This window comes from Streptomyces thermospinosisporus (assembly GCF_039526425.1).
Taxonomy (GTDB): domain Bacteria; phylum Actinomycetota; class Actinomycetes; order Streptomycetales; family Streptomycetaceae; genus Streptomyces; species Streptomyces thermocarboxydovorans.
The window spans coordinates 135,889-189,202 of record NZ_BAAAIZ010000033.1 but is presented as its reverse complement, the minus strand read 5'-3'; the positions used below and the strand labels follow the sequence as shown (position 1 = coordinate 189,202).

At 72.6% G+C, this 53,314-nt stretch carries 48 protein-coding genes and 3 pseudogenes; 26 read left to right on the top strand and 25 right to left on the bottom strand.

Features of this window, described 5'->3' with window-relative positions; translation table 11 throughout:
- Nucleotides 1–948 (top strand): NsdA family TPR-like regulatory protein (locus ABD207_RS13390; protein WP_344012748.1); only part of this gene is annotated, 948 nt, incomplete at its 5' end.
- Nucleotides 949–1,629: 681 nt separating this feature from the next.
- On the opposite strand, the gene ABD207_RS13385 is transcribed toward ABD207_RS13390, so the two are convergent.
- Entirely contained in the window at nucleotides 1,630–1,917 is a 288-nt protein-coding gene (locus ABD207_RS13385; RefSeq protein WP_344012747.1) for a hypothetical protein, read from the bottom strand.
- Nucleotides 1,918–2,580: 663 nt separating this feature from the next.
- Between ABD207_RS13385 and ABD207_RS13380 the strand changes: the two genes are divergently transcribed.
- The 7 genes and pseudogenes from ABD207_RS13380 to ABD207_RS13350 all read left to right on the top strand — a co-directional run bounded on the left by ABD207_RS13380 (nucleotide 2,581) and on the right by ABD207_RS13350 (nucleotide 11,462).
- A complete protein-coding gene (locus ABD207_RS13380) occupies nucleotides 2,581–3,117 on the top strand; it encodes a hypothetical protein (RefSeq protein WP_344012745.1) in 537 nt (178 codons plus the stop codon).
- 131 nt (nucleotides 3,118–3,248) lie between these two features.
- Nucleotides 3,249–4,646 (top strand): annotated as a pseudogene (locus ABD207_RS13375) (LuxR C-terminal-related transcriptional regulator); the annotation flags it as partial.
- Nucleotides 4,647–4,833: 187 nt separating this feature from the next.
- Entirely contained in the window at nucleotides 4,834–6,135 is a 1,302-nt protein-coding gene (locus tag ABD207_RS13370) for a serine hydrolase domain-containing protein (protein WP_344012742.1), read from the top strand.
- Between the two features lie 216 nt (nucleotides 6,136–6,351).
- Nucleotides 6,352–7,689: a CAP domain-containing protein gene (locus ABD207_RS13365; protein WP_344012740.1), complete on the top strand. Its 1,338-nt coding sequence runs from the start codon at nucleotides 6,352–6,354 to the stop codon at nucleotides 7,687–7,689.
- An 89-nt stretch (nucleotides 7,690–7,778) separates the two neighbouring features.
- The gene (locus tag ABD207_RS13360) at nucleotides 7,779–8,456 is read left to right on the top strand and encodes an AIM24 family protein (RefSeq protein ID WP_344012739.1); all 678 of its coding nucleotides are present in this window, start codon (nucleotides 7,779–7,781) and stop codon (nucleotides 8,454–8,456) included.
- Between the two features lie 92 nt (nucleotides 8,457–8,548).
- The gene (locus tag ABD207_RS13355; protein ID WP_344012737.1) at nucleotides 8,549–9,508 is read left to right on the top strand and encodes a threonine/serine dehydratase family protein; all 960 of its coding nucleotides are present in this window, start codon (nucleotides 8,549–8,551) and stop codon (nucleotides 9,506–9,508) included.
- Nucleotides 9,509–9,863: 355 nt separating this feature from the next.
- The gene (locus tag ABD207_RS13350; protein ID WP_344012736.1) at nucleotides 9,864–11,462 is read left to right on the top strand and encodes a serine/threonine protein kinase; all 1,599 of its coding nucleotides are present in this window, start codon (nucleotides 9,864–9,866) and stop codon (nucleotides 11,460–11,462) included.
- 101 nt (nucleotides 11,463–11,563) lie between these two features.
- On the opposite strand, the gene ABD207_RS13345 is transcribed toward ABD207_RS13350, so the two are convergent.
- Entirely contained in the window at nucleotides 11,564–12,997 is a 1,434-nt protein-coding gene (locus tag ABD207_RS13345) for a serine hydrolase domain-containing protein (RefSeq protein WP_344012735.1), read from the bottom strand.
- 122 nt (nucleotides 12,998–13,119) lie between these two features.
- Between ABD207_RS13345 and ABD207_RS13340 the strand changes: the two genes are divergently transcribed.
- On the top strand, nucleotides 13,120–14,091 hold the full coding sequence (locus ABD207_RS13340; protein ID WP_344012734.1) for an LLM class F420-dependent oxidoreductase: 972 nt from the start codon (nucleotides 13,120–13,122) through the stop codon (nucleotides 14,089–14,091).
- Nucleotides 14,092–14,403: 312 nt separating this feature from the next.
- A complete protein-coding gene (locus tag ABD207_RS13335) occupies nucleotides 14,404–14,829 on the top strand; it encodes an SsgA family sporulation/cell division regulator (protein WP_344012732.1) in 426 nt (141 codons plus the stop codon).
- A 26-nt stretch (nucleotides 14,830–14,855) separates the two neighbouring features.
- Here ABD207_RS13335 and ABD207_RS13330 read toward each other — a convergent pair whose 3' ends face one another.
- Nucleotides 14,856–15,371: a DUF6328 family protein gene (locus ABD207_RS13330; RefSeq protein ID WP_425580709.1), complete on the bottom strand. Its 516-nt coding sequence runs from the start codon at nucleotides 15,369–15,371 to the stop codon at nucleotides 14,856–14,858.
- A 162-nt stretch (nucleotides 15,372–15,533) separates the two neighbouring features.
- Here ABD207_RS13330 and ABD207_RS13325 point away from each other — a divergent pair, with 162 nt between their 5' ends.
- Complete coding sequence (locus tag ABD207_RS13325; protein WP_344012731.1) at nucleotides 15,534–15,872, top strand: hypothetical protein; 339 nt, start codon at nucleotides 15,534–15,536, stop codon at nucleotides 15,870–15,872.
- Nucleotides 15,873–15,897: 25 nt separating this feature from the next.
- Here the strand turns inward: ABD207_RS13325 and ABD207_RS13320 are convergent, their stop codons facing one another.
- Nucleotides 15,898–16,776, bottom strand: a complete 879-nt coding sequence (locus ABD207_RS13320) for a universal stress protein (protein ID WP_344012768.1) — start codon at nucleotides 16,774–16,776, stop codon at nucleotides 15,898–15,900.
- 273 nt (nucleotides 16,777–17,049) lie between these two features.
- On the opposite strand from ABD207_RS13320, the gene ABD207_RS13315 reads away from it, so the two are divergent.
- Nucleotides 17,050–17,763, top strand: a complete 714-nt coding sequence (locus ABD207_RS13315) for a CBS domain-containing protein (RefSeq protein ID WP_344012729.1) — start codon at nucleotides 17,050–17,052, stop codon at nucleotides 17,761–17,763.
- Between the two features lie 39 nt (nucleotides 17,764–17,802).
- On the opposite strand, the gene ABD207_RS13310 is transcribed toward ABD207_RS13315, so the two are convergent.
- The 5 genes from ABD207_RS13310 to ABD207_RS13290 all read right to left on the bottom strand — a co-directional run bounded on the left by ABD207_RS13310 (nucleotide 17,803) and on the right by ABD207_RS13290 (nucleotide 24,610).
- On the bottom strand, nucleotides 17,803–19,143 hold the full coding sequence (locus ABD207_RS13310; RefSeq protein WP_344012727.1) for a nicotinate phosphoribosyltransferase: 1,341 nt from the start codon (nucleotides 19,141–19,143) through the stop codon (nucleotides 17,803–17,805).
- A 733-nt stretch (nucleotides 19,144–19,876) separates the two neighbouring features.
- Nucleotides 19,877–20,536: a potassium channel family protein gene (locus ABD207_RS13305; RefSeq protein ID WP_344012726.1), complete on the bottom strand. Its 660-nt coding sequence runs from the start codon at nucleotides 20,534–20,536 to the stop codon at nucleotides 19,877–19,879.
- Nucleotides 20,533–21,192 carry a potassium channel family protein gene (locus ABD207_RS13300; protein ID WP_344012724.1) on the bottom strand — a complete coding sequence of 220 codons (660 nt, stop codon included), beginning with the start codon at nucleotides 21,190–21,192 and terminating at the stop codon, nucleotides 20,533–20,535. Before ABD207_RS13300 ends, ABD207_RS13305 begins: the two co-directional genes overlap by 4 nt.
- Nucleotides 21,189–23,924: a cation-translocating P-type ATPase gene (locus ABD207_RS13295; protein ID WP_344012722.1), complete on the bottom strand. Its 2,736-nt coding sequence runs from the start codon at nucleotides 23,922–23,924 to the stop codon at nucleotides 21,189–21,191. The genes ABD207_RS13300 and ABD207_RS13295 overlap by 4 nt, the downstream gene beginning before the upstream one ends.
- 26 nt (nucleotides 23,925–23,950) lie before the next feature.
- Complete coding sequence (locus ABD207_RS13290; RefSeq protein ID WP_344012720.1) at nucleotides 23,951–24,610, bottom strand: universal stress protein; 660 nt, start codon at nucleotides 24,608–24,610, stop codon at nucleotides 23,951–23,953.
- Between the two features lie 263 nt (nucleotides 24,611–24,873).
- Here ABD207_RS13290 and ABD207_RS13285 point away from each other — a divergent pair, with 263 nt between their 5' ends.
- From ABD207_RS13285 to ABD207_RS13275, 3 genes are all read left to right on the top strand, one after another.
- Nucleotides 24,874–25,572: a DUF4389 domain-containing protein gene (locus ABD207_RS13285; protein ID WP_344012718.1), complete on the top strand. Its 699-nt coding sequence runs from the start codon at nucleotides 24,874–24,876 to the stop codon at nucleotides 25,570–25,572.
- Between the two features lie 24 nt (nucleotides 25,573–25,596).
- The gene (gene ppdK / locus ABD207_RS13280; protein ID WP_344012716.1) at nucleotides 25,597–28,263 is read left to right on the top strand and encodes a pyruvate, phosphate dikinase; all 2,667 of its coding nucleotides are present in this window, start codon (nucleotides 25,597–25,599) and stop codon (nucleotides 28,261–28,263) included.
- Nucleotides 28,264–28,335: 72 nt separating this feature from the next.
- Nucleotides 28,336–29,703, top strand: a complete 1,368-nt coding sequence (locus tag ABD207_RS13275; RefSeq protein WP_344012713.1) for an MBL fold metallo-hydrolase — start codon at nucleotides 28,336–28,338, stop codon at nucleotides 29,701–29,703.
- Nucleotides 29,704–29,778: 75 nt separating this feature from the next.
- On the opposite strand, the gene ABD207_RS13270 is transcribed toward ABD207_RS13275, so the two are convergent.
- The gene (locus tag ABD207_RS13270; RefSeq protein WP_344012711.1) at nucleotides 29,779–30,060 is read right to left on the bottom strand and encodes a metal-sensitive transcriptional regulator; all 282 of its coding nucleotides are present in this window, start codon (nucleotides 30,058–30,060) and stop codon (nucleotides 29,779–29,781) included.
- A 114-nt stretch (nucleotides 30,061–30,174) separates the two neighbouring features.
- Nucleotides 30,175–30,346 (bottom strand): annotated as a pseudogene (locus ABD207_RS13265) (aldo/keto reductase); the annotation flags it as partial.
- Between ABD207_RS13265 and ABD207_RS13260 the strand changes: the two are divergent.
- Nucleotides 30,335–30,520: pseudogene (locus ABD207_RS13260) on the top strand (tyrosinase family protein); the annotation flags it as partial. The pseudogenes ABD207_RS13265 and ABD207_RS13260 sit on opposite strands and share 12 nt — an antisense overlap.
- Nucleotides 30,521–30,548: 28 nt before the next feature.
- Here the strand turns inward: ABD207_RS13260 and ABD207_RS13255 are convergent.
- Both ABD207_RS13255 and ABD207_RS13250 read right to left on the bottom strand, forming a co-directional pair.
- The gene (locus ABD207_RS13255) at nucleotides 30,549–31,247 is read right to left on the bottom strand and encodes a ribonuclease H family protein (RefSeq protein WP_344012709.1); all 699 of its coding nucleotides are present in this window, start codon (nucleotides 31,245–31,247) and stop codon (nucleotides 30,549–30,551) included.
- Nucleotides 31,248–31,343: 96 nt separating this feature from the next.
- Entirely contained in the window at nucleotides 31,344–32,141 is a 798-nt protein-coding gene (locus ABD207_RS13250) for a VOC family protein (protein ID WP_344012707.1), read from the bottom strand.
- A gap of 251 nt (nucleotides 32,142–32,392) precedes the next feature.
- Here ABD207_RS13250 and ABD207_RS13245 point away from each other — a divergent pair, with 251 nt between their 5' ends.
- A complete protein-coding gene (locus tag ABD207_RS13245) occupies nucleotides 32,393–33,307 on the top strand; it encodes an SGNH/GDSL hydrolase family protein (protein WP_344012705.1) in 915 nt (304 codons plus the stop codon).
- Nucleotides 33,308–33,359: 52 nt separating this feature from the next.
- On the opposite strand, the gene ABD207_RS13240 is transcribed toward ABD207_RS13245, so the two are convergent.
- Nucleotides 33,360–33,842: a VOC family protein gene (locus tag ABD207_RS13240; protein ID WP_344012703.1), complete on the bottom strand. Its 483-nt coding sequence runs from the start codon at nucleotides 33,840–33,842 to the stop codon at nucleotides 33,360–33,362.
- 209 nt (nucleotides 33,843–34,051) lie between these two features.
- Here ABD207_RS13240 and ABD207_RS13235 point away from each other — a divergent pair, with 209 nt between their 5' ends.
- Both ABD207_RS13235 and ABD207_RS13230 read left to right on the top strand, forming a co-directional pair.
- Entirely contained in the window at nucleotides 34,052–34,693 is a 642-nt protein-coding gene (locus ABD207_RS13235) for an ATP-dependent Clp protease proteolytic subunit (protein ID WP_344012702.1), read from the top strand.
- Nucleotides 34,693–35,295 (top strand): ClpP family protease, encoded by a 603-nt coding sequence (locus ABD207_RS13230; protein ID WP_344012700.1) that lies wholly within the window; start codon nucleotides 34,693–34,695, stop codon nucleotides 35,293–35,295. Before ABD207_RS13235 ends, ABD207_RS13230 begins: the two co-directional genes overlap by 1 nt.
- Nucleotides 35,296–35,349: 54 nt before the next feature.
- Here the strand turns inward: ABD207_RS13230 and ABD207_RS13225 are convergent, their stop codons facing one another.
- Nucleotides 35,350–35,829, bottom strand: coding sequence for a helix-turn-helix domain-containing protein (locus ABD207_RS13225; protein WP_344012698.1), 480 nt, complete (start codon nucleotides 35,827–35,829; stop codon nucleotides 35,350–35,352).
- A 232-nt stretch (nucleotides 35,830–36,061) separates the two neighbouring features.
- Here ABD207_RS13225 and ABD207_RS13220 point away from each other — a divergent pair, with 232 nt between their 5' ends.
- Entirely contained in the window at nucleotides 36,062–36,946 is an 885-nt protein-coding gene (locus tag ABD207_RS13220; protein ID WP_344012696.1) for an RNA polymerase sigma factor SigF, read from the top strand.
- A 144-nt stretch (nucleotides 36,947–37,090) separates the two neighbouring features.
- Here ABD207_RS13220 and ABD207_RS13215 read toward each other — a convergent pair whose 3' ends face one another.
- Nucleotides 37,091–37,543 (bottom strand): ATP-binding protein, encoded by a 453-nt coding sequence (locus ABD207_RS13215; protein ID WP_344012695.1) that lies wholly within the window; start codon nucleotides 37,541–37,543, stop codon nucleotides 37,091–37,093.
- A 115-nt stretch (nucleotides 37,544–37,658) separates the two neighbouring features.
- On the opposite strand from ABD207_RS13215, the gene ABD207_RS13210 reads away from it, so the two are divergent.
- Both ABD207_RS13210 and ABD207_RS13205 read left to right on the top strand, forming a co-directional pair.
- Nucleotides 37,659–38,243, top strand: a complete 585-nt coding sequence (locus tag ABD207_RS13210) for a PRC-barrel domain-containing protein (protein WP_344012694.1) — start codon at nucleotides 37,659–37,661, stop codon at nucleotides 38,241–38,243.
- On the top strand, nucleotides 38,240–38,692 hold the full coding sequence (locus tag ABD207_RS13205; protein WP_344012692.1) for a PRC-barrel domain-containing protein: 453 nt from the start codon (nucleotides 38,240–38,242) through the stop codon (nucleotides 38,690–38,692). The genes ABD207_RS13210 and ABD207_RS13205 overlap by 4 nt, the downstream gene beginning before the upstream one ends.
- A gap of 263 nt (nucleotides 38,693–38,955) precedes the next feature.
- Here ABD207_RS13205 and ABD207_RS13200 read toward each other — a convergent pair whose 3' ends face one another.
- Nucleotides 38,956–40,293, bottom strand: coding sequence for a DUF6777 domain-containing protein (locus ABD207_RS13200; RefSeq protein WP_344012690.1), 1,338 nt, complete (start codon nucleotides 40,291–40,293; stop codon nucleotides 38,956–38,958).
- Between the two features lie 214 nt (nucleotides 40,294–40,507).
- Here ABD207_RS13200 and ABD207_RS13195 point away from each other — a divergent pair, with 214 nt between their 5' ends.
- Nucleotides 40,508–41,800 (top strand): streptophobe family protein, encoded by a 1,293-nt coding sequence (locus ABD207_RS13195; protein ID WP_344012688.1) that lies wholly within the window; start codon nucleotides 40,508–40,510, stop codon nucleotides 41,798–41,800.
- A 9-nt stretch (nucleotides 41,801–41,809) separates the two neighbouring features.
- On the opposite strand, the gene ABD207_RS13190 is transcribed toward ABD207_RS13195, so the two are convergent.
- The 5 genes from ABD207_RS13190 to mgrA form a co-directional block, all read right to left on the bottom strand.
- Complete coding sequence (locus tag ABD207_RS13190) at nucleotides 41,810–42,811, bottom strand: serine/threonine-protein kinase (protein WP_344012686.1); 1,002 nt, start codon at nucleotides 42,809–42,811, stop codon at nucleotides 41,810–41,812.
- The gene (locus ABD207_RS13185; protein ID WP_344012685.1) at nucleotides 42,808–43,686 is read right to left on the bottom strand and encodes a hypothetical protein; all 879 of its coding nucleotides are present in this window, start codon (nucleotides 43,684–43,686) and stop codon (nucleotides 42,808–42,810) included. Before ABD207_RS13185 ends, ABD207_RS13190 begins: the two co-directional genes overlap by 4 nt.
- Nucleotides 43,687–43,694: 8 nt before the next feature.
- Entirely contained in the window at nucleotides 43,695–46,025 is a 2,331-nt protein-coding gene (locus tag ABD207_RS13180) for an FHA domain-containing protein (RefSeq protein WP_344012683.1), read from the bottom strand.
- Nucleotides 46,026–46,162: 137 nt separating this feature from the next.
- A complete protein-coding gene (locus ABD207_RS13175) occupies nucleotides 46,163–46,444 on the bottom strand; it encodes a hypothetical protein (RefSeq protein ID WP_344012681.1) in 282 nt (93 codons plus the stop codon).
- 190 nt (nucleotides 46,445–46,634) lie between these two features.
- On the bottom strand, nucleotides 46,635–47,627 hold the full coding sequence (gene mgrA / locus ABD207_RS13170; protein WP_344012679.1) for an L-glyceraldehyde 3-phosphate reductase: 993 nt from the start codon (nucleotides 47,625–47,627) through the stop codon (nucleotides 46,635–46,637).
- A 118-nt stretch (nucleotides 47,628–47,745) separates the two neighbouring features.
- On the opposite strand from mgrA, the gene ABD207_RS13165 reads away from it, so the two are divergent.
- Both ABD207_RS13165 and ABD207_RS13160 read left to right on the top strand, forming a co-directional pair.
- Nucleotides 47,746–48,630 (top strand): LysR family transcriptional regulator, encoded by an 885-nt coding sequence (locus tag ABD207_RS13165; protein WP_344012678.1) that lies wholly within the window; start codon nucleotides 47,746–47,748, stop codon nucleotides 48,628–48,630.
- 27 nt (nucleotides 48,631–48,657) lie between these two features.
- Nucleotides 48,658–49,173, top strand: coding sequence for a mycothiol transferase (locus ABD207_RS13160; protein ID WP_344012677.1), 516 nt, complete (start codon nucleotides 48,658–48,660; stop codon nucleotides 49,171–49,173).
- On the opposite strand, the gene ABD207_RS13155 is transcribed toward ABD207_RS13160, so the two are convergent.
- On the bottom strand, nucleotides 49,155–50,234 hold the full coding sequence (locus ABD207_RS13155) for an adenosine deaminase (RefSeq protein WP_344012675.1): 1,080 nt from the start codon (nucleotides 50,232–50,234) through the stop codon (nucleotides 49,155–49,157). The genes ABD207_RS13160 and ABD207_RS13155 overlap by 19 nt on opposite strands.
- Before the next feature lie 47 nt (nucleotides 50,235–50,281).
- The gene (locus ABD207_RS13150) at nucleotides 50,282–50,674 is read right to left on the bottom strand and encodes a VOC family protein (RefSeq protein ID WP_344012672.1); all 393 of its coding nucleotides are present in this window, start codon (nucleotides 50,672–50,674) and stop codon (nucleotides 50,282–50,284) included.
- 150 nt (nucleotides 50,675–50,824) lie between these two features.
- Between ABD207_RS13150 and ABD207_RS13145 the strand changes: the two genes are divergently transcribed.
- Nucleotides 50,825–51,550, top strand: a complete 726-nt coding sequence (locus tag ABD207_RS13145) for a dienelactone hydrolase family protein (RefSeq protein WP_344012670.1) — start codon at nucleotides 50,825–50,827, stop codon at nucleotides 51,548–51,550.
- A 429-nt stretch (nucleotides 51,551–51,979) separates the two neighbouring features.
- Here the strand turns inward: ABD207_RS13145 and ABD207_RS13140 are convergent.
- Nucleotides 51,980–53,314: phosphoinositide-specific phospholipase C-related protein (locus ABD207_RS13140; protein ID WP_344012668.1), on the bottom strand; the 1,335-nt coding region annotated here is incomplete at its 5' end.

Genomic DNA, 53,314 nt, shown 5'->3' with positions numbered 1-53,314 from the left:
GACCCTCACGAAAGATCGAGGCTAGAAGCCCGTACAGGGCGGCGTATCGGCATGGGACAGGTTGATGACCTACAACAGCGCGTGCATGGGCTCAGGCTGGCTGATGACGTGCTGGCAGGTGGTGACCTAATCCGCCCGGCGCTCAGGGAACTCCGCTCAGCCGTAAAGCTGTACCGGGAAGGCAGCCACACCAGCGAAGTGGGGCGGCAATTGCTGCGCCAGATCGGGGAGTTGGCACAGATTGCCGGATGGATTGCCAGTGATGCCGGACAGCACGAAGAGGCAGAGCGCATCTACCGGCTAGGAATCAGCGCGGCAAGGCAGGCTGAGGACCACACCCTTGCCGGGAACATTGCCGGGTCACTCGCCTACCAGCTCAGCAACACGGGGCGGGAATCCGAAGGGCTCACGCTGGCACAAGCCGCCCTGAATGACGCTGGCAGCGAAGCACCACCGAAAGCCCGCGCGCTGTATCTGGACCGGGTGGCATGGGCTCACACGAAAGCCGGGGGCGTAGCCAACGGGCAGCAAGCCATGCGCGCGCTGGGGGAAGCCGGGCAAGCGCTCAGCGAAGACAGCCCCGGGACGGAATCGCCTGCCTATCTGTACTGGGTGGATGCCGGGGAACTCCGGGTGATGGAATCCCGGGTCTACACAGAGCTTCACCGACCCTTGCGCGCTGTGCCCCTGCTCCGGGAAGTCCTCAGCGGCTATGACGCCACCCACACCCGGGAAATGGCCTTGTACCTGTCTTGGCTTGCCGTGGCGCTGGCCGATGCCAACGAACCAGAAGAGGCGGCAGCCGTAGCCGAGCGGGTCATTTCCCTGGGAGCTGACACGCCGTCAGAAAGAGTGGCCGAACGGGTGCGCGTCATTCTCAGCCGGTTGCAGGAGTACGCAGACGTGCCGGAAGTTTCCGCGCTACTCGCCGAGCACCAGGCAGCCTAGAAACACAGAAAGCCCCGTACCGGCCACCAGTCAGGCAGCGGGTACGGGGCTACGGTCATGCGGTCATTGCCAGGTATCGACGGCCGGTCCGTTCGGACACTCCGAAATGGTCAGCCACCATGCGACCGGTCACAGGGCGGCCATGCCGAGATTCGAGAACGGCCACGGCTGCCCGAATGTCCTCAGCGGAAGGCGGAGTAACCGGGGACGTGTCCGGCGCGCTGTCTTCGAAATCGACCCACAGGTCATCCGGCGGCCAGCTATCCGAAAAGCCCTGTGCGCCGTCCTGAGGGGCCGAAGCCGGCTCGGGGGCGGAATTCCTGCGGAAAGACCCATCAGGCGCTCAGACGGGCGCTCAGCGCTTTCCTCGCGGTGCATTCGCCAGACGGTCAGCGGGAAGACGGCATGCAGTCCGGCGGACACCCAGGTATCAACGGCGGCCAGGGATTCCGTCGTGAGGACACCAGCCACATTCGCGGCCACAGCAACGGCCACGCTCAGGGCAACATCACGGCCGGACCGGACGGCCCAGATCATGAATAGGTCAATGGCCACGGGCACGGCCGGAGCAACGGTCTCGGGCACGCCATGAGACAGCGCTAGGTCACGCTCAACGGCAAAGCTGATGACCATGGCCGCAGCAAGGGCCGCGTACCGGACAAGGTCAGTGAAAGGCAGTCGTCATTCGGTATCAGCCCAATCGGTCACGCGCTGGTGTTCCTCCGGCATCTGGAAATCGTCGTCAGCGGAGCGCCGGGCAAATTGGCGCCGGGTGCGCGCTGCCAGGAAGGCCCGCCGTTCGTTCCAGGGGACTTCCCATAGGGGTCGGCTTAGTTCGTCGTCAGGCAGCCCCAGAAAGGCGGCTAGTTGGGTCTGATAGTCGGGGCTCATGGTCACTCTCAGGGCATAGGAAAGCCCCGGCCAGTGAATGACCAGGGCTGCAAACGCTCCAAGCTGCGGCGCTAGCATTTTGCCTCCCTGCCGGTCAGTCTCTGAGGGGGAAGGGGGTCACCCCCCAGGGGGGAGGGCTCAGCGGAAATCAGAACGGCGGAACGTCATTGGGATTCGGCGGCTGAGGCTTCACCTTCTCGGCTGCCCAACCACCAGGCTGGTTCTTCGCGGTCTCGCTGTCATGGCATGGCTTGCACAGTGGCCGAAGGTGCTTAGGTGCATCAGGGTTCGGCTCATGCCGTGCCTGCAATTGCTTGCGACTCAGCGGCCAATGGTCAGCGATAGTCGCTTGCCGACCGCACAACACACACCATGGATTGGCATACAGGTAAGCCCTGCGCTTGCGCTGCCAGCCAACGTCATAACCACGCTTGCTCGCGCTGCCTCGCTGTTGCTCACGCTGCCTCTTGTGCTCAGGACATGGGCCACCATTCGTTAGCTCACTGCACCCAGGCTGACTGCACGGCGTTCTAGGTTTCCTTGGCATATCTGCACTCCGAGATAAGGGGGGCACCTACGGATATCCGTAGGTGGGGGTTAGCTACAGCACAGGGGGCGGCAACGTCACTGAGCGGGATAAGCCCAGGCCAGAGAATCACTAGATTTCAGCCGGCTGAGGGTGCCCGGTTGCGTCAGCACACGCTCTTGACCCGCTGCGCTGGCTGCCCTGAACATGGCGCCATGGATGCAGGGTTGGCTGCAGTGCTCGGCGCATTGGCAGGGTCCGCTGCAACGATAGGAACTGCGTTTGTTACCAGTAGATCCCAGAGAGAAACGGCCCGGCTCACAGCACGGGCCGAACATCAGCGTCAGCGGAGGGAACCACGCCACGACACGTATAAGGCGTTCATATCCAGCACATCACAGCTGAGAGACCAGCTAGAGAAGTTCGAGAATTTCGACCTGTACCCTGATTCAATTACTGATGCCACTGTGCAGCATTACAACGACACGGCTAATGAGCTGAAATCTCAGTGGGTGGAGGTTGCGTTAGTCGGTCCTGCAAATGTCGGTGCTTCGAGTAAGAAGGTTGAGCAGCTAGCTCACAAGACAGCTCTGCAAGTCAATCGCTTGCAGTGGTTTATTGACCAACGGGACGACCAAAAGAGAGATAGCGAGCGCTCAGCTATAGAGCTAAGCGCCTTTGAACTGGCGCTAGCTCTAGACAACTTCATTACTGTGGCGCAGGCGGCCTTGGACGATGACGGAAGTCTGTGAAGGTTGCCCTGTGCGAGTGGACACAGGGCAACTCGGCTACTTCGTGGGAATGACCGGCGGATTGATCGGGTTGCCGTTGCTGTCTCGGGGAGTCAGGTCAACGATCACGCCCCGCTGCCGGTGGAGCCCGCGCGGCATTCGCGTTCCCTGGTAATCCGCCGGGCAGAGATCAGCCCAGGCAGGCGAACCATCCGGCAGGCGAGGGCGGTGCCGCGCTGGAGGTGGCCCGCCGGGCGCTCGAGGCCGCCGAGCAGCTGGGCATGCCCGACGCGCAGGCCGATCTGCTGATCTCCCTGGCCGGCCTGGACGGGCAGCACCGGCGCTCCTCCGAGGGTCGCGAGCGCCTGACCCGGGCCCGGGAGCTGGCGCGGGATGCGGGACATGCCCCGGTGGAGCTGCGGGCGCTGTTCAACCTCGCCATGGGCTCCTACGAGTCCGGGGAGCTGGACGCCTGTCTGTCCTGGGTGACGGAGGGTCTCGCCCTGGCGCGCCGCGCCGGGTTGCTGTCCTCGCCGTATCCGCTGGAGATGCGGCACCTGCGGCTGACGGTGCTGTATGTGCTGGGCCGCTGGGACGAGTGCGTGCGGGCGGCCGAGGCGGATGCGGAGGCGCTGTCCGCCGCGGGCGGGTACACCATGGCGCCGGCGCTGTACATCGCGCTGGCGCGCGGCGACCTCACGGCGGCCGACCGTGCCCGGCGCCTGCTGGACGGGCCGTTCGACTGGATGGCGACGCTGGTGGCCGGCATCGCCCTGACCGAGGCGGCCGCGCTGCGGGACGATCCGGAGGACGCCGTCCGGTGGATGCGGTCCACCGTGCGGGCGCTGTCGGACAAGGCCGGCACGCCGGATGTGACGGTCCGGCTGGCGGCGCTCGCCCTGGCCCCGGTGGCCGACGCGGCCGCCCGGGCGCGCACGCTGGGTGACGAGGCGGAGCTCGCGCGCTGGACCGGGACGGCGACGCAACTCGTGGAATCGGCGCGGGAGTCGGCCGCGCACAGCCACGACGGCAGCCCGCAGGGCCCGGAGGGGCAGGCGTGGCTGGCGCGTGCGGAGGCGCAGTGGCGGCGGGCCGTGTCGGGTCCGGATGCCGCCGCCTGGGAGCGGGCGGTGGACGCCTTCGCCTACGGGGACGCCTATGAGCGTGCGCGGTGCCGGCTGCGGCACGCCGAGGCGCTGCTGGCCGCCGGAGCGCGCGAGGAGGCGGCACGGGAGGCGGACGCGGTGCGCGAGACCGCCGACCGGCTGGGCGCCACGGTGCTGCGGCAGCGGCTGGACGAGCTGGTGAGCCGTGGCCGCCTGGCGCGGACGCCCCGCACAGGAGAACGCCCGTCGCTGCTCACCGCGCGCGAGCGCGAGGTGCTGCGGCTGCTGGCGAAGGGACGCAGCAACCGGCAGATCGGCGAGGAGCTGTTCATCACCGGCAAGACGGCGAGCGTCCATGTGTCCAACATCCTCGCCAAACTGGGCGCCTCCAGCCGCACCGAGGCGGTGGCCATCGCGCACCGCAAGGGCCTGCTCGACGCGTAGGGGCTGCCTTTCCAAAACCTGGGCGTTCGGCCTTTCCGGGGGCACACGCGCCCGGCAGTCGGTTTGAACGCCTATCGCAGTAGTACCGTGACCTCGCCCGGCAACGCTCCGTGACCGTGTGGTCACTGCTGTGCGCTGCCGTGGTGTCAGGTGACGGGTCGTCGGGCGAGGCGGGAGTTCAGCGGACATGGTGTCAGCGGCGGTGCTGCGCAAGGGAGCAGCGGCAGCGGTGGTCAGTCTCTGCCTTCTGGCGGTTCCGGCGCACGCGGCCGCCGCGCCGGGCCAGGAGACCCCCTCGCCGGACCGGGAGGCCACCGCCCCGGACCGAGGGACCACGGCCACGGACCGAGGGGCCACAGCCACGGACCGGGAGGCCGCCGCGCTTCCCGCGCCGGACACCAGCGGCCTGCTGCGCCTGCTGAGCACGGCACGCTCGCAGGGCGCCCCCGGTGCGATGGCGCGGATCGACGACGACGGCTCGCTGTACCGCGCCACCGTGGGCATGGCCGACCGCTCGACCGGCCGGGTCCTGAGCACAGCCGACCGCTTCCGCATCGGCAGCGTCACCAAGGTCATGTCGGCGACGGTCCTGCTGCAGCTGGCCGACGAGGGCAGGCTGAAGCTGGACGCCCCGGTCGTGGAGTATCTCCCCGGGCTGCTGCCGGACCAGCGCATCACGGTGCGTCATGTGCTCAGCCACCGCAGCGGTCTGTACGACTACACCAACGACATGTTCGCCCGCACGGTGGACGGCTTCGAGGCGGTACGGACGAAGACCTTCACCCTGCGCCGGCTGGTCGGGCTGTCGCTGAAGCACCCGCGCACGACCGAGCCGGGCGGCGCCTACCGCTACTCCAACACCAACTTCGTCGTCGCGGGCATGCTCATCCGCAAACTGACGGGCCGTTCCCTGGCCACCGAGTACCGGGAGCGGATCATCGAGCCGCTGGGGCTGCGCGACACCTTCTACGTGCATCCGGGCACCACCATCCCCGGCCGCCACACGCGCGGCTATCTCACCCCGGACGAGGCGGGCGCGCCGCCCGTGGACGCCACCGAGCAGACGGTGTCCTGGGCGCAGAGCGCGGGCGCCGTCATCTCCAGCACCCGTGACCTCAACACCTTCCTCACGGCACTGCTCTCGGGGCGGCTGACCTCCGCCGGGAGCCTGGCCGAGATGCGGCGCTGGGTTCCGGCCGGCACCGGGCAGGCCTACGGGCTCGGACTGCGGCGCCGCGACCTGTCCTGCGGCGTGTCGGTGTACGGGCACACAGGTGCCGTCCAGGGCTACTACACCTACGCGTTCGCCTCCTCGGACGGCCGGCGCAGCCTCACCGCGCTCGCCAACACCTCGAACAACGCCGAGGTGATGAACACGATGCTGCGCACCCTGGACGCCGCGTTCTGCGGCAAGCGGGCGGCGCAGCGGAGGGCCGCCGCACCGGCCGTGCGGTACGAGGACGTGGCTCCGGCGATCGCCCGCGACTGATCCGGCACGTGACGGCGCACGGCCCGCAGGCCGCACCCGGCAGCTCCTCGAGCCCTGACGACTCCTGACCGACTCCCGACGACTCCCGACGACTTCTGAGTCGCACTTCGCACGACCCGCCGGCCGCGAACCGGAGCCGGGAACCACGGTCCCGGTTCGAGGCGTTGTTCCGGACACATCCCCACAGGTCCGGAACGACGACAGCAGGGCGGCGTGATGAGCGAGTTGGTCCCCGGCGGCAATCGCGCGCTGCCGGACGGTGCGGTGAGGGTCCGGGTCACCGGCCCCTTCGACGTGTCCGCGCTGATCACGGACGACGGTCTGAAGGTGCGGGACGACGCGGACTTCGTCTTCTACAACCAGCCGTCGGCGCCGGGGGCGCGCCTGGAGGAGGGCGGGCTGGTCGTCGACCCGGGTGCGCTGCGCCCCGGCGCGACCAGGGTCACGGTGGCCGTCAGCCCCGCGGACCCCGGCACGGCGCTGAGCGAGCTGCCCTCCCCCACCCTCCGGGTCACCGACTCCGGCGGCCGCCGGCTCGCCCGCTTCACCCCGCTGCGCCCGCGCCAGGAGTCGGTGCTGCTGCTCGCGGAGATCTACCGGCGCGGAGGGACCTGGAAGCTGCGGGCCCTGGGCCAGGGGTACGCGGACGGACTGGCCGGCCTGGCCCGGGACTTCGGCGTGGAGGTGACGGACGAGGAGCCGGCGCCCGCCCTCGCGTCACCGGCCGGGGGCACGGCACCGGCGGCGGGCACCCGGCACCGCATGTCCGAGGGGGCCGGGAATGCGCCCGCGGGCTTCCTGGAAGCGGTCAACTCCGCCCGCGCGCAGGCCGGTTCACCGCCCGTGTCGGTCGACGCCCGGCTGGCGGAGGCCGCACGGGCGCACGCCGGGGCGATGGCGGCCGACGGGCGGCTCGGTGTGGAGAGCCGGGACGGGATATCCGTCTACCGGCGCATCGTCGGCGCCGGATACGCGTATCTGACGCTGGGCGAGCATCTGGTGTCCGGCCCGCGCACGGCCGGCGAGTTCGTGGCCTACTGCCTGGAGGGCCGGCCGTCCCGGCGCACCCTGTGCGACCCGGCGTACGTCCATCTGGGGGTGGCGCACGCCGACGGCCGGGGCGACGTCTACTGGACGGCGGTGTGGGCCAGTCCGCTCACCCCGGAGGGCCTGAACGGCACACTGGCCGAGGTCCTGGACCTCACCAACCGGGAGCGGGTGCGGGCGGGGCTGCCGCCGCTGGCCGCCGACGCACGGCTCGCCGCCGCCGCGCAGGCGCACAGCGCCGACATGGTGGCCCGTGACTTCTACTCCCACACCGCGCCCGACGGCAGCCGGCCCTGGGACCGGGCCGCCGCCGCGGGCTTCACCGGACGCACGGTGGGCGAGAACATCGCCTGCGGCCAGCGCTCGGCCGCCGAGGTCGTCCAGGGGTGGATGAACAGCCCCGGGCACCGCGCCAACATCCTCAAGCCCGCCTTCGACCGCCTCGGGGTGGGCCTCGCGGGCGGTGGAAGGGCGGGCCTGTACTGGACCCAGCTGTTCGGTGGCTGACGGGCGTCACCATGGCAACTGACGGGGCGTCATCAGGTCTTGCGCCCCCGGCCTTGGCCCGGTGCGGCCCGCCGGGTGAGGATGCCGGTATGAAGGGTGACCTGTTTTCCAGCCGGCACATGGTGCAGCCGACCACCGCGCCGGGCATGACGGTCGAGAACGCCAAGTGCATCCGCAATGCGGTGAACGGCGAGATGCTCGCCCGGCAGGGCGCGATGGTCGCCTACCGCGGCAACCTCGCCTTCGAGCGCAAGAGCCAGGGTGTGGGCGGCATGCTCAAACGCGCGGTGACCGGTGAGGGGCTGCCGCTGATGACGGTGCGCGGCCAGGGCGAGGCCTGGTTCGCGCTCGAGGCGCAGAGCTGCTTCATCGTGGAGGTCGCCCCCGGCGAGGAGTTCACCGTCAACGGCCGCAATGTGCTGTGCTTCGACGCCACGCTGTCGTACCGCATCGCGACCGTGAAGGGCGCCGGCATCACCGGCGGCGGCCTGTTCAACAGTGTCTTCACCGGGCACGGCAAGCTCGGTCTGGTGTGCGAGGGCGACCCGCTGGTGATCCCGGTCTCGCCGCAGTACCCGGTGTACGTGGACACCGACGCCGTGGTCGGCTGGACGGCCGGGCTGGCCACCTCGCTGCACCGCTCGCAGTCGCTGGGGTCGATGCTGCGCGGCGGCTCGGGCGAGGCCGTGCAGCTGATGCTGCAGGGCGAGGGGCATGTCGTGGTGCGGCCCAGCGAGGCGCCCCCGCACCGGCCCCAGCAGCACTGAACCCGGTTGACCGGGGGCGTCGCCCCGGGTGAGGGTCGAGGTGGCGCGGCCCCCCTGCCGACGACCTGCCGCGCCGGGGAGGAACAGGACACGTGATCGGGATCCAGGAGATCGAGGACGCCGCCGGGCGGATCGCGGAGCATGTGGTGCGCACCCCCACGGTGCCGAGCCCGGGGCTGTCGGCACTGCTCGGTGTCCCGGTCACGGCGAAGCTGGAGCTGCTGCAGCGCACCGGCTCGTTCAAGGCGCGCGGCGCCGCGGCGAAGCTGCTGTCGCTGACCGAGGCGGAGCGGGCCGCGGGTGTGGTGGCGGTGAGCGGCGGCAACCACGGCATCGCGCTGGCCGTCATGGCCTCGGCGCTGCAGGTGAAGGCGACGGTGGTGATGCCGCGTTCTGCCCCCGCGCGGGCCGTGGAGATCGCGGAGTCGGCCGGTGCGCTGGTACGGCTGACGGACGACATGGCCGGGGCGTTCGCGCTGACCGAACGGCTCCAGCAGGAGGGGCTGACCCTGGTCCACCCCTTCGACGACCCGGTGGTGATCGCCGGTCAGGGCACGGTGGGGCTGGAGTTCGCCGAGGACGCCGGTGAGCTGACGGACGTGCTGGTGAGCATCGGGGGCGGCGGGCTGATCGCCGGGGTCGCGGCGGCGCTGCGGGCCTGGCGGCCCGGGGTGCGGATCTGGGGCGTGGAGACCGAGGGCGCCGAGGCGATGTCCCGGGCGCTGGCGGCGGGCGGGCCGGTGCCGGTCACGCTGTCGTCGATCGTGTCCACGCTCAGCGCCCCGTCCGTGTCGCAGCTGACGTACGAGCATGTCGCGGAGCTGGTCACCGAGGTGCTGGTGGTGCCGGACCGGGAGGCGGTGGCGGGCTCGCTGGAACTCGCCGAGCACGCCAAGGTGTGGACGGAGCCGGCCGCCGGCTGTCTGCTGCCGGCCGCGCGGCGGGTGCTGGAGCGGGTGGGCGACGGGGCCCGGCTGGGGCTGGTGGTCTGCGGGGGCAACGCGACCACCGGCGACATGATCGGCTGGGCGTCCCGCTTCGGTCTGCGCTGAGCGCCGCGCGCGGCGCGGAAAGCCACCCGCCGAATTCCGGCCGGGACGGCGCCCGGGCCGCCGCTCGGCCCGCCGCCGCATTTACCGCGGGTTACTACCAGGTGGGGCCGGAATTCGGTTCCGCGCGGGCCGGAAAACGCCATTGGCTCACCGGCCTGACGGTGGCACCTGCCGCAGGTGAAGGGCGAACCGCCCCTCCTGGCTGTTTTCCCTCGCACACGCGCTCGCCCCTTTTGAAGCGGAGCCCGGAATCCCGGAAAACCCCGGGATTTCTCGCCGCGCATTGAACGGACCCGGTCCGGTCCCTCGTATCTCTGGCAGACGCGGGACACAGTGGTTCGACGAGGGATGGGTGATGGGCAGGGCGCGCGCCTCCACGAACGAGTCGGTCGCCGGACGCTACCGGCTGGTCGAGGTCCTCCATCGTGAGACCAATCTCCGTTGCTGGTACGCCGACGACACCCGGACCGGCCGGCCCTGCCTGGTCATGGAGAGCCGGCTGCCCGAGGATCCGGCCGGCGAGCTCCTGCCCCATGTCCCCGACCGGGTGCTGCGCACCACCGAGGACGTGACCCGGCTGTGCCCGGGGCAGATGGCCACCGTCATCGAGGCCGTCACCGAGGCCGGCTGCCTGTGGACCGCCGCCACCTGGATCGACGGCTCGTCGCTCGGTGCCCTCCTCGCCGAGCAGGGCACCTTCAACTACGTGCGGGCCGCCCGTATCGGCCTGGAGCTGCTGGACGTGCTGGACGCCGCGCACACCGTGGGCATCACGCACGGCGAGCTCGGCCCCGGCCATGTGTTCGTGCGCGACACCGGACCGGTGGTCGTCACCGGCTGGGGCCTGGCCGGCGCGACCGACGCCCCCCGGCTGACGGCACCGTCGTACGCCTCGCCGGAGCAGGCGCGCGGCGAACGCATCGGCCCGCCCACCGACCTGTGGGCGCTCGGCGCGCTGCTGTACACGATGCTCGAGGGACGGCCCCCGTTCCGTGACCGGGGACGGCCCGAGGCCACGCTGAAGGGGGTGGACCGGCTGCCGCTGCGCACCCCGCTGCGGGCCGGACCGCTCACCCAGCTGGTGCAGGGCCTGCTGCGCAAGGACCCCCGCGAACGGCTCAACCACGAGGTGGCCCGGGAGGTCCTCACCCGGGTGGTCAGCGAGGATTCCGCCGCGGTGTCGGCCGCCGCGATGCCCGGCCCCCGGCTGCGCGACGCCGCCGCGGCGCTGCGCGGCATGGGCCGGGAGTGGAGCCGCAGAACGATGGTCGTCGGCACCACGCTCGCCGTGATGACCCTGGCGGTCGCGGTGCTGGCGGCGACGCAGGGCCTGCCGGGCGGCGACTCCGAGCCCGAGGCGGCGGACACCCCGCCGCCCTCGGCCTCGTCGCCGGACGCGCCCGGCGGTCCCGGTGCACCCGGTGACGACCCGTCGGCCCCGCCGTCCTCCGCTGCCCCGAGCCCCTCTCCCTCGGACACGGACAAGCTGCCGCCGGGCTTCGAGCTGTACCGGGCGCCCGAGGGTTTCTCGGTTGCGCTCCCCGAGGGCTGGACACGGCTGGACACCTCACGCGCGGGCGACGTGGCGTACCGGGTCACCTTCGGTGCCGAGGAGGACCCGCGCAGCCTCGCCGTCACCTACAGCGAGCGCGTCGGCCCCGACCCGGTGGCCGTGTGGCGGGAGGACGTGGAGCCGAATCTGAAGCGCGACGACGACTACGACCGGATCGGCGAGATCCGCGCGACGACGTACCAGGGCCGCCAGGCGGCCGACATGGAGTGGACCGAGGAGAAGAACGACACCAAGGTGCGCACCTTCGGGCGCGGCGTCCTCCTCGGTGGCGGCCGGGGCTTCTCGCTGCGCTGGACCACCCCGGCCGACGACTGGGACGACGCGGAGAGCAGAGAGGCGCTGAAGACGTTCCTGCGCACTTTCCGCCCGGCCGCGGCCTGAGCACGGGGGTCCGGGTCCACGCTCAGCAAACCGCACGACGGCCCGCAGGCGCGTACGGACAGGTGTGACGGCTCTCGCGTTACGGGACCCGTTACGTGACCTCAGTCCGTGCCGCGCGGCGCGCCCAGCGCGCGCAGGGGCGGTGTGTGCAGCGGCTGGGTGTGCCAGCGGGCGGTGAAGGTCCGGTCGGCGCGGGAGCAGGTCAGGGTCAGCCGGTGCGGTGTCTCGAGGAACTGCACGTCCAGCACGAGCGTGCCGTCGTCGGTCCAGCCGCCGCTCACCGCCGTCGGGAGGGGGTGCTCGGCCACGGTCCAGCCCTTGCCGCGCAGGCGCAGGCCGAGCCGGTGCCCGTCCTCGGTGAGGTTCACCGCGAGCTCGCCGCCGGGCCGCGCCTCGACGTCCACGGCGGTCAGGCCCGGCTGGTCCGCGCAGACGCCGCCGGCGGGCGTGAAGGTGACGGGAGCCGTGTCCGGGCGCGGGGGTGCCGGGGTGCCCGTGGCCGGGGGCAGGGCGAGCCGGGCGAGGCGCTCGCGCAGGGCCGCGTCCTGGGCGTCCCGGCCGGTGAGCGGTCCGGGACGGAAGGCGGGCAGCAGATGCCGCCACACCAGGTCCAGGTAGTCCTGCATCCCGCTCGCCGAGGTCGCGGCGATCACCACGTCCTGCTCGGGCAGCACCAGGCAGAACTGGCCGTGGGCGCCGTCGCCCCGGTATCCGTGCCGGGCCATCCAGAAGTGCAGGCCGTAGCCCCGCCCCCAGTCCGGCCGGTCCCCCTCCGGGTCGGCCGTCGTGATGTGGCGCCGGGAGGCGCGGGCGACCCAGCCCTCGGGCAGCAGCCGCCTGCCCTGCCACCTGCCGTCGGCGAGATACAGCTGACCCAGCCGGGCCACGGCGTCGGTGGTGGCGTGCAGTCCGCTGAAGCCGATCTCCCGGCCGGTGCGGTCCCGCAGCCAGTGCACCTCGCCGATGCCGAGCGGGTCCAGCAGCCGGGGGCGCAGATAGCCGCTGAGCGACTGTCCCGTGACGCGCTGCACGATGGCGCCGAGGGTGTAGGTGTTGGGCTGGTTGTACGCGAAGACGGTGCCGGGCTCGCTCTCCGGGGGCTGCAGCAGGAAGCCGCGCACCGGCTCGTCGGGGTCCGCCGCCCAGGCCCGCTCCAGCATCTCCTGGTGGTGGCCGCTGGCCATCGAGGCCAGGTGCCGTACCCGGATGGCCCGGCTGCGCGGGTCGGTGATGTCCGCCTGGAACTCGGGGAAGTACGAGACGGCCGGCGCGTCGAAGTCGATCAGGCCCTCGGCCTCGGCGAGGGCGGCGGCGGTGACGGTGAAGTTCTTGCTGAGCGAGTACAGCAGGTGGGGCCGGTCGGGGGCGTAGGGCGCCCACCAGCCGGAGGCGACCAGCCGTCCGTGGCGCAGGATCATCAGGCTGTGCGGCTCGATCTCCGGGGAGGCTTCGAGGGCGTCGAGGAAGTCCTGCACACCCGGGGCGTCGACGCCCATGGCGGCCGGGGTTGCGGAGGGCAGCGGCTGGCGTGTCATGCGGGGATCCTCCCCCGCAACCCGTTGTATGGTCCACCGTTTTCCGGCCCCGCTGTCCATCGCCGCCGGTCGCACGCTCCGCCGTTTTCCGGGCGCCCGTCGGGGGGGGGGACCCGGGCGCCATGGTGCGAATCGGGTACACGATGATGACCGAGCAGGCCGGGCCCCGTGAGCTGGTGGAGCATGTGGTGCGGGCCGAGGAGGCGGGTTTTGACTTCTCGGTGACCTCGGACCACTACTTCCCCTGGCTGAGGTCGCAGGGGCACTCGCCCTACGCGTGGAGCGTGCTGGGCGCCGCCGCCCAGGCCACCTCCCGCATCCCGCTGATGAGCTACGTGACCTGCCCGGCCTTCCGCTACCACCCGGCGGTGGTGGCGCAGAAGGCGGCGACCACGCAGCTGCTGTCCGGGGGCCGGTTCCGGCTGGGGCTGGGCTCCGGGGAGAACCTCAACGAGCATGTGGTGGGCGGCGGCTGGCCCTCGGTCGACGTGCGGCACGAGATGCTCGAGGAGGCGGTGGAGATCATCCGTGCGCTCTTCAAGGGGCGCCATGTGAACCACCGGGGCGCCCACTTCGACGTGGAGTCGGCCCGCCTGTGGGACCTGCCGGAGGAGCCGCCGCCGATCGGTGTCGCCGTCTCCGGTGAGCGCTCCTGCGCCCTGGCCGGGCGGCTGGCCGACCTGGTGATCGCCACCGAGCCGGAGGCGGGACTGCTGGACGCCTTCGACCGGCACGGCGGTGCGGGCAAGCCGAGGGTGGGGCAGCTGCCGGTGTGCTACGACCCGGACCGGGACGCCGCCGTCGCGCGCGCCCATGGGCAGTTCCGCTGGTTCGGCAGCGGCTGGAAGGTGAACTCGGAGCTGCCGCACCCGGACTCCTTCGCGTCGGCGACCCAGTTCGTGCGCCCCGCGGACGTGGCGGAGTCGATCCCGTGCGGCGACGATCCGGAGGCGTTCGTGGAAGCGGTGCGCCGGTATGCGGAGGCCGGTTTCACGGAGATCGCGCTGGTGCAGATCGGCGGCGAGTCGCAGCCGGAGTACCTGGACTGGTCGGAGAAGACCCTGCTCCCGGTGTTGCGCGGCGCCCTCGGCTGAGAGCCCGCAGGCGAGCACTGCGATCCGGCGGACGGTGCCCGTGCGATTCGGCGGACCTGGCCCGTGCGATCCGGGGGATCCGGCCCGTGCGACTCGGCGGACCTGGCCCGTGCGACTCGGCGGACCTGGCCCGTGCGACTCGGCGGACCTGGCCCGTGCGACTCGGCGGACCTGGCCCGTGCGACTCGGCGGACCTGGCCCGTGCGATCCGGGGGATCCGGCCCGTGCGATTCGGCGGCCGCGGCTGAGCATTTCGCGCGGATGCGGGGTACTAGAGGGCCCTGCACCTGATTCTGGCGAAAGGCTGTGGTCGTGAGCTCGTACCTGCACAAGACCCTGGTGGTGGAGGTCCGGGCGGGCGTCACGGACCGCTTTCCCGTGCTCGCCCATCTGAGCTACACCCCCGACGACCCGTTCGCCGTCACCGCCGTCTTCAGCCATGACGGCCGGGTCCTGGCCCGGTGGCGGCTCGACCGCGAGATGCTGCTGGAGGGGCTGAGGCGCCCGGTCGGCTGCGGTGACGTGCGGCTGCGGCCCGAGGAGCGGGGCGTGGCACGGGAGCTGCGGATGGAGTTCTTCGGCGAGGCGCACGCCGACGGGAGCCGGCACCACGCGGTGGTGTTCGTATGGGCCGAGGCCGTCGGGGAGTTCCTCACCGAGACCCACCGGATGGTCGCGCCGGGGTCCGAGAAGGTCCGGGTGGACGACTTCCTCGCCGACATCCTGGCCGGCAGCTGACGACCGGTTCGGACGGTCGCTGGGTCTCAGCGGGTGGTGTAGCGGTACCGGACCCACATGGGCAGCCCGAACCACCACAGCAGGTACCAGAAGACCACCCCGGCGACCAGGTAGGGCACGTAGCCGTCGCCGGTCGCCACCCGCAGGATCAGCAGCAGCGAGGCGCAGGTCGTGGCCAGCAGCAGCACCAGCCCGAGCAGCGTCATCCGGGCCGCCCACGTCACCGCCTGCGGTTTGATCTGCCGTCCGGAGACCAGCCGGTGCAGGGAGACGGGGCCGATGAGCACACCGGTGGCGCAGGCGCCCAGCACGACCGTGACGAGGTAGATGGTCTGGTCGGTGCCGGACAGGTCGTCGTACTTCGAGGTGAAGACGACCGTCAGCAGGAAGCCGAACAGGATCTGCACACCCATCTGGGCGACGCGGACCTCCTGGATCAGCTCGACCCACATCCGGTCCGCCCGCTCCTCCTCGGTCTCGTTACGCCCTCGGCGCCTGACCCGGCCGTCCTCTGCGGCCGATGTGTCCGATGCATCCGACACGGTGCCTCCCGGTGTGCGCCCAGTGTGCCTCTTCCTTCCCGCTCCTGCCCCGTCCGCAGCGGTCCTCCCGGGCGAGGCCCGGGTACCCGGAACGGTTTGCCGGGGCCCGGTCCGGTTACACGGCCTGCGCGACGACACCGACTTTCTAAGGGCATGGAGTTCATGACCGGCACCCAGCTCACCGTGACGATCGACGGCGGCGGGACGGACGACGCCCGCGCGGTCGTCCGGGCCCTCCAGGGCGCCTTCGGGGCGCCGGACGCCCTGCCCTCCGACGACCGGGCGACGGTCCACATGGCGACGTTCACCTCGGAGGGCGACGCCGGGGGCGGGCCCGGCGAGGCCGGCGGGCTGTCGGGCCCGGTGAGCGTCACGGTGCAGGGCACCCCGCTCGCGGTGCGCCGGGCCCGTGACACCCTGGCCGGCGCGTTCACCACGCGTGACGCGGGCGCGGCCTCCGGGGACCAGGAACGCGAGTGGCAGCTGCGGCTCGAGCCCTGAGAGCCGCCGGCGGTTCTCCGCCGGGTCACACCTGTTCGGGGACGACGGCGACCGGGCACGCGGCGTGATGCAGCAGGGCGTGCGCCACCCGCCCGAACTGCAGGCCGCCGACCGGGCCGTGCCTCCGCCGCGCGCCCACGACCAGCAGGTCGGCCTCCGCGGAGGCGTCCTGCAGGACCTCGTGGGCCACCCCTTCGACCGCGCGGGGGCGGACGTCCGCCTTCGGGTGGTCGCGGCCGGGGTCGTGCAGCGCGTCGGCCAGCAACGCCAAGGCGCGTTCCTCGTTCACGTCCGCGGCGTCGGCCGCGGTCAGCAGGTGGTCGAAGTGCTCGTGGGCGGGGCGGCGCCAGACCCGTACGGCGTGCAGGACGCAGTCGCGCGCCTCCGCCTCGCGGAAGGCGAACCGCACGGCGGCCGAGCTCTGCCCGGGGTCGCCGACACCGACCACGACCCCGCCGGACACGCCCTTCCGGTTCCGCTCCCCGTCGCGCACCACGATCACCGGGCACACGGCGCGGGCGGCCACGGTGAGGCTCACCGAGCCCAGCAGCATCCCCGCGATGCCACCGCGTCCGCGTGAGCCCGTGACCACGGCGAAGGCGTCCTGCGCCGCGCGCAGCAGCGCGGACACCGCGTCCTCCGGCACGACCTCGGTGGACACCTCCAGCTCCGGGTTGCGCGAGCGGGCGCGCTCGGCGCCGGACGCCACGATGTGCTCGCCCGTGACCTCCTCGGCGGGGCGGTCGGTGCCGACGGACGGAGTCCGCCCCTCGTAGCGCTCCCACAAGGAGGCGTGTACGAGCCGCAGGGGCAGCCCGAGGCGTGTGGCCTCGTGCGCAGCCCAGTCCACGGCCTCCAGGCTGGAGTCCGATCCGTCGACGCCCACGACCAGCGGGAGCAACACGGTCACCACCGCCTTCCCGCACCGGCGGCCGCCCTTCCGGCCCCGGCGAACACCGCGTTGTGGCCCCTCTCAACACCGTCGCACCGCACGGGTCGGGTCGCGACACCAGGACGGGCTCGCGGACGAGGGCGGGGCCCGGGTTGCACCGCGCCGGTTCGGGGCGATCGTGGAGGTGTACGGCCGAGGACCGCCGGCGGGCTCCGCGCAGCCCCTGCCGCCACGGCCGGACACGCGGCACGAACCCGCCCCCGGCGAGGCCCGAGGAGGACCGCGGTGCCTGGTACCCCGCACACCGTCAGCGATGTGATGACCCGGACGGTCGTGGCCGTCGGACGCGACGCTCCGTTCAAGGAGATCGTGCAGACCATGCAGCAGTGGAAGGTCAGCGCGATCCCCGTCCTGGAGGGCGAGGGCCGTGTCGTCGGCGTGGTCTCCGAGGCCGACCTGCTGCCGAAGGAGGAGTTCCGCGACGACGAGCCGAGCCTGGTCCAGCAGCGCGGCCGCCTGGCCGACGTCGCCAAGGCCGGGGCGGTGACGGCGCAGGAGCTCATGAGCACACCGGCGATCACCGTCCACCCCGACGCCACGCTGTCCCAGGCGGCCAGGATCATGGCCGTACGGCACGTCAAGCGGCTGCCCGTGGTCGACGACCTCGGCATGCTCCAGGGCATCGTCAGCCGCGCCGACCTGCTGAAGGTGTTCCTGCGGCCGGACGAGGAGATCGAGGACGAGGTCCGCCGCACGGTGGTGTCCTACCTCTCACCGGCCCTGAGCCACGGCATCCAGGTGAGCGTCGACGAGGGAGTCGTCACCCTCGAGGGCCATGTCCGCGACACCTCGCTCATCCCGCTCGCCGTACGGCTGGTGCGGGGCGTGGAGGGCGTTGTGGACGTCGAAGCCCGGCTCACCGGCGAAGGGGCGCGCGGGGAGGGACAGGCGCGCGGGGAGGGACAGGCGCGCGGGGAGGGACAGGGGACGTCCCGCTGAGCCTGTCCGTGCCGTGTGCGGTCCGCACTCCTGCGGCGATCAGGCCGCCGCCGTCTGCTCCTCGATGTGGTGCCGGACGCGGGCGGTGAGGGTGCTCAGCGGCCCGGAGGCCGTCGCGCGCGGTGCGACGGGCTCCCGGATCCGGCGGGCCTCCGGCGGCAGCGCGCTCAGGTCCCCGGTGAACCGCTCCCGGCACTCGTCGAGCGTGGCACGCCGGCCGGTGCGCCGCCCGCTCCGCATCACCGTCTCCAGCAACGGCGTTGCCCCGTCGGGCGGCTGCTCGTCGGCCAGGCCGATCACGTCGGAGCATGCGGGCCCGCGGAACACCTGCTTGCGGCCGGGCGCCGTGACCTTCGCCGACGACAGCTTCATCACCGGCCGGCCGTCGTACTCCACCAGCTTGTACGCCGTGTCCAGGTACGGTGCGTCGGCCGACACTCCGACGCGGGTGCCGACGGCATAGGTGTCGATCGGGGCGCCCGAGCTCACCAGGTCCTCGATCGCGTACTCGTCCAGGCCACCGCTCGCGATGATCCGCACGCCGGGCAGGCCCGCGTCGTCGAGGAGGGACCGGGCCCGTACCGCCAGGGCCGCGAGGTCGCCGCTGTCCAGCCGTATCCCGGAGCCGGCCTCGCTGATCCCGGGGCCGAGGTCCTTCAGGACGCGGGCCGCGGTCCGTACGCCCTCCTCGGTGTCGTAGGTGTCCACCAGGAAGGTCACCGGCCCGGGATGGGCCCGTGCGAAGGCCCGGAAGGCCTCCTCCTCGTCGGCGAACGCCTCGATGTAGGAGTGGGCCATGGTGCCGACGGCGGGGATGCCCAGATCGGTGGCGGCGGCCACGTTGCTGGTCCCGGCGAAGCCCACCATCGCGCCCGCGCGCGCCGCGGTGAACCCGGCCTGCGTCCCGTGGGTGCGGCGCAGCGAGAAGTCGACCACCGGATGCCCCGCCGCGGCGAGGACGCACCGCGCGGCCTTGGAGGCGGCAGCGGTCTGGTGGTTCAGCTGATTGAGCACATACGTCTCGACGAGCTGCGCCTCCGGCAGCGGCGCGGTCACCTCCAGCAGAGGCTCCCCCGCCAGCACGATCCGGCCCTCCGGAACCGCCCGCACGTCCCCGGTGAACCGCAGGCCGAGCAGGGGCCGCAGGGCCTCCGGCGAGCGGTGCAGCGCGGACGCGAAGGCCTCGACGTCCTCGGGGCCGATGTGCAGGCCGGACAGGTAGTCCAGGGCCGGTTCCAGTCCCGCCGCGACCAGGAAGCCCCGTTCGGCCGGCAGATCGCGGGCGAAGAGGCTGAACGTCGCGGGGGCGGTCATGCCCTCCTGTAGGTAGGACATGGCCATCGTCACCTCGTACAGGTCGGTGGTCGTCGCGTCGGACATCTGCGTCGCCTCCTCCGCCGTGTCCGGCCGTCCCCACGTCACCGGCGGTGGACGGCCGGCCCGCGGCCCGTCCATCCCTCGCTCCCCTTCCCCTCCACCCTCCAACGAGATGGAGGGCACCGCCATCGGCAGCGGGCCGTGCGTCAGGTTTCGAGGGGCGCGGCGCGTGGCCGCATGGTGGGTGCAGGAAGCGGCCGTGGTGCGGCTGCCCGGACGCGCGGCTTCGGCAGGCCCGGCAGCTCCTGCGAGGAGGACCCATGGGCGCACGGAAGCCGCTTCCTCCCGCGGCGGCAGGCGGGCCGCGGCCGCGTGCTTCGTCACCACGTTCGCGTTGCTCCCGCGGCACCGGGTCCGGCTGCCGAAGGAGAGCAGGGCCTGCGCCTGGACCGCTCCATGCCGTCCCACCGTCGGACACGCCGACCGGTCCGGGGGCTGACCGTGCGTGCTGCGCCTTCCAACAGTTCGGGTCGTGGTCTGATGACCGTCCGCCCGGACGGGCGCGTCGGCTTCTCCTGCGGGGCCTCGGACCCTACCGGGCCGGCAGGCCGGCTCGCCCTGATCGGAGCCGCGGCGCGCCCGTCTCCCGAGGAGTGAACACCCGGTGGCAGCCCGGCTGCACAACGCCGCAGAGGCTTCTGCAGGTGCCGGGAACTGCTGCGGCTCGGGCACCTGCGCGTCTCACCGCCGGCCACCCACGCCCCGGGCCGGACGGAAGGACTCCGCCGCCCTGCTGCTACTGGAACGCCGCACGGATATCCCGTTCCGTGGCGGAATGCGCCACGAGCAGGATCTCGTCCCCCGCCCTCAGGCGGACGGCCGGATCCGGCACGGTGGGCCGGCCGTCACGGACGATCGTCGCGACGACCGTCCCCTCGGGCAGGACGACCTCGCCCAGGGCCCGGCCCGCCGCCTTGGACCGCGGTGTGATGGTCGTTTCGATGACGTCGACGCCGGCCCTGCTCAGCCGCAGCAACGCGACCGTGTCGGTGGTGGCGGTGGCCTCCTCGATCAGCGAGATCAGCGGAACGGCGGCCGGCACGGCGACGTCGACTCCCCAGCGGGCGTCGAACAGCCAGGCATTCTCGGCGTCGTTGACCCGGGCCGCCACGCGGGGCACCGAGAACCGCCGGGCGGCGAGCAGGCTGATGACGAGGTTGTCGGCGTCGTCGCCGGTGACCGCGACGACGAGCTCGGCGGCGCGGGCACCGGCGTGCTCCAGCACCGCCGGGTCGCACGCGTCGCCGCTGAGCAGCCGCACGCCCGGGAGGCGGCCTGCCAGCTCGGCCACGCGGTCGTCGTCGCTCTCGATCAGCACGACCTTGTTGCGGAGCTGCGCGAACACCTGGGCGGTCTGCGCGCCGAGGCGTCCTGCACCGGCGATGAGCACGTTCACGTCCCCAGCTCCTTGTCCAGGAAGGCGCGCAGCCTGCCGAGCCCGGCGGCAGTCACCGCGAAGGTGACCAGGTCGCCGGCGCGTGCGGGTGTGCTGTGCGCGGGGATGAAGGAGCGGCCCTCCCGGGTGACCTCGACGACGCGGATCTCACCGTCCACGTCGAACGCGGAGAGCCGTCGGCCGGCCAGGTAGCCGGGCAGGTCCGACCGCACCAGCAGTGTCTCCCCGTTGCCGAAGCTGAGTTCCGGGCTGAGATGACGGTGCAGCAGCATGCGGTGGATCTGGTGCACGGTCCAGCGGACGTCGGCGACGGTGGGGATACCTACGTCACCGTAGATCGCGGAGCGCCGGGGATCGCAGACGCGGGCCAGGACGATGGGCACCCGATAGGTCTCCCTGGCGACGCGCGCGCTGACGACGTTGCTGTTGTCGCTCGAGGTGACGGCGACGAAGGCGTCGGCGTGTTCGATCGTGGCGCTCCGGAGCACCGCACGGCTGTAGGCGTTGCCCTGGTGGAAGCGGATGCGGGGGCTGTCGGGCAGGTTCCGGGCCGCCCGTGCCAGCCGGTCGACGATCTCCACGTCGTGCCCTTCGCCGGCGAGCAGGCCGGCGAGGGCGGACCCGACCCGTCCGCATCCGGCGACGACTATGTTCATCCCGGTCCTCCTTCCGGCCCACGGGAGCGATGGCGCAGCCACGCCTTGCGGGCTTCGTCGGCGAGCAGTGGCACGGTGCCGAGGGCGGCGAGGACGGCCCAGTCGGCAGCGTCGAGCGGAGCCGTGTTGAAGACGGCCTGCAGGGGCGGGGCATAGCTGATCGCGGCCATGAGGGCGATGCCGAACCCGCCCGCCGCGAGCAGTGCGGGGTTGGTCGCGAGGCCCACGGTCCGGATGCTCAAGTGGTCGCTGCGCACGGTGAGCGCGTTGAAGAACTGGCTCAGCACGATGCCGGCCTGGACCATGGTGATCGCCTCCTGATAGACGCGGGTGTGCCGGGTGAAGTCGTCGAACGGGATGCCGGAGGAACCGATGTGCCAGAAGAACAGGGCGCTCACGCAGATCGCCTGAATGCCGCCGAGGAACAGGATCCGTCCCACCAGGCCGGCCGAGAACAGCCTCTCCCCCCGGGGGCGCGGCGGACGGTCCATGACATCGGATTCAGGTGGTTCCGCTCCCAGGGCGAGGGCGGGCAGCACGTCCGATCCCAGGTCGATCGCCAGGATCTGCACCGCGTTGATGGGCACCAGCGGGAAGCCGGCGAAGGTCGCGGCCAGGACCGGCACGAGTTCCCCGACGTTGTGGCTGAAGAGGTAGACGAGAAACTTGCGGATGTTCTGATAGACAGCCCGTCCGAGCCGCACCGCGGCGGCGATGGAGGCGAACGAGTCGTCCAGCAGCACCACCGCGGCGGCCTCCCGGGCGACGTCGGTGCCCGACGCGCCCATCGCCACGCCGATGTCGGCGTGCTTGAGCGCCGGGGCGTCGTTCGCTCCGTCCCCGGTGACCGCCACCACCTCACCGCGCCGCTGGAATGCGGTGACCACGCGCATCTTGTGCTCCGGGCTGACCCGGCACAGCAGCAGCTCGGACGGCTCGGTGAGCAGCTCACCGAGCGCCTCGTCGTCCATCGCGTCGAGCTTCTCCCCCGTCACCACGACCGGATCCGGCCCTCGTACCACCCCCACCCGGCGGGCGACGGCCTCCGCCGTCAGCGGGTGGTCGCCGGTGACCATGACGACCCGGATGCCGGCCCGTCGGCAGGCGGCGACGGCGTCGGTGACCTCGGGACGCGGCGGGTCGTGCATACCGATCAGTCCGAGGAGCGTCAGTGCCGATTCGGCCTCCTCCTGCGCCGGGCGGGGGCCGTTCAGCTCCCGCCGCGCGACGGCCAGCACCCGCAGCCCCCGGGACGCCATCTCGTCACTCGCCGCGACGACCGCTGCGCGCTGCGTCCTCGTCAGCGGCTCACGGCGCCCGTCGAGTGCGACGTCGGTGCATCGCTCCAGCACTGCTCCGGGCGCTCCCTTGACACACGCCTGGAGGCCCGCTCCCGTGCGGTGCACGGTGGTCATGAGCTTGCGGTCCGAGTCGAAGGGGAACTCCGTCACGCGCGGTGCGGCAGCCTCCTCCGCCTCCCTGTCCAGACCCGCCTTGGCCGCGACGACGAGCAGAGCCCCCTCGGTGGTGTCACCGAGCACCCGCCAGCGTTCCCGGGGGTTCGTGGGCGGAAGCAGCCGGGCGTTGCAGCACAGGCACGCCACCCGCAGCAGCTCGCGCACCTCGGCGGCATCGGCGACCTCGCCGCTCGGGTCGTACCCCACTCCGGTCACGCGGTGCGACCGGTCCGCCGCCCACACCTCGGTGACGGTCATCTCCGCCTGGGTGAGCGTTCCGGTCTTGTCCGTGCACACCACCGTGACCGACCCGAGGGCCTCCACCGCCAGCAGCTGTTTGATCAGGGCGTGGCGGCGTGCCATCCGCCGTACCCCGATCGACAGGGACACCGAGAGGGTGGCGGGCAGACCTTCCGGTACCAGTGCCACCATCACCCCGAGCGCGAACACGAACAGATCCACCACGGGCTCTCCGGTGGGCAGCCGCACGGCGAACAGCAGGGCGCCGATCGCCAGGGCGGCCCCCGCCACCCGACGGGCCATGGAGGCGACCTGGAGCTGCAGCGGGGTCTTCTGCGGCGGGGCGGCTGCCGTCAGCCGGTAGAGCCGCCCGAACTCGGTCGCCGCGCCGGTGGCAAAGACCACGGCCTGCCCGGATCCCGCGACGACGTCGGTGCCCATGAAGACACAGTTGCGGGCCTGCAGCAGCGGGCCCGCCGCCACCGGATCGGCGGTGCGGCCCACGGGGTCGCTCTCCCCGGTCAACGGCGCGTTGTTCACGGCCAGCTCGTGCGCTTCAACCACCCGGCAGTCGGCCGGCACCGCGTCGCCGGCCTCCAGCACCACCACGTCACCCGGCACGACGTCCCGGGCCGGCAGCTCCAGGAGCTCACCGTCGCGCAGCACCCGGCAGGCGCGGGGCACCATCGCCTCCAGCGCCTGTGCCGTCCGCTCCGCCGAGTACTCCTGGGCGAACCCGATGGCGGCGTTCAGCACCACCACCCCCAGGATCGCCACCGCGAGCGTCAAGGTGCCCGTGTCCCGCGGCTCCTCCAGGGCGTACGCGAGGAAGGTGATGCCCGAGGCGACGATCAGCATCACCGCGAAGAGGTCGGTGAACTGCGCCCGCAACGGCTGCCACACGTTCCGGCGTCCCGTGCGGGGCAGTTCATTGGGCCCGTACGCTGTCAGGCGGTCCCGGGCCTGTGCCTTCGACAGACCGCGCCATGACGTCCCCAGGGCGGAGCACACCGCATCGGCGGGGAGTTCCGCCACGGGCGGATGCGGGCCGGGCCTCCCGGTCACAGAACCGGGTCCCTCCATCGCCTCACTTCGGGACCGTGACGACCGCGCAGCGGGCGTGGCGCCGTCTCCGCCAGGACGCGGCGGCACTCCTCCAGCGCCGCGCGCTCCTGAAGGACACCGAGCAGCGGCGGATGCCACACGTACAGCGCCCGCACGCGCGCTCCGCGCAGGGCCGCCTCCTCGGCGGCCAGGTCCACCGCCGCCGAGTGCGCGCTGCCGTCGACCCCGGTCACGAAGTACCCGGGCTGCTCGGCGATGTGCTCCGCCTCCGGTACGACCACGACCGGGCAGGCGGCGTGCGCCGCGAGCGGCAGCGCCACGGAGGCGGCCGAGAACAGTCCGCGCAGCCTGCTCAGGTGCCAGGAGCCGACCACCACCAGGGAGGCGTTCCGGGACTCCTCGCGCAGGACCCAGGCCGGCTCCCCCTCCGCCAGCAGGATCGACACCTCCAGCGCCGGCTGCCGGTTCCACTCCGCCCAGGACGGCCGTACCTGCCCCGACCGGTATCCGCCGGTCGGAGTTCCCTGGGCGTGCACGAGCCGCAGTGGCAGTCCGCTCCGCTCCGTCTCGTCGGCGGCCCAGGACAGTGCCATGCGCTGCTCCCGGTCGGGGTCGGTACCCACCACGACCGGCCGGCGTCCGTCCGCACCAGTCATGGCGCCTCCAGCCGCTGCTCGCACCGTTCGTCCACTTCCAGCCTGGCCTCCGCAGCCGGGTGCCGCCACGCCACGGCGATGAGAACGCAGGGACCGACCGGACCCCGCGCGCCCGCCTTCTCCCCCGGCGGGCCACAGGACTCTGGCCGTGCCCCGCCCGGCCCCTGCGTTCTCCGGCCGTTTCACGGATGCTGGAACAAGGAGTACGACGACCACGCACCACGGCTCGTGATCGTCACCGGCTTCCGAAAGGACCGGTTGCCATGAGCACACACGTCACCTCCCCGCCGGGCGGTCCGGCGAGCCCGAAGGTGTATCCGGCCCGGCTGACCGCCCGGCTCGACGAGCCGCTGTCGCGCTGGCTGTGGCTGGTCAAATGGCTGCTCGCCCTCCCCCACCACATCGTGCTGCTGTTCCTGTGGGTGGCGGTCGTGGTGGTGAGCGTGGTGGCCTTCTTCGCGATCCTGTTCACCGGCCGCTACCCGCGGCCCCTCTTCGGCTTCACCACCGGTGTACTGCGCTGGAACTGGCGTGTGGCGTACTACGCCTACGGCACGCTGGGCACCGACCGCTACCCGCCGTTCACCCTCGCCGACGTCCCCGACTACCCGGCCCACTGGGACCTGGAGTATCCCGGGCACCTCTCGCGCGGCCTCGTGCTGGTGAAGTGGTGGCTGCTGGTCCTGCCGCACTACCTGGTCCTGGGCTTCTTCCTGGGCGGGGCCCGCATGGCCTGGTTCAACGGCGGCCTCATCGGGCTGCTCACCCTGTTCGCCGGTATCGCCCTGGCCTTCACCGGGCTCTACCCGCGCGGTCTGTTCGACCTGCTGCTCGGCCTGAACCGCTGGGTGCTGCGGGTGGCCGCCTACGCGGCGCTGCTCACCGACGAGTACCCGCCCTTCCGCCTCGACCAGGGCGGCGAGGAACCGCGGACCGGGACGGAACCGCGAGGGACGTCATGACCGGTCGTGAGAAGGAGGACCGCCATGGTCCGCTATGTGTACGCGTTCAGTGAGGGCAGCCGGGACCAGGCCGACCTGCTGGGCGGCAAGGGCGCCAATCTGTGCGAGATGGCCCGGCTGGGGCTGCCCGTGCCGCCCGGTTTCATCGTCAGCACCGAGGCCTGCCGCGCCTACCTCGCCACCGGCAGCGAGCCGGACGGTCTGGCGGGCGAGATCCAGGAGCATCTGACGGCGCTGGAGCGGGCCGCGGGGCGGAGGCTGGGGCAGCCCGACGATCCGCTGCTGGTGTCGGTGCGCTCGGGTGCGCGGTATTCCATGCCCGGGATGATGGAGACGATCCTCGACATCGGTCTCAACGACGACTCGGTGCCGGGTCTGGCGAAGTCCGCCGGTGACGAGCGGTTCGCCTGGGACTCCTACCGCCGGCTGGTCCAGATGTTCGGCTCCACGGTGATGGGGGTCGACGGTGCCCTGTTCGACAAGGCCATGGAGGGCCTCAAGCAGGACGTGGGTGCCAAGGACGACCTGGGGCTGGGCGCGGTCGATCTGGCCGGCCTGGTGGAGACGTACAAGGAGCTGATCCTCCGGGAGACCGGCGAGGCCTTCCCGCAGTCCCCGGCCGAGCAGCTGCACCGGGCGGTGCTCGCCGTCTTCGAGTCGTGGAACGGCGAACGGGCGCGGCTGTACCGCAAGCGCGAGCACATCCCGGACGACCTCGGCACGGCCGTCACCGTGCAGACCATGGTCTTCGGAAACCTGGGCCCCGACTCCGGCAGCGGCGTCGCCTTCACCCGTGACCCGGCCACCGGCCGGCCCGGCGTGTACGGCGACTACCTGGCCAACGCGCAGGGCGAGGACGTCGTCGCGGGCATCCGCAACACCGTGCCGCTGGACGAGCTCGCCCGGATCGCCCCCGAGGCGTACGAGCAACTGCGCGGCCACATGGCGGCGTTGGAGGCGCACTACTGCGACCTGTGCGACATCGAATTCACCATCGAGCGCGGCCGGCTGTGGATGCTGCAGACGCGGGTGGGCAAGCGCACCGCCGAGGCCGCCTTCACCATCGCCGCCGCGGTGGCCGACGAGGGGCTCGTCACCGCCGACGAGGCGCTGACCCGGGTCCGCGGCGACCAGCTGGCCCGGCTGATGTTCCCCCGCTTCGACGCCTCCTCCGCCGGTGACCCGCTGGCGCACGGCATTCCGGCCTCCCCCGGGGCCGCCGTCGGCGCGGCGGTGTTCGACTCCGCCGAGGCGGTCCGGCGGGCCGCCGCCGGGGAGAAGGTCGTCCTGGTGCGGGAGGAGACCACCCCGGACGACCTGCCGGGCATGGTCGCGGCCCGGGCGGTGCTGACCAGCCGCGGCGGCAAGACCTCTCACGCGGCCGTGGTCGCCCGCGGCATGGGCACGGTGTGCGTGTGCGGCGCCGAGGAGATCACCGTCGATCCGAAGGGCCGGTGCTTCACCGCCGGCGGTACCACCGTGGAGGAGGGCACGGTGATCTCCGTGGACGGCTCCGCGGGCGCCGTGTACCTGGGCGAGGTGCCGCTGGTCGACTCGGCCGTGGCGCGGTACTTCGAGACCGGGGAGCGCGCGGACGCGCTGGTCGACGCCGTGGCACGGGCCATGGAGCACGCCGACGAGGTGCGCCGGCTGGGGGTCAGGGCGAACGCCGACACCCCGGAGGACGCGGCCCGCGCCCGCCGCTACGGGGCGGAGGGCATCGGTCTGTGCCGTACCGAGCACATGTTCCTCGGCGAGCGGAGGCGGCTGGTGGAGGCGATGATCCTGGCCCGCACCGACGAGGAACGGGACCGTGCGCTCGGGGCGCTGCTGCCGCTGCAGCGGCAGGACTTCACCGGGATCCTGGGGGCGATGGACGGCCTGCCCGTCACCATCCGGCTGCTGGACCCGCCGCTGCACGAGTTCCTTCCCGACCGCACCGAACTCGCCGTGCGCCTCGCCGCCGACGAGGCACGCGGCATCCCGCCCAGCGAGCACGACGCGCAGCTGCTCGAGGCCGTCAACCGGATGCACGAGGAGAACCCGATGCTGGGCCTGCGCGGGGTGCGTCTCGGGCTGGTGGCCCCGGGACTGGTCGGCATGCAGGTACGGGCGGTCGCCGAGGCGGTGGTGGAGCGCAGGCGCGCGGGCGGGGACCCGCGGGCCGAGATCATGGTGCCGCTGGTCGACACCGTCGAGGAGCTGCGCCTGGTGCGCGAGGAGGTCGACCGGGTGCTGGCCGGCGTCTCCGCGGAGTCCGGGATGCCGCTCGACTGTCCGGTCGGCACGATGATCGAGCTGCCGAGGGCCGCGCTCACCGCCGGACTCATCGCCGAGGAGGCCGAGTTCTTCTCCTTCGGCACCAACGACCTGACCCAGACCACGTGGGGTTTCTCCCGCGACGACGTCGAGGCGGCCTTCTTCTCCGCCTACCTCGACAAGGGCGTCTTCTCGGTGTCCCCGTTCGAGACGATCGACCGTCAGGGCGTGGGTCGCCTGGTGCGGATCGCGGCCGCCGAGGGCCGCGCCGCCCGGCCCGGTCTGCAGCTCGGGGTGTGCGGCGAGCACGGCGGGGACCCGGAGTCGGTGCACTTCTTCCACGCCGCCGGCCTCGACTACGTCTCCTGCTCCCCGTTCCGCGTCCCGGTCGCCCGCCTGGAGGCGGGACGTGCCGCACTGACCGCCGAGTGATCCCCCCTGGGCATGGCCTGCCAGGGTGGAGCCATATACCCCCCGGGGATACATCGAGAGGAGTCGGGAGCCGTGTTCTTCGTCGGCACCCTGGAGTTCGAGGGGCTGGGCAACCGCAGCTACCTGGCCGGCGGCCCCGGTGCCGCGGCGGTGATCGACCCGCCGCGGGACATCGACCGGGTCATCGGCGCGGCGGCCCGCCGCAAGGTGCGCATCGCCTTCGTGGCCGAGACCCATGTGCACAACGACTACGTCAGCGGCGGCCTGGAGCTGGCCCGCGTCACCGGCGCCCGCTACCTCGTGCCGGCCGGGGCGCAGGTGTCGTTCGACCGCACCCCCGTCGCCGACGGCGACACCGTGACGGTCGACGAGGGCCTTCGGCTGCGCGCGATCGCCACCCCCGGGCACACCCCGCACCACACCTCCTACGCCCTCGTCGAGGACGGGCGCGACGTGGCGGCGTTCACCGGCGGCTCCCTGCTCGTCGGTGCCGTGGGCCGCCCCGATCTGGTCGAGCCCCGGCTGACGGAGCGGCTGGCCCGCGCCCAGCACGCCTCCGCCCACCGGCTGGCCGACGAGCTGGACGACGAGGTGCAGGTGCTGCCCACCCACGGGTTCGGCAGTTTCTGCTCCTCCAGCCAGGCCGAGGGGGACGCGACGACGATCGGCAAGGAGCGCGAGACCAACGACGCGCTGACCCTGGACGTCGACACCTTCGTCGCCCGGATGCTCGCCGGGCTGGACGACGTGCCCGCCTACTACGCGCACATGGGTCCGGTCAACGCCGAGGGCCCGGGGCCGGTCGACCTCACCCCGCCCAGGCGGGCGGACGCCGCGGAGATCGCCGCCCGGCTGGCCGCGGGCGAGTGGGTGGTGGACCTGCGCAGCCGCACCGCCTTCGCCGAGGGGCATGTGGCCGGGTCGTTCAACTTCGAGGGCGACGGCAGGCTCGCCACCTACCTGGCCTGGCTGATCCCCTGGGGCAAGCCCGTCTCCCTCCTCGGGGAGACTCCGGAGCAGATCGGCGCCGCGCAGCGGGAGCTGGCGCGGGTGGGCATCGACCGCCCGGCGGCCGCCGCGGCCGGCGATCCGGCCGGCTGGATCCGGGACGGCGAACGGCTCGCCTCCTTCCGCCGCGCCCGCTTCGCCGACCTCGCCGCCGCCCGCCGGCGCGGCGACGACCTCGTCGTGCTGGACGTGCGCCGGCGCTCGGAGCGCCGGGACGGCGGCATCGACGGTTCCGTCCACATCCCCGTCCACGAGCTGCACGGACGCCTCGGCGATGTGCCGGACGGGACGGTGTGGGTGCACTGCGCTACCGGGATGCGCGCGGCGATCGCCGCCTCCTTGCTGGACGCCGCCGGCCGTGACGTGGTCGCCGTCGACGACCGCTTCGACGCCGCCACCGAGGCAGGGCTCGCCCTCAGCCGCCCCGGCTGACGAGCCCAGCGGCTCGAACTCGGCCTTCATGCCGGCCGACGCCCTCGTCTGGAGGTTCGGGGACGGCGCCGCGGCTCAGGCCAGGGAGAGGAAGAGCTTCTCCAGCCGGGTACGCATCTGCTCCCGGTCGCCGGAGGCTGCCAGGTCCGCGTCGGTCAGGCAGTGCTGCAGGCCGGTGGCGACGATCGCGAATCCGGCCTTGTCCAGGGCCCGGGACGCGGCGGCGAGCTGGGTGACCACGTCCTCGCAGTCCCGGCCCTCCTCGATCATCTTGATCACGCCGGCGATCTGGCCCTGCGCCCGGCGCAGCCGGTTGACCACCGTCTTCAGTTCCTCGGCCGCCATCGCCAGTTCCACAAGCCACACTCCTTCGCGATACCCCCGCGGGTATCCTACCGAAGCAGTGACGCGGCCGGCCGGAGGAGTCTCCCCGGCGGCCCCGGCCACCGCTCCCGACGGGACCCTGCCCCGCTACCAGCGGTGCTCCACCTGGTCCTTGATCCGCCGCTCGTACAGGTCGCGGATCGCCTCCATGGTGGCGGCGGGCAGCTCGGGCAGGCGGGCGGCGGCCGCGTTGGCGCGGGCCTGCTCGGGCGAGCGGGCGCCCGGGGATGACGGTGGTGACGCCGGGCTGCTGCACCACGCCTACATCGACAAGCTGTGGACCGAGTGGCAGCGCCGCCACCCCCGCTCCGGCTATCTGCCGACGGGCGGCACGCCCGACGTGGTGGACCTGAACGAGACGCTGCGGCCGTGGCACGACATGACCCCGGCGGACCTGCTGGACCACACGCCGCACTACACCTACGACGCCTGAACGCTCGGCGCCCGCCGCGGTCTTGGTGTCAGGCGCTCTCGGCGGTCCGGCACTCCGGGTGGCCCCAGCCGCGGTCGTTCCTGGCGATCGGCTCCCCGGCGGCGTAGGAGCGGCCGCACAGGCAGCGGCCGGGGAACTTCGCCTTGATGGTGCGTGAGGAGGATCCGGAGCGGGACCGGGATGTCCGGGCGGCGGTGCCGTTCTTGCCCCTGCCGCCGCGGCCGGGCGGGGTGGCGGGGGCGGGCGGGGGCTCGGGCGAGCCCAGCTCGCTCCCGGCGTCGCGCTGCTCGCTCGCGGCCTGGCTGGCGGCGCGGTCGGCGAAGTCGTTGAGCCGGTCGCCGTCGACCTGGTGGGCGGGCACGTAGCGGAACTCGACGGCACGGTCCTGCAGCAGCTCGTCGATGCGGACCACCAGCTCCTGGTTGGCGACCGGCTTGCCCGCCGCCGTCCTCCAGCCGTTGCGCTTCCAGCCGGGCAGCCAGGTGGTGACGGCCTTCATGGCGTACTGCGAGTCCATGCGGACCTCGAGCGGCACGTCCGGATCGGTCGCCGCGAGCAGCCGCTCGAGAGCGGTGAGCTCGGCGACGTTGTTGGTGGCCTTCCCCAGCGCCCCCGCCTGCCAGCGGACCGGGGTCTCGGAGGAGTCGGCGATCACCCACGCCCAGCCGGCGGGTCCGGGATTTCCCTTCGAGGCTCCGTCGCAGGCGGCCACAACACGTTCACGCATCCCCCGATCATGCCATGCCCCGGGGAAGGCTCCCGGCGGAGCCCATGAGCCCGCCCCGGCCCCGGCGAACCGGTGACCGGGCCCCCTCCGCGCCGCTCACACCTCGGTCATCGGGGGCATCTCGCCCTCGGTCTTCGTGGTGTCGATGACCGAGAAGGCGGCGCCCTGCGGGTCGGTCAGCGCGGCGAAGCGGCCGAACGGGGTGTCCATCGGGCCGAACTGCAGCACGCCGCCGAGCCCGGTGGCCTTCGACACGGCCTCGTCGCAGTCGGGGACGCCGTAGTAGACGTTGATGTAGGGCGGCACCTCGGGCGGGAAGTCGTCCCCCATCTCCATCCGGCCCAGCGCGGGCCGCTCACCGAGGTAGTACACCCGGAAGTCCCTCGACTCGTCCTGCATCTGGCGGCTGGTGTATCCGAAGACGGCCGGGAAGAACGCGTCGGACTTGGCGGGCTCGCGGGTGAAGACCTCCGCCCAGGCGAACGCGCCCGGCTTCCCCATCTCCGTCTCGAAGCCCTCGTGGCTGCCGGCCTGCCAGACGCCGAACAACGAACCGCCCGGGTCGCGTGCCAGGCACATCCAGCCGAAGTCGGCGACCTGCATCGGCTCCATCAGGATCTCGCCGCCGTTGTCGCGGATCTTCTGCGCGGTGCCTGCCGCGTCCGGCGAGGCAAGGTACAGGCACCACTGCGACTTGCCCGCCTGCCCCGGCATGGGCGGGACCACCGCGGCGGCCGCCTTGCCGTTCGCGTAGGCCAGGGTGTAGTTGCCGTACTCCGACGACGACTCGCCGAAGGTCCAGCCGAGGACGTCGCCGTAGAACCTCTTGGCTCCCTCGACGTCGGTGAACATCGCGTCGGCCCAGCAAGGGGCACCCTCAGGTGACTCGGCCATGGTCCCGACCTTCCCTGTGGGGGATGTCAATGGGGATGTCAAGGGGATGTCTGTGGATGGTGTCCGTGGGGGATGTCTGTGGGGGTCTCTCCGTTTCTCACGCTAGTCACCCGCGGGGCGCCCCGCGCGCCGAGCCGCCGGTGACCGCGGGGCGCTTGTGAAATTGCCGTTCTGAACGCGGTCTACCGCCCCGGAGGCGGCTGTGCTTGCCTGGGGAGCCGTCGTGACCGGCCGGGGGCGGGGGTCTCTGTATGCGCAGGGTGTGGGTCGTGTTCGTGCTGCTGGCCGCCGCGCTGCTCGCCGGGTGCACCGACCCGTCGTCCGGCCCCGGGGCCGCGCCGCCCTCCGCGGAACCGCGGGCACCCTCTGCCACCACGCACCGGCGCCCCGCCGCGACGCCCGGCACGGCACCGCCGGCGAGCCGGCCGCCCGCGGTGCTGTACCTGGGGGACTCACTGGCGATGGAGAGCCGGCAGGCGCTGGGCGCCGAGCTGCGGCGGGAGCTGCGCGCCGGGTACACCAGCGCCCCGTACTCGGGCACCACGCTGTGCGACTACCTGGAGGGAACCGGCAAGCGGTCGCTGGTCCCCGCCCGGGACAAGGCCGCCGCCCTGGTGCGCCGGCTGCGGCCGGACTATGTGGTCCTGCAGTTCTGGGGCAACGCCTGGGGCTACACCTGGTGCATGGACGGCATCACCCACGCCGCCGAACCGGAGCGGTACTTCGCGCGGTACGCGGCGGACGCGCGCCGGCTCACCGAGCAGATCCGCGCGGCGGGAGGGGCACAGAGCCCCCGGATCGTGTGGGTGCTGCAGGGCCCCGACCCGATGACACCGGACCGGGTGCGCCGGGTGAACGCCCTGTACGAGCAGCGTGCGGCGGCCTCGGGCGACCTGGTGGCGGACGCGGGCCGCACGGTGAGCGCGCCGGGTGCCCGCCACTCCTGGACGCGGTACCTGCCGTGCACGGCCGCGGAACGCTCCCGTGCGGGCGACTGCACCCAGCCCGGCCGCGGCCGCACGGCCCTGCACCGCGCCGACGACTACCTCCACTTCTGTCTGGCCCCCACCACGTCGGCCCCCAGGCCGTGCCCGGTCCGCTCCCCCGGCATCGTGCGCATCACCGGGGAGATCACCCGGGTGATCGGGGAGGACAGCCGGGGCTGACGGGCGTGACGGACGTGACCGGCCGGCCCTCCTCGCCCGCGCCGCGTGGCGGTCACTCGCCGGCGTACGCCTTCTCCAGCTCGGCGATGTCCAGCTTGTGCATCTGCAGCATGGCCTTCATCGCGCGGTCGGCCTTGGACTGGTCGGGGTCCTTGAGCATCTCGGTCAGCCGGACCGGGTTGACCTGCCAGGAGACTCCGTAGCGGTCCTTGAGCCATCCGCACGGCCCGTGCTCGCCGCCGCCCTCGACGAGCTTGTCCCAGTAGTAGTCGACCTCGGCCTGGTTCTCGCAGTCGATCTGGAAGGAGATCGCCTCGCTGAACTTGAACTCGGGCCCGCCGTTCAGGGCGATGAACTTCTGCCCGTTGAGCACGAACTCCACGGTCAGGACGCTGCCCGCGGGGCCGGGGCCCGCCTCGGTGTAGCGCAAGGTGTCGCCGAGGCTGGAGTCCTTGAAGACGGAGACATAGAAGTTCGCGGCCTCCTCGGCCTGGCCGTCGAACCAGAGACAGGTGGTGAAGCCCTTGGTGGTCATGGTTCCTCCTGGGGTGCGGCGCCGGTCGGCGCGGTTCACCTGTACCGACCGCCCGGCGGCCCGGAACTCATCGGCCACCGGCGGTTGTCGTCCAAACCCGGTGACGCTCTGCCCGTGGCGAATCTGCCGGGGGCAGAGAAACGGCCGGTGGGCGCCGTCCGCGGCCGACAGTGGAGCCGACCGTATCCGCGTCACGACGAGGAGTTCCGATGGCACCACCGACCATGCTGCAACCGCGGGCGGAAGAGGGCGACACGCCCCTGACCCGCTTCGACGACCAGCTGGCCTCCCAACTGCTCGCTCAGCGCATCGTGCTGCTCGGCACCCAGGTCGACGAGGTCTCGGCCAACCGGGTCTGCGCCCAGCTGCTGATCCTGTCCGCGGAGGACCCGCGCACCGACATCAGCCTGTGCATCAACAGCCCCGGCGGGTCCGTGCACGCGGGCCTGGCGATCTACGACACGATGCGGCTGATCCCCAACGACGTGTCCACCGTCGCCATGGGGTTCGCCGCGAGCATGGGGCAGTTCCTGCTGAGCGTGGGCACCGCGGGCAAGCGCTACGCCCTGCCGCACGCGCGCATCATGATGCACCAGCCCTCGGGCGGCATCGGCGGCACCACCGCCGACATCGAGATCCAGGCGGAGAACCTGGAGTTCACCAAGCGGACCATCGAGGAGATCACCGCCGAGCACACCGGGCAGACCCCGGAGACCATCTCCCGGGACGGCGACCGGGACCGCTGGTTCACCGCGGAGCAGGCGCGCGAGTACGGCATGATCGACCGGGTCGTGGAGTCGCTGAGCGACATCCTCCCCGGCGCGAACCGGCGGCGGATGGGACTGCAGTGATGGGGACCTACACGATTCCGAACGTCGTCGAGCGCACCCCGCAGGGCGAGCGGTCCTACGACGTGTTCAGCCGGCTGCTGTCCGAGCGGATCATCTTCCTGGGCACCGAGATCGACGACGGCGTGGCCCATGTCGTCATCGCGCAGCTTCTGCATCTGGAGTCCGCGTCACCGGAGAGCGAGATCTCGATCTACATCAACTCCCCCGGTGGCTCGTACACCTCGCTGATGGCGATCTACGACACCATGACGTTCGTGCAGGCGCCGGTCTCCACGTTCTGCGTCGGGCAGGCGGCGTCCACGGCGGCGGTGCTGCTGGCCGGCGGCGATCCGGGCCGGAGGTTCGTGCTGGAGCACGCCCGGGTGCTGCTCGGGCAGCCCGTCTCCAGCGGGGCGCGCGGCACCGCCTCGGACCTGTCGCTGCAGGCCAAGGAGATGGTCCGGATCCGCTCGCAGGTGGAGGAGGTGCTGTCCCGGCACACCCGCCACGACGTGGAGACGCTGCGGGCGGACATGGACCGCGACAAGGTGTTCACGGCGCAGGAGGCCGTGTCCTACGGCCTGGCCGACGAGGTGCTGAGCCGCCGCCTCGTCATGGTGTGAGACGCCGGGCGGAGCCATGTTGTGCGGGCCGCCCGGCGGCCCGCACCCGTCTTCTCAGGCGGCCAGGCACAGCCCGTCGTGCGGGGACCGCGGCACCGCACGGTCGCGGGCCGTCCGGCGGGAGGTGATGCGGACCAGTTCGCCCTGGGCCCGCGCCAGCAGGTCGCCCAGGCTCAGCCCGAGGGCCTGGGCGGCAGCCGCGAGGACCTCCGAGGAGGCCTCCTTACGGCCCCGCTCCACCTCCGACAGGTACGGCAGGGAGATCCGGGCGGCGTCGGCGACGTCCTTCAGCGTCCGCTCCTGCTCCTGCCGCTCCCGGCGCAGCACCTCACCCACCAGGTCCCGCCACAGCGGCTCCTTGGGAGCGGGGGCGGGGGCAGGGGCGGGCGGTGTGGCAGCAGGGGCGGAGAAAGGGCGTGGGGGCGCGGTCGCGGTGCGGGGCGACCCGGGCTGCTCGCGGGGCGGGCGGTCCCGGCGCGTGGTCCGGGGGCGCAACGGGATGACGTGGTCGTGGTCGGGCGCTCGATCGGTCACCCTCTGAGCGTAGGAATCCCGGCCGCCGACGGGAGGGAGAGGCATTCCGCCCTGAGTGAAGCGCCGGTCTCCGGGCGGCCACCACCCGCGGCCTCGCCCGAGATGCCGGGTCGCCCGAACGGCCCTACGCTGTGCCCTGCCAAACGGACGGCATGCATCGGCAGGCCGGGGGTACCCGGGCTCCCGCAGGCCCAGGCACACATGTCCGCCGTGACGTTCGTGGGGAGAGGAAATGGAGACCGCCGTGATCCGGGCGCAGGCGCAGGTCGATCAGAGCACCGAGGCCGCTACGGGTGACGGAGGTCTTCCCGGGGTCGCGGACCCGCGCAGCGTCGCTCCGCGCGACGCCAGGGAGCTGTCCCGCCAGTTCTTCCGTCGTCTGACGGAGCTGGAGGAGGGCACGCACGAGTACCAGTACGCGCGGAACACGCTGATCGAGATGAACATGTCGCTGGTGCGGTTCGCGGCCGGACGGTTCCGCGGCCGCGGCGACGACATGGAGGACATCGTCCAGACCGGCATGATCGGCCTGATCAAGGCCATCGACCGGTTCGAGCTGTCGCGCGAGGTCGAGTTCACCTCCTTCGCGCTGCCCTACATCGTGGGCGAGATCAAGCGCTTCTTCCGTGACACCACCTGGGCCGTGCATGTGCCGCGGCGGCTGCAGGAGCTGCGGGTGGAGCTGGCCAAGGCCCGCGAGGAGCTGGCCAGCCGGCTGGACCGCGAGCCGACGGTCGCCGAGCTCGCCACGCTGATGAACATCACCGAGCAGCGGGTCGTCGAGGGCCAGATCGCGGCGAACGGCTACAACTCCTCCTCCCTGGACGCCGCCCTCACCGGTGACGGTCCGGAGAACGGTGAGGCGGTCCTCGCCGACTTCATCGGCGTGGAGGAAGAGGGGCTGCGGCTCGTCGAGGACTTCCACGCGCTGGCGCCGCTGATGGCGGAACTCAGCGAACGCGACCGGCAGATCATCCACATGCGCTTCGTGGAGGAGGCCACCCAGGCGGAGATCGGCGAGCGCCTCGGCTGCTCCCAGATGCATGTGTCCCGCCTGATCAAGCGGATCATCACGCGGCTGCGCCAGGGGATGCTGGGCGAGCTGGGCTGCGCCTGAGCGACGGAGCGACGCGGAGCCGCACGGCCGTCCGGGTGCCCTCACCGCGCGGGGAGGGCACCCGGCGCTCACCCGCCCCGGCCGGGAAGCCGCCCGAGCCGAGGTCAGGCGTGTCAGGTGTGTCAGGAGTCGAAGCCGGGTCGGTCACGCGTCGAAGTCGAGAACCGCGCGCACGCACTTGCCGACGGGCACCAGCTCCACACGGACGTTGCGGGCCAGCGCCTGCACGATCTCCAGCCCGTGCCGGCCGATGCGCTCGGGGTCGCGCGGGAAGACTCTGGGCGGGGTGGCGCAGCTGTCGTAGACGGACACCGTGAGCGAGGCGTCGGTGCCCTCCAGCTCGAGAATGTACGGGCCCCCGCTGTGCCGGTCGGCGTTGGTGACGAGCTCGCTCACCACGAGCAGTACGGCGCCGGTGACCCGCTCGTCGACGGTGGCGCACCACTCGTTCCTGAGCTGATCGAGGAACTGCGCGGCGAGCTCCCGCGCCTGGGGGATGCAGCCCGGCTCGCCGGTGAAGTGTGCCGCCCGCCGAAGCGGTTCCACGGGCACGTCGAAACCAGTCGGAATCACTGCACCGTCCAGGTGGTAGGTCATGCGTTTCTCTCTGGGAGCTGGCCGGACGCTCTGCACCTGTGCTCGTACCCCGACTCGTCCAAGGCAGTCCCCCCGGTCTGTGTTGGCCACAGCACAGCAGGGAACCCGGACAATCGTGGACGAACTGATGTCGGTGCGGTGTCTTGCGACCCTGCCCGTGGTGACGCTGGGCGGTGATGCCGTCGCTCACGTCAAGGACGCCGTCTTCGACCCGGCGGCCGAGCGGATCGCCAGCTTCACGCTCACCGGCCGGGCCCTCTGGTGGGGCCAGCTGCCCCAGGACCTGCCCTGGCCGGCGGTGTACTGCCTGGGCCGCGACGCGGTGATGGTGCGCGACCGTGACGCGCTGTTCGACCTGCCGCTGTCGGTGGCCCGCCGGGACGCACTGCGCGGGCGGCTGCTGGGGGCGCAGGTGGTGACGGATGCGGGCGAACCGGTGGGCACGGTGCTGGACGTTCTGGTCCGCGGCGGCACCAGCGGCCGTGTCGTGGCCTTCCGCCTCGCCGCCCACCGAGGTCTGACACCGGGTTCGCGTCATCACCGGCACCGCGTGTACGTGCCGCGCGGCGAGACCCGCTCCGCAGACGGCCGGACCCTGATCATCCCCGAGCACGCCACCACCTACGTGACCGACGACCTGCCGGACTTCGTCACCCGGGTCGGCGCGTTCCACCAGCGGCGAAGGAGCGCCCTGCCGTGATCCTCTTCTCCCGCGTGCGCGGCCTGCCCGTGCTGACGGACGGGGACGCCCGCCGGCTCGGTGCGGTGCGCGCGCTGGCCGTCGACGCCGGGGCCGGGACGGTCACCCAAGTGCGGATCCGGCGGGGTCTGCTGCGCAGGGAGACGGTGACGCCCTGGCGCGACGTGATCGCCGTGACGGAGGACCGGGTGGTGGTCCGCACGGACACGGGCGAGGAGGCGGGCACCGGCGGGACGGAACGAGGGACACGGCAACGCGATCTGCTCGGCTGCCGGGTGCTCACCGAGACCGGCGAGGAACGCGGCACCGTGCTGGACGCGGCCCTCGACCCGGTCACCGGCCGCATCGAGACGATCCGCACCTCCCTGGCCGAACTGCGCGCCGACCGGATGCTGGGCCTCGGCGACCACGCCCTGGTGGTCCGCGCCGCCCGCGCCGACCGGATCTGAGCAGCGCCGGCGTCTTCGAGCGGACGTCCGCTGAATTCCTCTGCCGCGAGCGCTGGCCAACAGGTCGCGGAACCGGCGGACCTGGCGAAGAGCTGCGCCCGACGACCGGGCCAGGACCTCGCGGAGGCGGCGGTCGGCGGGGCGAGCGACTCCTGGTCTCCGTCGCCGGGGAGTGGGCCGCGCGGTCGCCGCTCCGGGACCGGCGTCACGGTACGCACCGGCGCCGCCGCCTGGGACGGCTTCGGACGGTACGGCCCGGGACGTCAGGACGACGCCGGCGGGGCCTCGTCGGTGCCGGGCTCGGGCGCGGTGCCGGACCCCTGCGGGGGCGGTTGCGAGGAGCCGGGGGCGGACGAGTCGCCGTCCTCGCCCCCTTCTTCGGTCGGCACCTCCTCGGACGGCGCCTCGTCGGTCGGGGATTCGTCGGCCGGGGACTCATCGGTGCCGGGCTCGGAGTCCGGGGCGGACGGCGAGGGTGAGCCGGACGGGCACTGCTCACCGGGCGGGCATCCGGACTCCTCGCCGGTGCCCTCGGTGGAGGGTGTGCCGGTGCCGTCCGAGGGGCTCGGCTCGCCCGGCGGACGGGTCGGCTTGTCCGCCTGGCCCTTGTCACCGCGCTCCCGCTCGAACCAGCTGTCCTTCTCCGGGTCGTAGACGACGAACTTCTCGACCGGTTCGGGCGCCGGTTCGACCACGACGACCTTCGCCGGGTCGTAGCCGGGCCAGCGGTCGCCGGTGTAGCGGGGGTCGGACTGCTCGACGGGTTCGGTGAGCGGGTTGCCGCAGGCGCAGCGGACCCGCGGCACCCCGCGGTCGTCGACCAGCACGGCCGTGCCCGCCTGGAGAACGGCCTGGTAGGGGATGGCGGCGCCGTCGCGGTAGCCGTGGTTGGTGACGCGGGTGTCCATGCGCAGCTGCAGCGGGGTCAGCGAGCGCAGATAGCCGGGGACGCGGGAGGGCTCGAGGTCGAGCACGGAGGCGAAGGCCTCGTTCTTGGCCGGGACGTCCTGGAGGTACTTGATCTGCTGTTCGACGTCGCAGGCGGCATTGTTGCGGGTGCCGCCGTACAGGCCGGGCCGTCCGCCCTCCACGACGCGCACCCCGCCGGGTGTGGCCGAGGCGGTGGGTGCGGACGGGGTGGCGGTCGGGGTGGCGCTGTCCTCGGCCGTCGACTCGGTGAACGGATCACGGCCCGGTGAATCGGCGGCCTGCAGGAAGACCTCGCCGCCGCCTCCGCCGCCGGCCTCCGTGCCGCCGTCGGAGCGGCCGAGCACCACGGCGAGGATCACGGCCGCCACCACGGCCACGGCGACCACCGAGATCCCGGCCACCGACTTCCACCACGGGCGGCGGCCCGGCTCCCGCGGCCTCTCGCCGCCCCCGCCGGCAGCGCTCCCGTCGCCACCGCCCGCGCCGGGCGGCTGGGAGGGCGGTCCGGACGAAGGCGGCTCGGAGGGCGGTCCGGACGAAGGCTGCTGGGACGAGGGGCCGGACGGTGGCGGCTGGGAGGGAGGTTCGGACGACGGTGGTTCGGAGCGGCCCGACAGGGGTCCGGAGGGGGGTCCGGTGGGCCGGCCGGAGTCCGGCGGTTCGACACTCACGAGCCCTTCTTCCCGCACGGGTCATCCCCGGGCAGTCACGCAGGGACGGTTGCGGTCAGATTCGCCTGATTCATCCCTTTTATTCCCTTTATTCCGTTACGCGTTCATTGTGTGTGCGTGGGGTGCGCCGCCCGCAAGCCGACGCGGACCCCCTGCCCGACGCGGACGGACCTCCCGGCAGGCGCCGTGCGCGGGCCCTGCTTAGCGTGACAGCGTGACTGCACGCACCACCCTCCCCGCCCGGGCGGTCGCCCGCCACGGCTGGCTCCAGGCCCTGGCCACGGTGCTCGGCGGGCTGATCGCCATGGTCGTGGTGGCAACGCTGGGCCTGTGGGCGGCCGGGGCCACGGATCTCCCGGAGGGGTCGTTCCCCAAGGTGGTCGCGGCGACCGTGGTCACCGCGGTCGGCGGCACGGTGGAACTGTCGGGAGATGCGGGCTCGCTGGCCGGTACCGAGGGCGGCCTGACGGTCATGCCGCTGTCCGTGACCCTCACCGGCGCGCTGGTGATCGGCTGGGGGTTCCTGCGGCCGCTGCGGCACCGTGCGGTGACGGGCGCCCCCGAGCTGGCGGGCTGGACGGCACGGTTCCTGGCGCTGTGGCTGATCGCCCTGCTCGCACTGGCCTACACCGCCCGCCACACCTTCGAGATCTCCCTCGGCGAGGGAGCACTGAGCGACCTCGGGGACCTGCTGGGGATCCACCCGGAGATCGGCTTCGCCGCGAACGTGCCGCTGACCGTGCTGGTGGGCCTGGTCTGGCTGGCGGGCGTACTGCTGCTGGCCCTGATGGTGGCGCGCGGCGCCCCGCTGCCGGGCCGGCTGCTGCGCTTCCACACGACGGTGCGTCCCGCCGCGCACGCGATGGTGCAGCTGCTGCTCGCCTTCGTGGTCATCGGCCTGGTGATCGCCCTGGTCGTGGCCGCCACCCGGGATTATCCGTCCGAGACCTTCGCGGTGATCCTGCTCGGCCTGCCCAATGTCGTCTGGCTCGCCCTGACGATCGGGCTCGGCGCCACCTGGAACGGCAGGGTGGAGGGGCCCTTCGGGCTGCCCATGCCGAAGCTGCTCGACGAGGTGCTGCGCACCCCCGACATCTCCACTCTCAACCTGGGCACGCTCGCCGAGCACGACGGCCGGGTGTGGTGGCTTCCGGTCGTCACGGGCGTGCTGCTGCTGACCGTGGCGTTCGTGATGGCCGCCGTGGCGCCACCGCGGATCCGGGTCTGGCAGCACGCCGTGCACCTGGCGGTGGCGCTGGCGCTGACGGTGCTGATGATCTGCCTGGTGGGCCGCGTCTCCGCCCGGCTCGGCCTGTCCGTGCTCGGCATCGGTGATCTGGGCGAGGGACTGGCTGGTCAGGTGCTGCTCGATCCGCAGGTGTGGGGTGCGCTGGGGCTCGCGCTGCTGTGGGGGCTGGTCACCGGATTCCTGGGCGCGCTCCTGGCGCTCCTGCTGCAACGGCGGCGCGAGAAGCAGCACGTGGCCGCGTCCGCCGGCGCCGGGTGACCGTCCGGACTACCGGGCCTGCGGCCCGAAGGCCGGGCGCGCCCAGTCCGGGGGCGGCTTCGGCAGGCGGCCGCCCGCCGGTGCGGCCGGGCCCCCGGCGGACTGCGGGACGGCACCGCCCGGGCCGCCTGCGCCCTCCGCGGCGGCATCGCGCAGCGCGACCACAAAGTCCCGGCAGGAGGCGTAACGGTCCCCGGGGCTCTTGGCCAGCGCCTTGGCGAACACCTCGTCGGCCTCGGGCGGCAGGTCGGGGCGGGCCTCGGTCACCGGCGGCGGGGGATCGTACTGGTGGGCCCACAGCAGGGCCATGTCGTCCTCACGGAGGAACGGCGGGTGCCCGGTGAGGGTCTCGTACACGACGCAGGCGAGGCCGTAGACGTCGCAGCGCGCGTCGACCGGGCGGCCGGAGATCTGCTCGGGGGCGACGTAGTCCAGGGTGCCGACGAACTGGCCCACCGTGGTGAACCCGGTCAGGGACAGTGACTTCTTGGTCAGCCCGAAGTCGGTGAGATACACGTGCTCGGGGTGGTCGGTGTCGGTGCCGTGGGCGACCAGGATGTTGCCCGGTTTCACGTCCCGGTGCACCAGGGCGTGCTCATGGGCGGCGTCGAGCGCGGAGGCCACCTGGGCGGCGATGCGCACCGCGGTGGCGACCGGCAGCGGTCCCTCGCGGTCCAGCAGGCGGCGCAGGTCGCTGCCGTCGACGTAGCGCATGGCGATGTAGAGGACGCCCTCGGTCTCACCGGCCTCGAAGACGGGCACGATGTGCGGGTGGTCGATGGCCGCCGCGGTACGGGACTCATGGGTGAAGCGGCGGCGGAAGGTGTCGTTGCGGGCCAGGTCCGGGGCGAGCAGCTTCAGCGCGACGGTGCGGTCCAGGCGCAGGTCGTGGGCGCGGTAGACGACGGCCATGCCGCCGCGGCCGATCTCGCGTTCGATGCGGTATCCGGCGATACGGCGCCCCGTCAGATCGGTCGGCCGCCCCGCGAACAGGCTGGTGTCCCCGGTCATGTCCCGTCACCCTGCGGCCCGCCACCCCGGGTGCCCGGGGGCACCACCCGGGTGGGCTCATCGGGCGCAGCCCGTTCCGGCTCCTCCGCCACCGGCCGACCGGGCTCCCCGCCCGCCACCTCGGTCCGCTCCTCCCCCACCGCCTGAGCGGACCCCTCGCCTACACGCTGGCCCGGCTCCTCGCCCACACGCTGCGCCGGCTCCTGCGGCACCACCTCGGTCGGCTCCGCCGCCACCGGCCGACCGGGCTCCTCCCCCACCGCCTGAGCGGGCTCCTCCTCCGCACCCTTCGCCGGCTCCTGCGGCACCACCCGCTTCGGCGGCTCCGCAGGCACCTGCTCGTCCGAGACCACCTGAGTCGGCGGATGTGCGGGCGAGGGGGTCCCGGTGCCCGGCGCCGTGTCGACCGCGTGGGTGTGGAGGGCGGTGCCGTCCGTGTAGACCCAGCGCCCGTGGTCGGGGTCGTAGAGCCACAGGGAGTCGCCGTCGACGACGAGGCCGATGCGCAGCCCGCGGGTGCGGGCGCCGAAGGTCTCGCCGTCGAGGGTGCCGTCGGCCAGGTCGGTGACGGCGGCCCGGTAGCGGGTCAGGGTCTCCTCGGCGCGCAGCAGCAGCGGCCGGGGGTCGGCGGTGCGGGCCATGGGCGTGCCGGCGGCGGGCGGGTCCTGGGGCACGGCGAGCAGGCGGCGGGCGTCGACCCAGGCGGACCAGCCGTTGGAGCACAGCACATGGCCCCAGTCGCCCTGCCGCTGCAGCAGCTGCACCGGCAGCAGCGGGTCGAGCGGCACGCTGGGGCGGCCCGGGTCGGGGCTCTCCCAGGTGGGGAGTCCGCCGGTGGGGACGACGTGCGTGGGGCGGAAGCCGGGGCCGGTCATCGCGGGCGCTACTTCCGCATCACCACGGGCTCCTGGCGCCGCAGCAGCCGGGAGACCAGGAGTCCGAAGACCAGCGACAGGACGAGCAGCATGCCGATGGAGCGCAGCCATGCGCCCGCCTCGTGGGAGAAGAGCGGATCGCTGCTGAGCTCGCCCGGTGAGAGCGCGGACAGATCGATGGTGCCGGCCATCGCGGCGAAGCCCCAGCGGGCGGGCACCAGCCAGGCGGCCTGCTCCAGGACCAGCACGTCGGCGAGCGACAGCAGGGCGCCGCAGAAGACGACCTGGACGATGGCGAGCAGCACCAGCAGCGGCATCGTCACCTCCTCCTTGGGCACCGCGGCGGAGACCAGCAGCCCGAGCATCATCGCGGCGAAGGCGAGCAGCGCCACCGCGACGGTGATCTCCACAAGGGGCGGCATCACCACGCCGTCGCCGCGCGGTGCGTGCAGGTCGACGCCGAACAGCGCGACCAGGGTGAGCACGACCGCCTGGAGCGCGGTGACCGTGCCGAGCACGACCACCTTGGACATCAGATACGCCGATCTGGACAGCCCCACGGCCCGCTCGCGCTGGTAGATCACCCGTTCCTTGACCAGTTCGCGCACCGCGTTGGCGGAACCGGTGAGGACCGCGCCGACGCACAGGATCAGCAGGGCGTTCATGGCGGACCTGCGGGTCAGCTCCGAGCCGGCGAGCGCCCGTGCCATGGCGCCCATCACGAACGGCAGCGCGATCATGATGACGAGGAAGGTGCGGTCCGCGGCGAGGGCCGCGGTGTAGCGGCGGACCAGTGTGCTCAGCTGGGCGCCCCAGCGGCGCGGCTTGGGCGGCGGCACGGGCGGCACGACGGGAACCGGTTCCTCGCGGGGGCGCTGCGGCTGCGCGGGTCCCTGGACGACGTAGCGCCGGTAGTAGGGCGACTGCCGGTACTCGCCCGCCCAGTCGCGGTCCTGGTCGTGCTCGAACGCGTCGAAGGCGGCCGGCCAGTGGTCGAAGCCGAAGAAGGGCAGGGCCTCCTCGGGCGGGCCGTAGTAGGCGACCTTGCCGCCGGGGGCGAGGACGAGGAGCCGGTCGCAGACGTCCAGGCTGAGCACGCTGTGGGTGACGACGATGACGGTCCGGCCGTCGTCGGCGAGGCCGCGCAGCATCTGCATCACCGAGCGGTCCATGCCGGGGTCGAGGCCGGAGGTCGGCTCGTCGAGGAAGAGCAGGGACGGTTTGGTCAGCAGCTCCAGCGCCACGCTGACCCGTTTGCGCTGGCCGCCGGAGAGGCTGTGGACGTGCTGGCGGGTGCGTTCCTCGAGTCCGAGTTCGCGGATCACCTCGTCCACCCGGGCGCGGCGTTCGGCCCGGGCGGTGTCCTGCGGGAAGCGCAGTTCGGCGGCGTAGGACAGGGCGGCGTGCACGCGCAGCTGGGTGTGCAGGATGTCGTCCTGCGGGACAAGCCCGATGCGCTGCCGCAGCTCGGCGTAGTCGTGGTAGAGGTCGCGGCCGTCGTAGAGGACGGTGCCCTCGTCGGCGGGGCGCTGTCCGGTGAGCGCGTTCATCAGGGTGGACTTGCCGGCGCCGCTCGGGCCGACGACGGCCAGCAGGCATTTCTCACCGACCGGGAAGGAGACGTGGTCGAGCAGGGTCTTGCGGCCCCGGTCGACGGTGACGGTGAGGTCCTGGACGTCGAGGGAGACCTCGCCGGTGTCGACGTACTGCTGGAGTTCGTCGCCGATCAGGCAGAAGTCGGAGTGGCCGACGCCCACGATGTCGCCCTGGGCGACCTCGGCGCGCTGAACGGGCACGCCGTTGAGGTAGGTGCCGTTGTGGCTGCCGAGGTCGACGATCTCGTAGCCGCCGTCGGCGTGGACGTGCAGCTCGGCGTGGTACCGGGAGACCATCAGGTCGTCGACGACGAGGTCGTTGTCGGGGGCACGGCCGATGCGGACGGTGCGAGTGGGCAGCGGGCGTACGGAGGTCGGCTGCCGGAAGGTGTGGGTGAGGGCGGGGTGGGCAACCGCCGAGGGCCGGTTGCGTGCGGGGGCGGTGAGCAGGACGCGGGGTCCTTCGGTGGCGTGGCCGAAGCGGATGACGGTGCCGGGGCCGACGTTGCGGATGTGGACCCGACTGCCGTCGGCGTAGGTGCCGTTGGTGCTGTGGGTGTCCTCCAGGGTCCAGTGGCTGTCGGTGGCGCGCAGCACGGCATGGTGCCAGGACACCCGGGCGTCGTCGATGACGATGTCGCTCAACGGGTCACGTCCGACGTGGTATTCACGGACCGGGCTGATCAGGGTGGAGCCCGACTCGGTCTCCAGGACGAGCTCCGGCGCGCTGGGCCGCTCCGCCATGTCCTGAATTCTACCGATTGGTCCGTGCAGGTGCCTGGCGCGGTGGGCCCGGTGCGGGGGCGCTCGGGCGACGGGGACGCCCGGGGACGGGGGCGGCGGGCTCAGGCGACGGGGACGCCCGGAACGGGGCGACGGGCTCAAGCGACGGGGACGCCCAGCACAGGGGCTGCGCGCTGCATGCGCAGGGCGTCCACGGACTCGGCGAGCAGTTCGTACTCGGTGGTGTCGTCGCCGGTGGCGATGCGCACCAGCCGTCCGGCGGCCAGCGCCTCGGCGACCTCTTCCTGCCGGGCCGGGCCCCGCAGCCACCACAGGGCCAGCGCGAGGGTGGGCGCACGGTAGGTGCCGAGCGGTACTCCGATGCGCCGGCCGTCGCAGACGCCGTACGCCGTGACATGGCACAGGAACTCGTCGTGCACGTGGCCTCCCCCGCAGAAACGGTCCCGCACCCCGAGTATGTTCACGGCTGAAGCACTGTCACCACGCGTTTCCGGCCAGTCTCCCTGGCATATGCACGACGCTCGTCGGCCGGTTTTCCCCGCCCCCGCTCCGGGCGCCAGGAGACCTCCGGCGTCCGGAGCGAGCGGGTGCGCCGCTACTGCTTGACGGCTACTGCTTGACGGCGGCGTCGATGCGGGCCAGCTCCTCCGCGTCGAAGTCGAGGCGGCGGACGGCGGCGACGCTGTCCTCCAGCTGCCGCGGGCTGCTCGCGCCGACCAGGGCGGAGGTGACGCGGCCGCCGCGCAGCACCCAGGCCAGCGCCATCTGCGCGAGGCTCTGGCCGCGGGATGCGGCGATCTCGTTCAGGGTGCGCAGCCGGGCGACCAGGTCCTCGGTGAGGGCGTCGGTGTTCAGGAAGGGGCTGTCGCTCGCCGCGCGGGAGTCCTCGGGGATCCCGTCGAGGTAGCGGGCGGTGAGCAGGCCCTGCTCCAGCGGGGAGTAGGCGATGGAGCCGACCTGGAGCTCGTCGAGGGCGTCGAGCAGGCCCTCGTCCTCGGGGCGGCGGTCGAGCATCGAGTAGCGCGGCTGGTGGATCAGCAGCGGGGTGCCCAGGTCGGCCAGGATGCGGGCCGCCTCCCGGGTCTGCCCGGCCGAGTAGTTGGAGACGCCGACGTAGAGGGCCTTGCCCTGCTGGACCGCCGAGTGCAGCGCGCCCATGGTCTCCTCGAGGGGCGTGCCGGGGTCGAAGCGGTGCGAGTAGAAGATGTCGACGTAGTCCAGGCCCATCCGCTTCAGGCTCTGGTCCAGCGAGGAGAGCAGGTACTTGCGCGAGCCCCACTCGCCGTAGGGCCCCGGCCACATCAGATAGCCGGCCTTGGTGGAGATGACCAGCTCGTCGCGGTAGGGGGCGAAGTCGGTCCGCAGGGCCTCGCCGAGGGCCAGCTCGGCGGCGCCGGGCGGCGGGCCGTAGTTGTTGGCCAGGTCGAAGTGGGTGACGCCGAGGTCGAAGGCGCGGCGCAGGATGGCGCGCTGGGTCTCGGCGGGGCGGTCGGGACCGAAGTTGTGCCACAGGCCGAGCGAGAGCGCCGGGAGCTTCAGGCCGCTGCGTCCGGTGCGCCGGTAGGGCATGTCCGCGTAACGGCCGGGATGCGGGGTGTACAACGCGACTCCTTGAGGGGTCTCGACGCAAGGGTGATCCGTCGCCTCCACTCTCGCGTGACCTGCGGGCAGCGGTCCAACAGAAGAATCCGATGAGATTCAGCGGCTAGGCTTCTCAATCATGGAACTGCGTCATCTCCAGCACTTCGTGGCCGTCGCCGAGGACCAGCACTTCACCCGGGCGGCGGAGCGGCTGATGGTCTCCCAGTCGGGCCTGTCCGCCTCGATCCGCGCGCTGGAGCGGGAGCTGGGCACGCCGCTGTTCGTGCGTACCACCCGCCGGGTGACGCTCACCGAGGCCGGGCGGGCGCTGCTGACCGAGGCGGAGCGGATCCTGGCGGGGGTGCGCGCCGCGCACGAGGCGGTCGCGGCGGTGCAGGGCGTGCTGCGCGGCACGCTGTCGATCGGCACCGAGCAGTGCATCGCCGGGGTGGATGTGGCCCGGCTGCTGGCGGCGTTCCGGCGCCGGCACCCGGACGTGGAGATCCGGCTGCGGCAGTGGGGCTCGGGCGCGCTGGCGGAGGAGGTGGCTGCGGGGCGCCTGGACCTGGCGTTCGCCTACCGCACGGAGACGGACTCCGATCAGCTGCGGTCGGTGTCGCTGACGGTGGAGCCGATGACGGTGCTGTGCCATCCGGAGCACCGGCTGGCGCGGGCCGGGGCGCCCGTGACGCCGGCCGATCTGGGCGGGGAGGTGTTCGTCGACTTCCACCCGGACTGGGGCCCGCGCCGGTCCACGGACGCGGCGTTCGCCGCGGCGGGCGTGCGGCGCACGGTGGCGCTGGAGCTGAACGACGTGCACAGCCTGCTGGACCTGGTGGACGAGAACCTGGGCATCGCCGTGGTGCCGCGGCACTTCCGGCACAAGCGCGAGACGCTCACCGCGCTGCCGCTGAAGGACACCGCTGAGGCGGTGTACGAGACCGTCGCCCTGCTGCCCGCCCCGCAGGCCACCAGCCCGGCGGCCCGCGCCCTGATGAACCTCCTGGAGCAAGAAGGGGCGTAGCACGCCCGGATGCGCCAGGGTGGATGCATGCATGCCAAGGACATCCTCATCGACGGCTACGGCCGCATCCGGGAAGAGGTCCACGCCGCCGTCGAGGGCCTCGGCCCGGACGAGCTGCACGCCCGGCCCGGCCCCGAGGCCAACTCGATCGCCTGGCTCGTCTGGCACCTCACCCGCATCCAGGACGACCACATCGCCGACGCCTTCGGCCTCGATCAGGTGTGGCTCGCCGACGGCTGGGAGAAGCGGTTCGGGCTCGGCCTGCGGCCCCACGACACCGGGTTCGGCCACAGCCCCGAGCAGGTCGCCCAGGTGCGGGTCGACTCCGGTGACCTGCTGACCGGCTACTGCGACGCGGTGCACCAGCAGACGCTGGGGGCGCTGCGCTCACTGGCCGCGAAGGACCTGGAACGGATCGTCGACGAGCGCTGGGACCCGCCGGTCAGCCTGGGCGTGCGTCTGGTCAGCGTCCTGTCCGACGATCTGCAGCACGCCGGACAGGCCGCCTATGTCCGCGGGCTGCTTCAGAGCGCGTCGGCGTAACCGGGCAGCACCACGTCCCGGATCAGCGCGTTACGCTCGTCGAACGGCAGGAAGGCGCTCTTCAGCGCGTTGACGGTGACGGTCCGCAGGTCCTCCACCGTCCAGCCCGCCTCCTCGACGAGCAGCGCCATCTCGCGGGTCATGGTGGTGCCGGAGACGAGCCGGTTGTCGGTGTTGAGGGTGACCCGGAAGCCGAGGTTCTTCAGTGCGGTGATCGGGTGCTCGGCGATCGAGGTCGCGGCGCCGGTCTGCAGGTTGGAGGTGGGGCACATCTCCAGCGCGATGCGCCGGTCCCGGATCCAGGCGGCGAGGCGGCCGAGCTTGCCGGCGGCGAGGTCGGGGATGTCGTCGGTGATGCGCACGCCGTGCCCGATGCGCTGGGCGCCGCACACCTGGACGGCCTGGTGGATGCTCGGCAGTCCGTGGGCCTCGCCGGCGTGGATGGTGAAGGGCACGTTCTCGCGCCGCAGGTGCTCGAAGGCGTCCAGGTGGTCGGCGGGCGGGAAGCCGTCCTCGGCGCCGGCGATGTCGAAGCCGACGACACCGGCGTCGCGGAAGGCGACGGCCAGGTCGGCGGTCTCCCGCGTCCGGTCGAACATGCGCATCCCGCACAGCAGCGTGCCGACCCGCACCGGGGTGCCGGCGGCCGCCGCCTTGGCCATCCCGGCGGCGAGCCCCTCCTGCACGGTCTCGACGACCTCGGGGAGGGTCAGCCCGCCCTTGGTCATCAGCTCGGGCGCGTAGCGGACCTCGCCGTAGACGACGCCGTCCGCGGCGAGGTCGAGGACGTACTCCTCGGCGGTGCGCAGCAGGCCCTCGCGGTGCTGCATGACGGCCAGGGTGTGCTCGAAGGTGGCGATGTAGCGCACCAGGTCACCGGAGTTGGCGGCCTCGACGTACCAGGCTGCCAGCTCGTCGGGGTCGGTGGTGGGCAGGGTGTGGCCGACGGACTCGGCCAGCTCCACCACGGTGGCGGGCCGCAGTCCGCCGTCGAGGTGGTCGTGCAGCACGGCCTTGGGCAGGCGGCGGAGCGTCTCGGCATCTATGCGCGTAGAAGTCATGGTGGGGTGCTTTCCTGGGCAGGGCGTTCGGGTACTGCGGGTCGAGCTCAGGCGGCGGGCTGGAGCAGGTCCCAGCGGTTGCCGTAGAGGTCCTGGAAGACGGCGACGGTGCCGTAGGGCTCGTGCCGCGGCTCCTCCAGGAAGACCACGCCCGCCTCGGCCATCCGGGCGTGGTCGCGGGCGAAGTCGTCGGTGTACAGGAAGAACCCCACCCGGCCGCCGGTCTGGTCACCGATCCGGGCACGCTGCCGCTCCCCCTTCGCACGGGCCGGCAGCAGCCCCGTCCCGGCGCCCCCGCCGCCGGGCGCGACCACGACCCACCGGGAGCCGTCGCCCCGCGGCGCGTCCTCGACCAGCCGGAACCCGAGCGCGCCGGTGTAGAAGCGGATCGCCTCGTCGTAGTCGTCGACGACCAGGGCGACCAGCGCGACGTGCCTCATCGTGACCTTCCTGGAGGTGGGGTTGACCGGAGAGGTTATACGTAAAACCCGACCGGACGCCAGTCCGGGACCGGGCGGGATGGAGACCCGCCCTCTGCCGGCAGCAGAACACCCGCCGCACCCGGCTCGACGATCACTACAGTCCGGCTCATGACGACAGTCGAAACGCGCACGGTCCAATACACGGCCGACGGCCTGACGATGACCGGGCACCTCGCGCTCCCGGCCGGTGCCGGTCGCCGGCCCGGGGTCCTGGTCGGGCCCGAAGGGGTGGGGCTCAGCGATGTCGAGCGCCGCCGGGCCGATGCGCTCGCCGAGCTGGGATACGTGGCGCTGGCCTTCGACCTCCACGGCGGGCGCTGTTTGAGCGATCCGCAGGAGATGCTGGCTCGCTGCACGCCCCTGCTCGCCGACCCCGACCGGATGCGGGTCATCGGCCACGCGGCGCTCGACGTGCTCCGCGCCGAACCCCGGACCGACCCGGACCGGATCGCCGCCGTCGGCTACGGGACCGGGGGCGCCATCGCCCTGGAACTGGGGCGCGACGGCGTCGGCCTGCGCGCGATCGCCACGGTCAACGGACTGATCACGGGCCGCCCGGGAGAGGCGGCGCGCATTCGCTGCCCGGTGTGGGCCGGGGTCGGGTCGGAGGACCCCATCATGCCGCCCGCGCAACGGGACGCGTTCACCGCCGAGATGCAGGCCGCCGGCGTCGACTGGCGCCTCGTGGTCTACGGCGGCGCCCTGCACGCCTTCCATCACCCACCGGCCGGCCACGCCGCGCTTCCCGGGGTCGGTCATCACCCCCGGCACGCGCAGCGAGCCTGGCGGGACGTCGTGGACCTGCTGGCCGAGTGCCTGCCGCTGACGGAGTGACCCGGGCAGAGCGAGGTACGCGGTCGGGGCGGCGGCCCCGTGGAGCAGGGCGGGTGCCGCGAACCGATGCGCGTGCCCGGCTGCGGGCGGCGACGCCGCCCGGCTGCTCGCAAGGCGACGCGAGCTGGGGCGAGCCGGGGGGTGTCGGCGGCCCGCGCTGACAGGGTGCCGCTGCGCCCGCCCGCCCCCGCTCTCGACCTCGCTCGAGCGGGGGCACCCCCATTGCCCCAGGCGGCACGACCGCCCACAGCTACATCGCCGTGGCCCGCAGCTACGTCGGCACGGCGGCGGGCAGCACCCGCCGCGATGTCGTACGGGAAGTCACGCTCCCGGACTCCGGCCCCGCCCGGGGGCGGAGTCCGGGGCGCGCGCCTTCCGGCCGGTGACCGGCGGGAGCCCAAGAGCCCTGCCGGGGCCTGTCTTTCGGCTCTAGCCGGTGACCGCCGGGTACGTGTAGGTGTTCAGGGTGGCCACGGCGGAGGCGGGGTCGCCGAGGTCGTAGTGGTCGACGGCGAGATAGTTGGGCTTCTTGCGGGCGGCCGGCTGGCAGAAGCGGCGGGCCCGGTCGGTGAGTTTGGAGTTGTCGGTGGTCGCCGTGGCGGTCATCGGGACGTCGCGGAAGTGGTTCATCACGAACAGCGGGCGGAAGCCGGGCTCGGTGCGGGTCAGCGGGATGGTGGTGCCTGCGTCGTACCAGCGGCTGTAGCAGGACCAGTCGGAGGTGCCGACGCCCGGGCCCATGGACCAGTAGTTCTCGACCGTCCACTCCCGCTGGTACATCACACCGAAGCTGTCCCGGGTGAGGCCGGCGGCCTCGTCGGCGGCGCGGCTGTGGTCGGTGAAGATCAGCAGGCGGTGTCCGGCGGCGGTGAGTCCGGCCAGGGTCGGCCAGCCGTGTTCGCGCACGCCGGTGCGGTCGGGCCGGTAGAGGACGTCCGACAGGCCGTTGACGCGGGCGAGTTCGGCGCGCAGGACCGCGGGTTCGACGTAGTCCTCCAGGAACACGGTGACGAACTGGTCGGGGTGGGCCTTGAGGAAGTCGACCATCCGCTGCAGGTCGACCCAGAGGGCGACAGGTCTGCGGACCAGGGAACAGCTGTTGTGGCAGAGGATGGCGCCGTCCGGGGTCTGGTGGATGTCCAGCATGAACCCCCGTACGCCGTCGGCGAGCTGGCGTTCGATCCCGCGCTTCTGGTTGGGGAAGAGGTCGGCGAAGGGCGGGGCGAAGCCGCCGTCGACGCCGTTGGCGTAGGCGTTGTGGGCGGTGAGGAAGGTGACCTGGTCGAGGGTGCGGCGGTCGGGGGTCGGCATGGGGCCGGTGACCGGGTCGACCGGGGTGAGGTACCAGGAGGCGAGGTCGTCCGCGCCGCCCCCGACGACGAGTTGGGCCGGGTGGGTGCCGCCGGCCGGCTTGGGGCTCAGGGCGAGGCGGCGGTCGGTGCCGGGCACGGTCAGGGTGAAGCGGTCGTCGCCGGCCGGAGCGATCTGCCAGGGCGCGTCCTGGCTGCCGCAGCCGACGGTGCGGGCCTGGTCGCCGGCGCGGCCGAGGCAGCTGCCGGGGCTGTCGGCGTTCTCCAGCAGGTAGGTGCCCCCGTTGGCGCGCAGGTTCCACTGCTGTCGGTCCTCATTGCCGCGCGGGCGGTGCTGCTCGACGGCGCCGGAACGGTCGGCCGCGTTGAAGCCGGTGACGGTGCTCTGGACGTAGTACGTGCCGGGCGGCGGGACCGGCGCGGCGCCGGCGGCGGGCCCGGGGGCCACGACCGC

Excerpts from the sequence above, each read along its gene's own strand:
- ABD207_RS13220 (WP_344012696.1), top strand. The coding sequence starts at position 36,062 with ATGGAGACCGCCGTGATCCGGGCGCAGGCGCAGGTCGATCAGAGCACC.
- ABD207_RS13245 (WP_344012705.1), top strand. The coding sequence starts at position 32,393 with ATGCGCAGGGTGTGGGTCGTGTTCGTGCTGCTGGCCGCCGCGCTGCTC.
- ABD207_RS13325 (WP_344012731.1), top strand. The coding sequence starts at position 15,534 with ATGACCGGCACCCAGCTCACCGTGACGATCGACGGCGGCGGGACGGAC.
- ABD207_RS13240 (WP_344012703.1), bottom strand. The coding sequence starts at position 33,842 with ATGACCACCAAGGGCTTCACCACCTGTCTCTGGTTCGACGGCCAGGCC.
- ABD207_RS13385 (WP_344012747.1), bottom strand. The coding sequence starts at position 1,917 with ATGCTAGCGCCGCAGCTTGGAGCGTTTGCAGCCCTGGTCATTCACTGG.
- ABD207_RS13350 (WP_344012736.1), top strand. The coding sequence starts at position 9,864 with ATGGGCAGGGCGCGCGCCTCCACGAACGAGTCGGTCGCCGGACGCTAC.
- ABD207_RS13285 (WP_344012718.1), top strand. The coding sequence starts at position 24,874 with ATGAGCACACACGTCACCTCCCCGCCGGGCGGTCCGGCGAGCCCGAAG.
- ABD207_RS13380 (WP_344012745.1), top strand. The coding sequence starts at position 2,581 with ATGGATGCAGGGTTGGCTGCAGTGCTCGGCGCATTGGCAGGGTCCGCT.
- ABD207_RS13290 (WP_344012720.1), bottom strand. The coding sequence starts at position 24,610 with ATGACTGGTGCGGACGGACGCCGGCCGGTCGTGGTGGGTACCGACCCC.
- ppdK (WP_344012716.1), top strand. The coding sequence starts at position 25,597 with ATGGTCCGCTATGTGTACGCGTTCAGTGAGGGCAGCCGGGACCAGGCC.
- ABD207_RS13345 (WP_344012735.1), bottom strand. The coding sequence starts at position 12,997 with ATGACACGCCAGCCGCTGCCCTCCGCAACCCCGGCCGCCATGGGCGTC.
- ABD207_RS13180 (WP_344012683.1), bottom strand. The coding sequence starts at position 46,025 with ATGGCGGAGCGGCCCAGCGCGCCGGAGCTCGTCCTGGAGACCGAGTCG.
- ABD207_RS13215 (WP_344012695.1), bottom strand. The coding sequence starts at position 37,543 with ATGACCTACCACCTGGACGGTGCAGTGATTCCGACTGGTTTCGACGTG.
- ABD207_RS13155 (WP_344012675.1), bottom strand. The coding sequence starts at position 50,234 with ATGACTTCTACGCGCATAGATGCCGAGACGCTCCGCCGCCTGCCCAAG.
- ABD207_RS13255 (WP_344012709.1), bottom strand. The coding sequence starts at position 31,247 with ATGCGTGAACGTGTTGTGGCCGCCTGCGACGGAGCCTCGAAGGGAAAT.
- ABD207_RS13185 (WP_344012685.1), bottom strand. The coding sequence starts at position 43,686 with ATGACCGGCCCCGGCTTCCGCCCCACGCACGTCGTCCCCACCGGCGGA.
- ABD207_RS13235 (WP_344012702.1), top strand. The coding sequence starts at position 34,052 with ATGGCACCACCGACCATGCTGCAACCGCGGGCGGAAGAGGGCGACACG.
- ABD207_RS13145 (WP_344012670.1), top strand. The coding sequence starts at position 50,825 with ATGACGACAGTCGAAACGCGCACGGTCCAATACACGGCCGACGGCCTG.
- ABD207_RS13340 (WP_344012734.1), top strand. The coding sequence starts at position 13,120 with ATGGTGCGAATCGGGTACACGATGATGACCGAGCAGGCCGGGCCCCGT.
- ABD207_RS13370 (WP_344012742.1), top strand. The coding sequence starts at position 4,834 with ATGGTGTCAGCGGCGGTGCTGCGCAAGGGAGCAGCGGCAGCGGTGGTC.
- ABD207_RS13365 (WP_344012740.1), top strand. The coding sequence starts at position 6,352 with ATGAGCGAGTTGGTCCCCGGCGGCAATCGCGCGCTGCCGGACGGTGCG.
- ABD207_RS13190 (WP_344012686.1), bottom strand. The coding sequence starts at position 42,811 with ATGACCGGGGACACCAGCCTGTTCGCGGGGCGGCCGACCGATCTGACG.
- ABD207_RS13230 (WP_344012700.1), top strand. The coding sequence starts at position 34,693 with ATGGGGACCTACACGATTCCGAACGTCGTCGAGCGCACCCCGCAGGGC.
- ABD207_RS13360 (WP_344012739.1), top strand. The coding sequence starts at position 7,779 with ATGAAGGGTGACCTGTTTTCCAGCCGGCACATGGTGCAGCCGACCACC.
- ABD207_RS13160 (WP_344012677.1), top strand. The coding sequence starts at position 48,658 with ATGCATGCCAAGGACATCCTCATCGACGGCTACGGCCGCATCCGGGAA.
- ABD207_RS13310 (WP_344012727.1), bottom strand. The coding sequence starts at position 19,143 with ATGTCCGACGCGACGACCACCGACCTGTACGAGGTGACGATGGCCATG.
- ABD207_RS13150 (WP_344012672.1), bottom strand. The coding sequence starts at position 50,674 with ATGAGGCACGTCGCGCTGGTCGCCCTGGTCGTCGACGACTACGACGAG.
- ABD207_RS13165 (WP_344012678.1), top strand. The coding sequence starts at position 47,746 with ATGGAACTGCGTCATCTCCAGCACTTCGTGGCCGTCGCCGAGGACCAG.
- ABD207_RS13250 (WP_344012707.1), bottom strand. The coding sequence starts at position 32,141 with ATGGCCGAGTCACCTGAGGGTGCCCCTTGCTGGGCCGACGCGATGTTC.
- ABD207_RS13300 (WP_344012724.1), bottom strand. The coding sequence starts at position 21,192 with ATGAACATAGTCGTCGCCGGATGCGGACGGGTCGGGTCCGCCCTCGCC.